45 protein-coding genes, 3 pseudogenes and 1 CRISPR repeat array (1 of these 49 only partly in view) are annotated in these 57,441 nt (G+C 70.6%); of the genes and pseudogenes, 28 read left to right on the top strand and 20 right to left on the bottom strand.

The genetic code is table 11. The features are described 5' to 3' along the window. The 3 genes and pseudogenes from istB to ACZ7LT_RS33700 form a co-directional block, all read right to left on the bottom strand. A protein-coding gene (gene istB / locus ACZ7LT_RS33710) for an IS21-like element helper ATPase IstB (protein ID WP_471239906.1) crosses the window boundary here: on the bottom strand, nucleotides 1–137 show its 5' portion. 607 nt of this gene lie to the left of the window's left edge; only the first 137 of its 744 coding nucleotides appear in the window; the start codon lies at nucleotides 135–137; the stop codon falls past the left edge of the window. A gap of 68 nt (nucleotides 138–205) precedes the next feature. Further along, nucleotides 206–1,777: pseudogene (gene istA, locus ACZ7LT_RS33705) on the bottom strand (IS21 family transposase). Between the two features lie 239 nt (nucleotides 1,778–2,016). Continuing rightward, on the bottom strand, nucleotides 2,017–2,676 hold the full coding sequence (locus ACZ7LT_RS33700) for a formylglycine-generating enzyme family protein (RefSeq protein WP_471239908.1): 660 nt from the start codon (nucleotides 2,674–2,676) through the stop codon (nucleotides 2,017–2,019). 1,200 nt (nucleotides 2,677–3,876) lie between these two features. On the opposite strand from ACZ7LT_RS33700, the gene ACZ7LT_RS33695 reads away from it, so the two are divergent. From ACZ7LT_RS33695 to cas6e, 6 genes are all read left to right on the top strand, one after another. After that, nucleotides 3,877–6,582: a CRISPR-associated endonuclease Cas3'' gene (locus ACZ7LT_RS33695; RefSeq protein ID WP_471239905.1), complete on the top strand. Its 2,706-nt coding sequence runs from the start codon at nucleotides 3,877–3,879 to the stop codon at nucleotides 6,580–6,582. A gap of 62 nt (nucleotides 6,583–6,644) precedes the next feature. Then, the gene (gene casA / locus ACZ7LT_RS33690) at nucleotides 6,645–8,255 is read left to right on the top strand and encodes a type I-E CRISPR-associated protein Cse1/CasA (RefSeq protein WP_471239904.1); all 1,611 of its coding nucleotides are present in this window, start codon (nucleotides 6,645–6,647) and stop codon (nucleotides 8,253–8,255) included. Between the two features lie 29 nt (nucleotides 8,256–8,284). Beyond that, the gene (casB, locus tag ACZ7LT_RS33685; RefSeq protein ID WP_471239903.1) at nucleotides 8,285–8,956 is read left to right on the top strand and encodes a type I-E CRISPR-associated protein Cse2/CasB; all 672 of its coding nucleotides are present in this window, start codon (nucleotides 8,285–8,287) and stop codon (nucleotides 8,954–8,956) included. Between the two features lie 27 nt (nucleotides 8,957–8,983). Then, nucleotides 8,984–10,159, top strand: a complete 1,176-nt coding sequence (gene cas7e, locus ACZ7LT_RS33680; RefSeq protein ID WP_471239902.1) for a type I-E CRISPR-associated protein Cas7/Cse4/CasC — start codon at nucleotides 8,984–8,986, stop codon at nucleotides 10,157–10,159. Continuing rightward, nucleotides 10,156–10,980: a type I-E CRISPR-associated protein Cas5/CasD gene (gene cas5e / locus ACZ7LT_RS33675; RefSeq protein WP_471239901.1), complete on the top strand. Its 825-nt coding sequence runs from the start codon at nucleotides 10,156–10,158 to the stop codon at nucleotides 10,978–10,980. Before cas7e ends, cas5e begins: the two co-directional genes overlap by 4 nt. Further along, complete coding sequence (cas6e, locus tag ACZ7LT_RS33670; RefSeq protein ID WP_471239900.1) at nucleotides 10,977–11,651, top strand: type I-E CRISPR-associated protein Cas6/Cse3/CasE; 675 nt, start codon at nucleotides 10,977–10,979, stop codon at nucleotides 11,649–11,651. Before cas5e ends, cas6e begins: the two co-directional genes overlap by 4 nt. Before the next feature lie 1,106 nt (nucleotides 11,652–12,757). On the opposite strand, the gene ACZ7LT_RS33665 is transcribed toward cas6e, so the two are convergent. Further along, the gene (locus ACZ7LT_RS33665) at nucleotides 12,758–13,006 is read right to left on the bottom strand and encodes a hypothetical protein (RefSeq protein ID WP_471239899.1); all 249 of its coding nucleotides are present in this window, start codon (nucleotides 13,004–13,006) and stop codon (nucleotides 12,758–12,760) included. A gap of 363 nt (nucleotides 13,007–13,369) precedes the next feature. Beyond that, a CRISPR array of direct repeats spans nucleotides 13,370–14,369; the repeat unit is 29 nt; unit sequence CGGAACACCCCCGCCTGCGCGGGGACCAC. A 947-nt stretch (nucleotides 14,370–15,316) separates the two neighbouring features. Continuing rightward, nucleotides 15,317–16,480 (bottom strand): annotated as a pseudogene (locus ACZ7LT_RS33660) (IS701 family transposase); the annotation flags it as partial. 1,113 nt (nucleotides 16,481–17,593) lie between these two features. Between ACZ7LT_RS33660 and ACZ7LT_RS33655 the strand changes: the two are divergent. The 3 genes from ACZ7LT_RS33655 to ACZ7LT_RS33645 all read left to right on the top strand — a co-directional run bounded on the left by ACZ7LT_RS33655 (nucleotide 17,594) and on the right by ACZ7LT_RS33645 (nucleotide 19,779). Continuing rightward, nucleotides 17,594–18,244 carry a TetR family transcriptional regulator gene (locus ACZ7LT_RS33655; RefSeq protein WP_471239898.1) on the top strand — a complete coding sequence of 217 codons (651 nt, stop codon included), beginning with the start codon at nucleotides 17,594–17,596 and terminating at the stop codon, nucleotides 18,242–18,244. A gap of 625 nt (nucleotides 18,245–18,869) precedes the next feature. After that, the gene (locus ACZ7LT_RS33650) at nucleotides 18,870–19,115 is read left to right on the top strand and encodes an alcohol dehydrogenase catalytic domain-containing protein (RefSeq protein WP_471239897.1); all 246 of its coding nucleotides are present in this window, start codon (nucleotides 18,870–18,872) and stop codon (nucleotides 19,113–19,115) included. Then, entirely contained in the window at nucleotides 19,087–19,779 is a 693-nt protein-coding gene (locus ACZ7LT_RS33645; protein ID WP_471239896.1) for a zinc-binding dehydrogenase, read from the top strand. The genes ACZ7LT_RS33650 and ACZ7LT_RS33645 overlap by 29 nt, the downstream gene beginning before the upstream one ends. A 909-nt stretch (nucleotides 19,780–20,688) precedes the next feature. Here ACZ7LT_RS33645 and ACZ7LT_RS33640 read toward each other — a convergent pair. Continuing rightward, nucleotides 20,689–21,360, bottom strand: a complete 672-nt coding sequence (locus tag ACZ7LT_RS33640; protein ID WP_471239895.1) for an HAD family hydrolase — start codon at nucleotides 21,358–21,360, stop codon at nucleotides 20,689–20,691. A gap of 390 nt (nucleotides 21,361–21,750) precedes the next feature. Here ACZ7LT_RS33640 and ACZ7LT_RS33635 point away from each other — a divergent pair, with 390 nt between their 5' ends. Both ACZ7LT_RS33635 and ACZ7LT_RS33630 read left to right on the top strand, forming a co-directional pair. After that, nucleotides 21,751–22,428 carry a maleate cis-trans isomerase family protein gene (locus ACZ7LT_RS33635; RefSeq protein WP_471239894.1) on the top strand — a complete coding sequence of 226 codons (678 nt, stop codon included), beginning with the start codon at nucleotides 21,751–21,753 and terminating at the stop codon, nucleotides 22,426–22,428. A gap of 129 nt (nucleotides 22,429–22,557) precedes the next feature. Beyond that, the gene (locus ACZ7LT_RS33630) at nucleotides 22,558–22,749 is read left to right on the top strand and encodes a hypothetical protein (protein WP_471239893.1); all 192 of its coding nucleotides are present in this window, start codon (nucleotides 22,558–22,560) and stop codon (nucleotides 22,747–22,749) included. Nucleotides 22,750–22,805: 56 nt separating this feature from the next. Here the strand turns inward: ACZ7LT_RS33630 and ACZ7LT_RS33625 are convergent, their stop codons facing one another. Then, a complete protein-coding gene (locus ACZ7LT_RS33625; protein ID WP_471239892.1) occupies nucleotides 22,806–23,510 on the bottom strand; it encodes a cation efflux transmembrane domain-containing protein in 705 nt (234 codons plus the stop codon). After that, nucleotides 23,510–23,845, bottom strand: coding sequence for an ArsR/SmtB family transcription factor (locus ACZ7LT_RS33620; RefSeq protein ID WP_471239891.1), 336 nt, complete (start codon nucleotides 23,843–23,845; stop codon nucleotides 23,510–23,512). The genes ACZ7LT_RS33625 and ACZ7LT_RS33620 overlap by 1 nt, the downstream gene beginning before the upstream one ends. 196 nt (nucleotides 23,846–24,041) lie before the next feature. Here ACZ7LT_RS33620 and ACZ7LT_RS33615 point away from each other — a divergent pair, with 196 nt between their 5' ends. Genes ACZ7LT_RS33615 through ACZ7LT_RS33605 form a run of 3 tightly spaced genes read left to right on the top strand, consistent with a single transcriptional unit; the run spans nucleotide 24,042 to nucleotide 27,396 of the window. Then, nucleotides 24,042–25,577 carry an MFS transporter gene (locus ACZ7LT_RS33615; RefSeq protein ID WP_471239890.1) on the top strand — a complete coding sequence of 512 codons (1,536 nt, stop codon included), beginning with the start codon at nucleotides 24,042–24,044 and terminating at the stop codon, nucleotides 25,575–25,577. Continuing rightward, a complete protein-coding gene (locus ACZ7LT_RS33610; protein ID WP_471239889.1) occupies nucleotides 25,574–26,791 on the top strand; it encodes an acyltransferase family protein in 1,218 nt (405 codons plus the stop codon). The genes ACZ7LT_RS33615 and ACZ7LT_RS33610 overlap by 4 nt, the downstream gene beginning before the upstream one ends. Beyond that, nucleotides 26,788–27,396, top strand: coding sequence for a DsbA family oxidoreductase (locus tag ACZ7LT_RS33605; RefSeq protein WP_471239888.1), 609 nt, complete (start codon nucleotides 26,788–26,790; stop codon nucleotides 27,394–27,396). The genes ACZ7LT_RS33610 and ACZ7LT_RS33605 overlap by 4 nt, the downstream gene beginning before the upstream one ends. Here ACZ7LT_RS33605 and ACZ7LT_RS33600 read toward each other — a convergent pair. The 3 genes from ACZ7LT_RS33600 to ACZ7LT_RS33590 form a co-directional block, all read right to left on the bottom strand. Continuing rightward, nucleotides 27,368–28,090: a DUF998 domain-containing protein gene (locus ACZ7LT_RS33600; RefSeq protein WP_471239887.1), complete on the bottom strand. Its 723-nt coding sequence runs from the start codon at nucleotides 28,088–28,090 to the stop codon at nucleotides 27,368–27,370. The genes ACZ7LT_RS33605 and ACZ7LT_RS33600 overlap by 29 nt on opposite strands. Nucleotides 28,091–28,189: 99 nt before the next feature. Continuing rightward, on the bottom strand, nucleotides 28,190–28,603 hold the full coding sequence (locus ACZ7LT_RS33595; protein ID WP_471239886.1) for a hypothetical protein: 414 nt from the start codon (nucleotides 28,601–28,603) through the stop codon (nucleotides 28,190–28,192). Between the two features lie 242 nt (nucleotides 28,604–28,845). After that, nucleotides 28,846–30,006, bottom strand: coding sequence for a transcriptional regulator (locus ACZ7LT_RS33590; RefSeq protein ID WP_471239885.1), 1,161 nt, complete (start codon nucleotides 30,004–30,006; stop codon nucleotides 28,846–28,848). A 287-nt stretch (nucleotides 30,007–30,293) separates the two neighbouring features. Here ACZ7LT_RS33590 and ACZ7LT_RS33585 point away from each other — a divergent pair, with 287 nt between their 5' ends. The 6 genes from ACZ7LT_RS33585 to ACZ7LT_RS33560 all read left to right on the top strand — a co-directional run bounded on the left by ACZ7LT_RS33585 (nucleotide 30,294) and on the right by ACZ7LT_RS33560 (nucleotide 35,326). Next, nucleotides 30,294–30,461 carry a hypothetical protein gene (locus ACZ7LT_RS33585; protein WP_471239884.1) on the top strand — a complete coding sequence of 56 codons (168 nt, stop codon included), beginning with the start codon at nucleotides 30,294–30,296 and terminating at the stop codon, nucleotides 30,459–30,461. Then, a complete protein-coding gene (locus ACZ7LT_RS33580; protein ID WP_471239883.1) occupies nucleotides 30,461–31,609 on the top strand; it encodes a phosphotransferase in 1,149 nt (382 codons plus the stop codon). The genes ACZ7LT_RS33585 and ACZ7LT_RS33580 overlap by 1 nt, the downstream gene beginning before the upstream one ends. Continuing rightward, a complete protein-coding gene (locus ACZ7LT_RS33575; protein ID WP_471239882.1) occupies nucleotides 31,606–32,505 on the top strand; it encodes a lactate/malate family dehydrogenase in 900 nt (299 codons plus the stop codon). Before ACZ7LT_RS33580 ends, ACZ7LT_RS33575 begins: the two co-directional genes overlap by 4 nt. After that, complete coding sequence (locus ACZ7LT_RS33570; protein ID WP_471239881.1) at nucleotides 32,505–33,623, top strand: hypothetical protein; 1,119 nt, start codon at nucleotides 32,505–32,507, stop codon at nucleotides 33,621–33,623. Before ACZ7LT_RS33575 ends, ACZ7LT_RS33570 begins: the two co-directional genes overlap by 1 nt. Before the next feature lie 255 nt (nucleotides 33,624–33,878). Beyond that, on the top strand, nucleotides 33,879–35,066 hold the full coding sequence (locus ACZ7LT_RS33565; protein ID WP_471239880.1) for a methyltransferase domain-containing protein: 1,188 nt from the start codon (nucleotides 33,879–33,881) through the stop codon (nucleotides 35,064–35,066). Further along, nucleotides 35,024–35,326 (top strand): DUF6087 family protein, encoded by a 303-nt coding sequence (locus ACZ7LT_RS33560; protein ID WP_471239879.1) that lies wholly within the window; start codon nucleotides 35,024–35,026, stop codon nucleotides 35,324–35,326. The genes ACZ7LT_RS33565 and ACZ7LT_RS33560 overlap by 43 nt, the downstream gene beginning before the upstream one ends. 69 nt (nucleotides 35,327–35,395) lie before the next feature. Here ACZ7LT_RS33560 and ACZ7LT_RS33555 read toward each other — a convergent pair whose 3' ends face one another. Then, a complete protein-coding gene (locus tag ACZ7LT_RS33555) occupies nucleotides 35,396–36,049 on the bottom strand; it encodes a DUF6197 family protein (protein ID WP_471239907.1) in 654 nt (217 codons plus the stop codon). A gap of 1,111 nt (nucleotides 36,050–37,160) precedes the next feature. Here ACZ7LT_RS33555 and ACZ7LT_RS33550 point away from each other — a divergent pair. Beyond that, nucleotides 37,161–37,721: pseudogene (locus tag ACZ7LT_RS33550) on the top strand (sigma factor-like helix-turn-helix DNA-binding protein); the annotation flags it as partial. 87 nt (nucleotides 37,722–37,808) lie between these two features. On the opposite strand, the gene ACZ7LT_RS33545 reads toward ACZ7LT_RS33550, so the two are convergent. The 7 genes from ACZ7LT_RS33545 to ACZ7LT_RS33515 form a co-directional block, all read right to left on the bottom strand. Further along, nucleotides 37,809–40,325 carry a sugar phosphate nucleotidyltransferase gene (locus tag ACZ7LT_RS33545; RefSeq protein ID WP_471239878.1) on the bottom strand — a complete coding sequence of 839 codons (2,517 nt, stop codon included), beginning with the start codon at nucleotides 40,323–40,325 and terminating at the stop codon, nucleotides 37,809–37,811. A 107-nt stretch (nucleotides 40,326–40,432) separates the two neighbouring features. Continuing rightward, entirely contained in the window at nucleotides 40,433–40,789 is a 357-nt protein-coding gene (locus ACZ7LT_RS33540; RefSeq protein WP_471239877.1) for an STAS domain-containing protein, read from the bottom strand. A gap of 4 nt (nucleotides 40,790–40,793) precedes the next feature. Next, a complete protein-coding gene (locus ACZ7LT_RS33535; RefSeq protein WP_471239876.1) occupies nucleotides 40,794–42,791 on the bottom strand; it encodes an AGE family epimerase/isomerase in 1,998 nt (665 codons plus the stop codon). Between the two features lie 99 nt (nucleotides 42,792–42,890). Next, nucleotides 42,891–43,520 carry a DJ-1/PfpI family protein gene (locus ACZ7LT_RS33530; RefSeq protein WP_471239875.1) on the bottom strand — a complete coding sequence of 210 codons (630 nt, stop codon included), beginning with the start codon at nucleotides 43,518–43,520 and terminating at the stop codon, nucleotides 42,891–42,893. A gap of 136 nt (nucleotides 43,521–43,656) precedes the next feature. Beyond that, nucleotides 43,657–44,223 (bottom strand): nuclear transport factor 2 family protein, encoded by a 567-nt coding sequence (locus ACZ7LT_RS33525; RefSeq protein ID WP_471239874.1) that lies wholly within the window; start codon nucleotides 44,221–44,223, stop codon nucleotides 43,657–43,659. Between the two features lie 48 nt (nucleotides 44,224–44,271). Then, nucleotides 44,272–45,879, bottom strand: a complete 1,608-nt coding sequence (locus ACZ7LT_RS33520) for a thiamine pyrophosphate-binding protein (RefSeq protein WP_471239873.1) — start codon at nucleotides 45,877–45,879, stop codon at nucleotides 44,272–44,274. An 80-nt stretch (nucleotides 45,880–45,959) separates the two neighbouring features. Next, nucleotides 45,960–46,787, bottom strand: a complete 828-nt coding sequence (locus ACZ7LT_RS33515; protein WP_471239872.1) for a type 1 glutamine amidotransferase domain-containing protein — start codon at nucleotides 46,785–46,787, stop codon at nucleotides 45,960–45,962. Between the two features lie 693 nt (nucleotides 46,788–47,480). On the opposite strand from ACZ7LT_RS33515, the gene ACZ7LT_RS33510 reads away from it, so the two are divergent. The 5 genes from ACZ7LT_RS33510 (at nucleotide 47,481) to ACZ7LT_RS33490 (ending at nucleotide 54,375) form a co-directional block, all read left to right on the top strand. Next, nucleotides 47,481–48,626 (top strand): acyltransferase family protein, encoded by a 1,146-nt coding sequence (locus ACZ7LT_RS33510; RefSeq protein ID WP_471239871.1) that lies wholly within the window; start codon nucleotides 47,481–47,483, stop codon nucleotides 48,624–48,626. An 88-nt stretch (nucleotides 48,627–48,714) separates the two neighbouring features. Then, nucleotides 48,715–50,682 (top strand): maltotransferase domain-containing protein, encoded by a 1,968-nt coding sequence (locus ACZ7LT_RS33505; RefSeq protein WP_471239870.1) that lies wholly within the window; start codon nucleotides 48,715–48,717, stop codon nucleotides 50,680–50,682. Beyond that, the gene (treS, locus tag ACZ7LT_RS33500) at nucleotides 50,679–52,427 is read left to right on the top strand and encodes a maltose alpha-D-glucosyltransferase (RefSeq protein WP_471239869.1); all 1,749 of its coding nucleotides are present in this window, start codon (nucleotides 50,679–50,681) and stop codon (nucleotides 52,425–52,427) included. The genes ACZ7LT_RS33505 and treS overlap by 4 nt, the downstream gene beginning before the upstream one ends. Beyond that, entirely contained in the window at nucleotides 52,424–53,722 is a 1,299-nt protein-coding gene (locus ACZ7LT_RS33495) for a maltokinase N-terminal cap-like domain-containing protein (RefSeq protein ID WP_471239868.1), read from the top strand. The genes treS and ACZ7LT_RS33495 overlap by 4 nt, the downstream gene beginning before the upstream one ends. Continuing rightward, on the top strand, nucleotides 53,719–54,375 hold the full coding sequence (locus tag ACZ7LT_RS33490; protein WP_471239867.1) for a DsbA family oxidoreductase: 657 nt from the start codon (nucleotides 53,719–53,721) through the stop codon (nucleotides 54,373–54,375). Before ACZ7LT_RS33495 ends, ACZ7LT_RS33490 begins: the two co-directional genes overlap by 4 nt. Here ACZ7LT_RS33490 and ACZ7LT_RS33485 read toward each other — a convergent pair. After that, nucleotides 54,326–54,811 (bottom strand): MarR family winged helix-turn-helix transcriptional regulator, encoded by a 486-nt coding sequence (locus ACZ7LT_RS33485; RefSeq protein WP_471239866.1) that lies wholly within the window; start codon nucleotides 54,809–54,811, stop codon nucleotides 54,326–54,328. The genes ACZ7LT_RS33490 and ACZ7LT_RS33485 overlap by 50 nt on opposite strands. A 178-nt stretch (nucleotides 54,812–54,989) precedes the next feature. Here ACZ7LT_RS33485 and galU point away from each other — a divergent pair, with 178 nt between their 5' ends. Both galU and ACZ7LT_RS33475 read left to right on the top strand, forming a co-directional pair. Further along, nucleotides 54,990–55,913 (top strand): UTP--glucose-1-phosphate uridylyltransferase GalU, encoded by a 924-nt coding sequence (gene galU / locus ACZ7LT_RS33480; RefSeq protein WP_471239865.1) that lies wholly within the window; start codon nucleotides 54,990–54,992, stop codon nucleotides 55,911–55,913. A 313-nt stretch (nucleotides 55,914–56,226) separates the two neighbouring features. Continuing rightward, nucleotides 56,227–57,318, top strand: coding sequence for a ParB/RepB/Spo0J family partition protein (locus tag ACZ7LT_RS33475; RefSeq protein ID WP_471239864.1), 1,092 nt, complete (start codon nucleotides 56,227–56,229; stop codon nucleotides 57,316–57,318). The last annotated feature ends 123 nt before the right edge of the window (nucleotides 57,319–57,441 follow it).

Below are 57,441 nucleotides of genomic sequence, written 5' to 3'. Positions count from 1 at the left end.
TCGGCTTCCAGCAGGTCCGCCAGGAAGTCCTTGTAGCTGGACCGCTGGCGCATCGCCTCGTCGGCCATCTCACCGACCCGGCTGCGGATGGTGGGCAGGTGCAGGCTCCGGCATGCCTCGTCGATGGCCGTGTCCACGGCCTCTTCCGGTCCGACATCCCGGCGGGGTGGAGGGACGTGCTGGCGGGTGGGTGCGGCGGTCGTGCTCACGCGGTGCCTTTCGGTTGGCGGGTCAGGAGCTGGTCGTAGTGGTTCACGGTCGGCAGCGGGCGCTTGTCCTCGGGGAGCTGGGCTCTGCGGGCCGTCAGCGACACCACCCCGCTGGGCTCGGCCCACGGCGGCGGGTCGTCCCCGTCCTCCAGTTCCTCGGCCGGAGCAGGTGTCTGCGCGGCGGCCTTGCGGGCTTCGACGGCCACGACGTCCGCGGTGGCGGCGCCCGCCCGGATCGCGGCCGCCATGCCCAGCTGGACCGTCTCGGCCGGCATGCGGCGGTGCAGCAGCAGAACCTCGATCAGGGCCCTGGTGCCGGCCGCGTCTCCGTGCGCGGTGCGGGCCGCGGCCCAGAACGCCTCATGGACCTCGGTGAACGAGCCGTTCTGCCGGGCGGTGGCCAGCGCGGTCGAGCCGGCCATGGCGCCGGGCTTGGCCAGCAGGATCTCCAGGTAGTGGTCGAGTTCGTCGCGGAACTCGCCCCGCCGGGTCAGCCGCGGGTGACGGGCCACGACCTTCCGCCGCTCGAACACCAGCAGCTCGTTGCCCCGCAACAGCACGCGCACGTTCTGCCCGATGAAACGGGCGGGCACCGAGTAGTGGCACTGGCGGACCGTGATCCGGCTGCTGCGGTCGACCTTCGGTGTCAGGGTGATGCCGCACTCGAACTCCTCGAACGGCAACGGCGCCAGCTGGTCGGCCTCGGTGATGAAGTTGAAGCCGATCGTGGTCAGCCTGCCCGACAGGATCCGTGCGTCCTCGGCCGTGTCGATTGCGGCGATCTTCTCGTTGAGCTCGTCCAGCGAGGCGACGTCGGGAACCGGGACCAGGTGCGTGCGGCGGAAGCGTCCGCCCTCATGCTCGACCCCGCCCTTCTCATGGGCGCCTTCTTGGCCGGGAATGCAGTAGAAGGCATCGAAGCCGTAGTGGGCGCGGAAGGTGAGCCACCGCTCCGATTCCACCCGGCTGCGGCCGGTGCAGATCCGGTTGACCGCCGGCTTCAGGTTGTCGTAACGGATGTGCCGGGTCGGAACCCCGCCCAGGGCGTTGAACGCCTCGACATGCCCCTCCATGAAGGACTCCTGGGCCTACGAGGCATAGACCCGGTGGACAGCCTTGCCCGAGTACGACATCCGCAGCGTGAATAGGTGGCACTTGACCACCTCGCCGGCCAGCCGGACCCACACGTCGGCGAAGTCGACCTCCGCTTCCTCGCCGGGAAGATGCACCTGAGGGACCATCCCGTCCATATGCCGGTGCCCCTCCCGGGCCTCCGCCTCGATCTCCGGACGCCGGACCAGGACGTAGTCGCAGACCGTCGAGTACGACGCCTGGTCGAAGCCGTAGTCCTGCGCGAGCCGCTGATGGATTCGCCGGGCGGTGTGCTTCTGCTTGCGCGGCGCGGTGAGGTCCTCCCGCAGCATCGCGTCGATCCAGCCCTTGGCCGGGTCCAGGACCGTCGCCCGCGGCACCGGTTTCTTCCTCGACGGCGGAACCGCCGAGTTCAGAGCCTGGCGCACCGTCCGCCGGTGCACTCCGTACTTCTCCCCGAGGGCCCGCTGCGACATCTCCGGATCGAGACGTCTGTCCCTCCGGATCGCGGCGAACAACTCAGCCCGCGACAAACTCACCCCGGCCTCCCGACACGACCGCGATCAACACCCACGGCCTCCGACAAGACCGTGATCGACGCACACACCCTGCCGTCGCCGGGCGGACGGAGCAGTGCATTCACTCCAAAGAGGGCACGTCGCCCGACGTCGGAGCCAGTCACACCCGCTTAACTGACCGTTTCAGAATGAGGCTGTTATGGCCGACGCAGTGGTGTGGAGCGCGCGATGCGGAATCCCACGTCGTCGATCCGGAAGGTCGGGTGGCTGCGCCGCCGCACCGACGCCCGGCAGCTCCAGTGCTCGTCGGCCCATCCACCACCACGGAGCACCCGGTAGGTGCCATACACCTCGGCGTCGTAGACGTCCCAGCACCAGTCCCACACATTGCCCAGCATGTCGTACAGGCCCCATGCGTTGGGCTGCTTGCCGCCGACAGCATGGATCCGCCCATCAGAGTTGCCTTGGTACCAGGCGACGTCGTCGAGCTGGCCGTACCGCGCGCCAGTAGTCCCCGCACGGCAGGCGTGCTCCCATTCGGCCTCGGTCGGCAGCCGGTACCCGTCTGCGGAGGTGTCCCATTCGGCCGTCTCGGCGTCGACGCACAGGTCGTACGCGGGCGTCAGCCCCTCGCGCCGGGACAAGGCGTTACAGAACTGGACCGCGTCCCACCACGAAACACCCTCGACCGGCAGCCGCTCGCCTTGGGCGCTACTCGGCCGTCGGCCTGTGATTAGTGCATACCAAGACTGAGTGACTGGGAACGCCGACATCTGAAACGGCGCGACCTCGACCGGCCAATTGCTCTGCGTCCGCCGGTCCGACAGCGTCACCCGTCCCGACGGGACGGCAACCATCTCGTTTCCTGCCCCCGCGTCCACATAGGACACCCTACCGGCGTCTTCCCACCGCTCTACCGCTCTCTCTGAGGGATCTGAGGAGGCAGCGGAGCCGTTGTCGGACCAGCGCCCAGCACCTGCGTCCGCTCAGCGGTGGGGCCAGATCAACTTCGTACGCCGTGGAGCCACTTCTCGTCCGTGCGGTGGAGCCCAAAGAAGCGCTTACAAACACCCGCCTGCGCGGGGAGGACAGGGCGGCGGTCAGGGACAGAGCGGTGACGGTCGGAACACCCCCGCCTGCGCGGGGAAGACCCGCAGCTGCCCGAGCACGTCCAGGCCGTGGCCGGAACACCCCCACCTGCGCGGGGAAGACCCCAGCCACGCCGTACGGGCGGTGATGAGCGCCGGAACACCCCCGCCTGCGCGGGGAAGACGCCGGGGAAGCCGACGAGACGGCCGATCGCCGCGGAACACCCCCGCTTGCGCGGGGAAGACGGACCCGGCCGACCGGGAACCGCCGGCTGCCGCGGAACACCCCCGCTCGCGTGGGGACCACTGCCTGGAGGCTGGCATCCTCACGCAGCGCCACGGAACACCCCCGCTCGCGCGGGGACAACTGGATCGGGTTCGAGGACGTCGGATCCGGAAGCGGAACACCCCCGTTTGCGAGGGGGACGCGATTCCCTCCGCGGGGGAGCGGAACTGGCCCGTGATCCGGGCCGCGGGCTGTCGAGAATCGCCCGCCGACGGGGCATTGCTTTCACATAAGGGGTGACGGACCCCTGGGATCCGTCACCCGTGGCTCAGATGAGCCAGCTGACGAGTTCGCTGATCAGGACACGGAGTACCGTGCTGACCACTACACGAGAGGCCTTGAGGAGGGTCTCGCGACGCAGGGCGAACTTGGGCAAGAACCGGGACACTGTATCTCCACGTGGCATCACACGGCCGAGGGCAAAGCGCCACGTCCCTCGGGAGGGTCATGTGTTTGTCCCGACAGTGCCGCCGGCTGGAGAGCCAGTGGGGTTCCGCTCACCTTAGGGAGGCGTGCAGCGGTAAGTAGTCTACTGCGTAAAGATGTTGGCGTGCTTGCGGTTGACCGAAACTTCGCTGGCCTTCGTATCGCCCCTGCGAGGTGGCGATATGTTCAGGTGTGGATCCTTCCGCTTCCCGCTTCTGGAGCAGGCATGCGCCGCGAATCTGCGACAAGGAGAATCCGTGTCACTGGACTCCCGTCTTTGGGGCAAGCATGCCGGGCTGGGCAAGAGTGCCGGCGGTGTGCAGCACGCGCACCCTTTGATCTGTCATCTCCTGGACACGGCAGCTGTTGCCGAGGTCGTCTGGGACGAGCTGTTGACCGTGCACCAGCGGAGCATGGTGACACAGGCGCTGCAGGTTGAGGATGAGCAGGCGCGGGCGCTTGTGGCGTTCTGGGCGGGGCTGCATGACGTCGGGAAGATCAGTGTCCCGTTCCAGCTGCAGAGCGGAGGGCCGAAGCGTAAGGACAGGGAGCTGCTGGCACAGGAGTTGATCGGTGAGCCGGGATACGGATTTGGTGCTAGCGCTGCGCAGGACAAACAGTCGCATGAAGCGGCGACCCACTGGTGGCTGGTGCGGGCGTTCAAGGAGATCGGCTACCCGTCGTCACAGCGGCGTCCGCAGACTCAGCTCAGTCATGCCGTGGCCCAGTTGCTCGGCGGACACGGCGGTGGTTTCCATCCGGTGGTCTATGACAAGGACTCAAGGTGTCCTGTCGCGCGTCACCCCGGTCTGGGAGCGGGAAGCTGGGAGGAGCAGCGGCGGATCCACTTCGATGAGGTACGCAGAGTCACCGGGGCAAAGGGGGTTCCGGCAGGGCAGATGACGCCGGGGGCGGCTGTTGTCCTGGCGGGGCTGGTGATCGTGTCGGACTGGCTGGCCAGTATCCAAGACGGGGTCCGGACCCGGCTGAGGGGGGAGGGGTGGGCTGGAACTCCGGACGAACTGGATGCTTACTGGCAGGTTGCCCGCACCGCGGCTCCGCCTCTGGTGCAGCAGACGGATTTGCTGGGTACGCGCTTTGCTCGGCCGTCCTACCCGCCTGCGCGTCTTGGCGAGTCTGGCCTTGCGGCAAGCGTCGCAGACCAGTTGCCTGACTTGGTAGCCGAGCATGGGCCGGGCATGGTGGTGGTGACGGGACCGGCGTCACAGGATCGTACAGAAGTGGCTCTTCATGCAGCGGCGGTTCTCGGGCATGCGGCGAATGCGCGGGGGCTTTTTTATGCGCTTCCGACCGGTGCAGCGGCCGACAGTCACATGGAACAGGTGCTTGATTTCGGGCGGCAGGCTCTGACAGGGCCCAAGGGGGCGCTGTTGCTTCACAGCTCGTCCCGGTTGAAGCCGGCGGAGGCCATGGAGCAGTGGGTGCAGGCCAATGCGGCAAGGGAGGTCTGTGCGGAGGCTGGTGAGGAGTGGGCCCTGGCAGCGGACAGTTGGCTCAACTCTCACCATCGTGCGCTTCTGGCTCCGTTCGGTACGGGAACGGTGGACGAGCTTTTGCAGGCTGTCATGCCGGTGAAGTTCAACGTGATGAGGCTGTTTGCCTTTTCCGGCAAGGTCATTGTGGTGGATGAGGCTCATGCCCGTGGGGCGTGGGGGCAGAAGCTGATGCTCCGGTTCCTGGAGTGGGCGGCTGCGCTGCAGATCCCGGTCGTCCTGGCCGCTTTGGCTGCGGACAGGTCGGTGGATGCGATGCTGGCGGCCTACCGTCGTGGCGCGGGAGGGGGGAAAGAACCTCTGACGCAGCCTCGGGGGCTACCAGGGTGGTCGTTCGTGGATGCGCAGTCCGGAGGCAGACACCTGCCCCTCCAGCCTGCCGGGGATATCCATACCGGCACTCTCGGCATCACGGTCGCTGGCGGTGCGCCGTACGACGAGATCCGGCAGGCCCTTGCACCGCTGGCCGCAGCTGGTGATGGAACAGCCGCTGTGTACTGCTCGACGCCCGAGGAAGCCATTTTCACGTTCCGCCGGCTCACGCAGGACCTGCCCGAGCTTGATGTGACCGTGGTTCACCAACAGATGCGCAACAAAGACCGATGGCAGCGTCTCGCAGCCTGTCGCAGTGTCTTCTCTGCCAAGGGTGGGGTGGGCGGCCCTTCCGTGCTGGTGACGACGCCGATGCTGGAGCACGTCCGGGGTCTGCACTTCGACCTGGTCATCTCCGGCCCGGCGCCTCTCGTGAGCCTGATGGCTCGTGCGGCGCAGAGCACGGGTGAGAGCGCGCGGCTTGTCGTGCTTCAAGCGGGCAACCGGACCGAACTGGACGACGCCGCGCTGGTGCGGCGCACCGGCATGGTCCTGGGAACGGGCAGGACGGTTTCCTTGCCCGAGGCCCTGCCCTCACTGCTGGATGAGGTGTACGCCGACGACCTCGTCGACGGCCTGGGAGAGCGAGCGGCTCGTGAGCTCCAGCGGCTCGACAACAAGCGCACGGTTCAAGAACGCAGAGCTAGCGGTACCGCAGGTTGGCTGGCGGTACCTGGACCACGGGACCTCGATGGCGACCTCAGCCTGCTGAGCCGCGATTACGGCGGTATGGAGCCCGAACTGCTCTCCTCCGTGCTCGGCGAGGATGCCATGCACGTGGTGTGCCTGTACCCAGGGAATCTGCTGGAGGACGGTGTCCTGCAGGTGGAGCTCGAGCGGGACTCCAAGAAGAAGAGACCGAAGCCCGGCCAGCTCGTCCCCTATCTGATTCCGGTGCCCAAGCGACTCGTCGAGGGTGTGGAGGGCGATGCCAACGCATCGTGGCGTGAGGTGGCCGCGCTCAAGACCGTCCTGCGGTTCAACCTCACCCTGCAGGACGGTGAGTGGGTGTACAGCGACGGGGAAAACCGCTTCTGCATGACGGAAACCGGCCTGATAGCTGGCCGGTTTCCGTAACACCCCGCGCCACCCCGCCCGTCCGTCTAGCATTCGGTGCACGTCCGACACGGGGGAGGGGCGTGACCACGCCTGCGTTTAATCTGATCGACCAGCCATGGATTCCCGTCGCATGGGTGGAGGGAAAGTCAGGCCCACCGGAAGTGGGCCTCAGGGACATGTTCCTACGGGCACCAGAGATCCGCTCTTTGCTGATCCCGGAAGCTCCGGCCCACTCCGCTCTGCTGCGCGTGCTGTACGCGCTCACCGCCCGAATCACCGGCCTGGACGAAGCCCGCCCCGGAAGCTGGGGCGATCGGCGTGAGGAAGTCCTCGAACAGGGCCTCTTCGAGCGGAACAAGGAACTTCCCCATGGCCGCCAAGCCGGCGTCGAAGGCTACTTCGAGCAGTGGAGCCACCGCTTCAACCTGTTCGATCGTGATCGTCCATGGCTTCAGGACCCCCGCCTGCCCGACCAGTGCGACAGCAAGAACACTGCCGGGGCCCATAAGCTGATCATGAGCCGGGCAGCAGGCAACAATCACTCCTGGTTCGGGCATTGGAGCCATCACGACCCAGTCCCCCCCAGCCTCGCGCAAGCGACACTGTCACTGCTGACCTGGCATTACTGGGGAGCCCCCGGCACCCTCTCGACACGCACGGTTGGCGAGGTAAGCCACCACCATGCGAAGGCCGCACCCCTGCGAGCTGCACTGTCGTATCACCCGGAATGCGACAACCTTTTCCTGACGCTACTGGCCGGACTGACTCCGCCTGCGGACGAGGTCAGCCGGCAGACCGATTTGTGCCCCTGGGAGCGTGACGACCTCCCCGACCCGCTCAAGCCGATGCCCGAACCACAGGGCCCCTGCTCACAACTCACCGCCTGCTCACAGCACTCGCTCTACCTCGTTCCCCACCAGGACGGTGAGCACGTGGCTGACGCGTACGTCACCTGGGCCTACAACGCCGAACGGATCCGGCCGCAGGACGACTACCTGATCTGGGACATCGACGACGACGGAGACACCTTCCCTCGCCTCGCAGACTCCTCCCGCTCTCTATGGCGGGACATCGACGCCCTTCTACTCAAGCAACTGGACGACTCCAGCCCCATCCAGCCAAGAGTCATGGACCACGCCTTCGACGTCAGCGAGTACCTGCGGATACGCGCGCTCGGCTTCGAGCAGGACGCCGCCCAGGCGGCCAACCGCCAATACGTCGATTCCACGACTCCCATGCTCCTGACCCGAGTCGAGCAAGCGGCGATGAGCACCGACCTGCCCGTACGCCAACTCCGCGAGTTGGGCGAGCTCTTCTGGGAACGGCTGAATCTGGCCACCAAGGAAGCCTGGCTGAAGTACACGGATGACAAGAAAAACAATCCGGGAACCTGGCAGGACGCGGTCGCAGCACGCTACTGGCCGGCAGCGGAGGACGAGTTCTGGTCACGATTTCGACAGTTGGCACGATCCGACAAAACCGCGGAATCCAACTTCGACTTCCAGAACGCATGCCGGGCCTTCGGGCAGCACGCGCTGGGAGCGTACGACACGGTGACCGGCTCCGTGACACGCACAGCACGAGGCGCGAAGGCCGTCGCCGGCGCGAGAGCGATCATTCTTGCCGCGGTGAAGGACCCGCTCAAGGCGATGGAGCGAGCGAAGAAGAAAAAGGCGGCCAAGAAGTCGTGACCGCCCCCGCCGACTCAAGGACCCCCGCAGTGACCTCTCAAGCCCCTGAAGCGAGCAAGCGCCAGAAGAATCGTGCCGCTTACGCCGCGTTCACCGCGAGCATCGAACGCTTGTGCCGTACGGATCCAGGCGCACATGCAGCGCTACGAGCGGGGCTGCGCCGCGACCTCAACCACCCGCGCGCCCGCCCCATGCACCGGCTGCTGGCCTCCCGAGTGCCGGAAGAGTGCGACGACGCCACAGCACAGGCGTATTACACCGTAGCCTCGCTGATCGCCGCCCAGCCCCGACACGCCTTCTCGCCCAGCCAGGAAGAAGACGAAGACAGCACAGACAAGCCCGAGGCGGCACAGGAGCAAAACCTCCAGGAGAGCGGCGAAGCGGGCAAGGAAGATGCTCCCTCTGTGCCCGCCCCGTACGGCTCTTCGTTCGGCTCCACTCTGGGACAAGCCGTCATCGCACAGGGCGCCTCCCTTCGGATGAGCGCCGCAGAAAACCGCATCAACCTTCTGACACGGCAGAGCACCCGCGGCATCCAGCTGCACCTGCCTGCTGCGGTCAACCAGGTGCGCGCCGCGGGCGCCCCCATCGATTGGGGACAGCTGCTGGCAGACCTCGTCGACTGGCCTTACCGGTCCGGACGCATCAGCCGCCGCTGGCTGCAGGACTTCTACCGGACCACCGCCGCCTACCAGGACTGACCCTTCCTCACCCACAGGAGCCACCCCATGAACCTCAAGCCACGCTTCATCGACATCCACATCATCCAACCCGTCCCCTACGCGAACCTGAACCGGGACGACACCAACTCGGTGAAAACCATGCTCTACGGCGACGCCCTGCGTACTCGTGTGTCCAGCCAGTCCTGGAAACGGGCCGTCCGCGAACACTTCCAGGACAAACTCGGCGACAAGGCCCTGCGCACACGCCGCATTGGCGAGCGGGTCGCCGATGCCCTCCGCGAACGGGGATGGGACCAGGCGATCGCCGAACGCGCCGGCGCGCATGTCGCGACAGGAAGCAGCATTAAGTGGGAGGTGGCCAAGGGCAAAGACAAGCAACCCATCACGAATAAAATCCTGACCAACGCACTCATCTACCTCCCCGAAGACGCTGTCCAAGAACTGGCAGACATCGCTGAAGCGCATAAAGACGCACTCGCGGTCGACTTCACGGGCAAGGCAAGGAGTAAGCCTGAGAGTGCATTGAAAGGAAAGATCGACAAGGTCCTTATCAAGAGAAACGGAGTAATCAACCTCTTCGGCCGCATGCTCGCAGAGGTCAACCAAGCAGGCGTCGACGGCGCCGTGCAGGTCGCACACGCTTTCACCACGCACACCACCGAAGTCGAACTCGACTACTTCGCAGCCGTTGACGATGTCACCGCGGCGAAAGACGACGAAACCGGCAGTGGCCACATGGGCACAGCCGAGTTCAGCACCGGCACTTTCTACCGGTTCGCTACCGTAGACCTCGAGGAGCTTGTCAAGAATCTGAGCGACGACTACGACATCGGACTCGAAGCCGCCCGCGAACTCGCCGGCCAGTTCCTCCTCTCCTTCATCGAGTCACTACCGCAAGCGAAGAAGAACTCCACCGCTCCACACTCGCTCCCGCACCTGGTGCACGTAGCAGTCCGCTCCGACCGGCCGCTGTCATTCGCCGCCGCCTTCGAAGAACCCGTACGCTCTGCCCAACACGGCGGCTACGTCGCGCGGTCAGTCCAAAATGTCGACGCCTATTCTGAGGCCGCGAATAGGCTTCTCGGCCGCGACCGCGTCCTGCACGCAGGGCACGCTTCTCTTCATTTCGACAAGCTGGAGCACCTTGGAGAGCGGCACTCCTCCTTCGAAGCTCTCGTTACCGCAGCCGTAGCCATCGCCCTTGCCGAGCACCCGCAGTGACCGCAAGGCCCGCCCGCGGACTGCTACTGCGCCTAGCAGGCCCACTGCAGTCCTGGGGCACCCACAGCAAGTACCTGCAGCGTGACACAGCCCGGTTCCCCACCCGGTCCGGCGTCATCGGCATGCTGGCTGCAGGTCTCGGCCGACCGCGCGGCGCCTCCCTGGACGATCTCACGGCGCTGTCGATGACCGTCCGAGTCGACCGCCCCGGTGTCGTACTGTCCGACTTCCATACCGTAGGCGGCGGACTACCGGCCGACGAGACAGTCATTACCGTCAATGGCGAACACCGGTCCGAGGGTAAGGGCACTTTGGTGTCCAAACGCTACTACCTTGCCGACGCCTCTTTCACCGTTGCACTCACATCCGACGACGAAGATTTGCTCCAGTCGTGTGCTGACGCCCTGAGGACCCCGCGCTGGCCCCTCTTTCTTGGCCGTCGATCCTGCCCGCCAGAGGGACCGATCCTGCTCGGAATCGTGGAGGACCCGCTGCAGCACCTGACGCGAATGCCGCTGGCAATCAAGAAGCCACGCACTAGTCCGCAGCCGATCGAATTCTACGGCGACAGACCGCTCGGGATTCTTCCCCTAACCAAAGTCGTCCCAGACCACGACCACGGCGACCATCACAGCGGCGAAGTCACCGACGAACCAATGTCGTTCGCACCGTCAGCACGCCAGTACAGACCCCGATCGCTGTACCGTCGTTCTGCCCTCCTCCCGGATGCCGAGTACGGAGGCTTCGCCACCGACTACCTGAAGAAGCTCCAGCTTTATACCGACACCCATTTCACTGCGCCAAAGAGGAGTGCCTGGTGACACTGTGGCTGACCCGCATCCTGCCCTCGGCCAGCTCTCCTGAAGTCCACCGGGACCTTAGTGGCAACGCTCAAGGAATCCGGTTGCATCAACGTTTGCTCCAGATGTTCCCTGACGGAGTCGAAGGTCCTGCCCGAGTAGCATTCGGCGTCTTGTTCCGAGCCGAGGAAACCCCACGCGGGCCGCAAATTCTCCTGCAAAGTCAAGTCAAACCCGACCCCTCGCGCCTGCCGGACACCTACGGCAGCATTGAAACCCGCTCGCTCGAGAGTCTGTTGTCAAGCCTTTGCAAAGGAACAGTGGTCCACTACCGCTGCGTGGCCAACCCCGTGCGTAAACCCGGAGCAACCTCCCGCGAGGCGTACAAACTCCCTCCCGTTGTCGCCCTGAGCGGCAATGCCGCAGTCGGATGGTGGGAACGCCAGGCCACCGCAGCCGGCCTGGAACCCTTGCACATCGACGCTCAGCCACTCGTCATGGTGAGCGGCTACAAACCGTCCAAGAACCGCACCACAAAGCAGCTCATCCAGCACTCCCGCACCCAATTCGACGGGACAGCCCGAGTCCTCGACGCCGACCTGCTGCGCGAGAAGATCGCTGCAGGCATCGGACGGGGCAAGGCGCATGGGTGCGGAATGTTGACAGTTGCACCCATACAGCAGCGTTCATGAATATGGTTCCTGGCCCAAGGCCGCCGGACACTCGTTGCTGCGGCTGCTTTCTGTGTTCGCGGCCGACGTCCGGCAGCCGGTCTCGCAGTCCTGCTCTTCACACGCGTGGGGATGACCCCCACGGCTTGTTCACAGGGAACTGCGGCGCCCAACTGCCCCCCGCCTGCGCGGGGACCACTGCCCGCCGGTGACCTCCGGAACACCCCCGCTCGCGCGGAGACCACCCGCTCCAGCCCGACGTCGTCGTCCTGGTCGCCGGAACACCCCCGCTCGCGCGGGGACCATTCACAGTCAGGGATGTCGCACAGCCACGGAACCGGAACACCCCCGCTCGGGCGGGGACCACTTCTGGCGCGAGGAGGACGAGCCCGAATCCGGCGGAACACCCCCGCTCACGCGGGGACCACGATCCCGGCCGTGGCGACTACGACAACCCCAGCGGAACACCCCCGCTCACGCGGGGATCACTCAGCAAACCATCGTCATCGACGCCCGCGAAGCGGAACACCCCCGCTCGCCCGGGGACCACGCTGCCGATGACGCGGAGCGCCGGGCGGCTGACAGAACACCCCCGCTCGCGCGGAGACCACGAGGGCCTGCCCTCCCTGGAGGAAGCACGCGACGGAACACCCCCGCTCGCGCGGAGACCACGATCTCCCAGCCCCAGTCGTAGCGGCGGTCGGCGGAACCCCCCCGCTCGGGCAGGGACCACGATTCGCGGGCGGCCTCAGTCGCCTCCCACGCCGGAGCACCCCCGCCTGCGCGGGGACCACTGAGGATATGCCGCGCGAGGTCATGCGCTCGCCGGAACACCCCCCGCCTGCGCGGGGACCACTCGATCTGGAACACCACATCGCGGGCGTTGTACGGAACACCCCCGCTTGCGCGGGGACCGCGTCGAAGAGCCCGGCACGGCCAACGTGGAGATCGGAACACCCCCGCCTGCGCGGGGACCACGACTGGGACGCATCCGCCCATGAACTCGCCGCCGGAACACCCCGCCTGCGCGGGGACCACAAGACCACGTGCGACTTCATCGCCTGGCTGACCGGAACACCCCCGCTTGCGCGGGGACCACCTCCCCGGGTGGATGCTGCCCGACGAGATCACCGGAACACCCCCGCCTGCGCGGGGACCACGAAGTAGACCGCCGTGAGCACCGAGGCCATGACGGAACACCCCCGCCTGCGCGGGGACCACTTCTTCGGCGTGGTCTGCTGCTGGGTCTGCTGCGGAACACCCCCGCCTGCGCGGGGACCACACACGGCGACGGCTCGCGCGGCACTGGCGGAACGGAACACCCCCGCCTGCGCGGGGACCACGTCCGCGTAGTCGGGGTCGAGGCCGGTGGTCACGGAACACCCGCGCCTGCGCGGGGACCACGACGGACGACGGCTCTATCTCACCGACCGGCCCGGAACACCCCCGCCTACGCAGGGACCACTCTAGGCGCCATGGTGCGTCACCTGCTCGCTCAGGAACACCCCCGCCTACGCAGGGACCGCGACTCGGACTGGCCGGACCCGTGCCAGATCTACGGAACACCCCCGCCTGCGCGGGGACCACGACATGCCCTCGGTCGCCGCGGCCCACGCCGACGGACCACCCCCGCCTTCGCGGGGACCACTACACCGACCGCGCGGACCGTGTGGCGCTGGTCGGACCACCCCGCCTTCGCGGGGACCACACGAGGGCGTTGATGGTGGCCGGGTTCCGCAGCGGACCACCCCCGCCTTCGCGGGGACCACCCGAAGATGCTGCCGATGGAGCCGACGTTCGGACCACCCCCGCCTTCGCGGGGACCACCCGAAGATGCTGCCGATGGAGCCGACGTTCGGACCACCCCCGCCTTCGCGGGGACCACGGCGTCAGCACGGAGAACACGCTCGGCTCCAGCGGACCACCCCCGCCTTCGCGGGGACCACACGGCGGCCGGATGGCACGTCGAGTGCGTGTACGGACCACCCCCGCCTGCGCGGGGACCACACCTGGGCGACGGCGAGGAAGTACGGCTCGTACGGAACACCCCCGCTTGCGCGGGGACCACGACCCGGACTACCGGGACCTCATCGACCGGGCCGGAACACCCCCGCCTGCGCGGGGATCACGAGACCGCGCGGTCCAGGACGGCGACCAGGTCCGGAACACCCCCGCCTGCGCGGGGAGGACAGCATCCCGCCCACCGACGTCACGCCCGGCACCGGAACACCCCCGCCTGTGCGGGGAGGACGGCCGAGCCGATGAAGGGAGGCCAGCGATGACCGGAACACCCCCGCTTGCGCGGGGACCACACGGTCGACCTGCCATCCGTCGCCCTCCGGGCCGGAACACCCCCGCCTGCGCGGGGACCACCCGCCGTGGGGCGGGCACGGTCTCGGGCCTGCCGGAACACCCCCGCCTGCGCGGGGACCACTTACTCGTCAGCTGATCGAGCTGATCCAGCGGCGGAACACCCCCGCCTGCGCGGGGACCACCACGGCATCACGAGCACCACCTCGCCGCAGGCCGGAACACCCCCGCCTGCGCGGGGACCACTGCCCCACGCTCGCAAAGCAGCCGAGCGCCATCGGAACACCCCCGCCTGCGCGGGGACCACGCCGTCAAAGCCGCAGGCGCGGGGGGCTCCCACGGAACACCGCCGCCTGCGCGGGGACCACTGTAAGGTCACGTCGTCTCCGGCCATGTGGGTCGGAACACCCCCGCCTGCGCGGGGACCACCTTCCTGAGCTGGGGTTTCAGGTGTCCTTTGCTGTTTCTTTGCCTGTGGCTGGTCTGTCTGTGATGCCTGCATTGTGTCAGAGGGCTTGTGCCGCAGTGAGAGAGCATCCTGTGGCCGCCGGGCGACTGTCGGCTGTTCCCCGTCCGGGCGGGGCGTCGAGGGGTTGGTTGGCTTGGGGGTTGGTCGGCAGTGTTGTGTAGTTGTGCTTCTTGAGCAGGGGAGCGAAGTCGTCTACTCCTCAGGGTCATGAAGGTTCTTGAGCCATGGCGTGGGGGCTGCTCAGTTCGGCCGACCCGGTATCACAGGATTAGTGACAGGGCCCGGTGGTCGGTGTGTGGCTGGGTGCGTTCGCGTGTGTGCCGGCACCGGGGGCCGGTAGGGGTGTCAGGGGCGCCGGCGACGTGTTCGTGTGTCGTGTGGGGTCCGGGTAGCAGCGCCTTGATCAATTGGGCGGATGCCGTCCTGCTCGTCGTGGATCTTCATGGCCTGAGCGCACCAGGCGTCGTGGGGCCGGGTGAACGTGCCTGCAGGGCGGGTTTGTTGGAGAGCGGGGGAGCCGGGAGGGCGCCGGGCTTGCGGACCGGGGTCTCTGGGTGATGGTCCGGCTGCAGGCGGACGGCGCCGTTGGTGATCAGGTGCTCGTGCCGGTTCATTTCCGGTTCTGGTGGTTGGCCACCAAGGGAGGGGCGGGGGTGCGGGATGGCCTCACCCGTTTGCCGATCAGCCGGATGGGAGTGAGTAGTGGTTGGTGCCGGTCGGGGTTTGGCCGTAGTGGTCAAGCTGAGGGGTGAGCAGCCGGCCGGTGTTGAACGGCTCCTTGGGGGAGCGGTAGTGGCTGTTGGAGCGTGAGGCCCTCGGCCGTCCGTCTTGGTCTGGAGCCGGTCTTGCAGGTGTGGTGCTGGCTGGTGGGTGCCGTGGCGTGTGTGTTTATGCGGGTTGGGGGTTGGGGGGTGGGGGTGGGGGTGAGGTGGTGGTAGGTGTAGGCGGCTGAGACGAGGGTCATGTGGTGGTGCCAGCCGGGGTAGGAGCGGCCTTCGAAGTCGGTGAGGCCGTAGTGGTGTTGGAGGGTGTTGAGGGTGTGTTGGGTGTGGGTGGTGTGGTGGGTGAGGGTGGTGAGTTGGTCGATGGGGGTGTGGGTGAGGTTGGTGAGGTAGATGGGGGCGGGGGGGTGGTGTGGGGGGCGGGTTTGGGTGAAGAGGCGGTAGGTGCGGTGGTGGGTGGGGTGGTGGGGTGTTGTGGGGTGGGTGGGGAGGTGGATGAGGGTGGAGATGGTTTTTTGGGGGTGGTGGTGGGTGGTGGTGTGGTGGGTGTGGGTGAGGTGGTGGTGGGCGGTTTGGGTGTGGTGGGTGGGGGGTGTGTGGCGGTAGTTGGTGGGGGGTCGGTGGTGGGTGGGTTGGATGGGGGTGGTGGGTGGGATGGCGAGGATGAAGTCGTGGTTGTGGCGGGTGAGGGTGTGGGTGAGGGGGGTGGTGGTGTCGGGGTGGTTGGTGAGGTCGGCGATGAGGGGTGGGGGGGTGTGGGTGGTGTGGTGGGTGAGGGTGGTGATGAGGTCGAGGGTGTGGGCCCATAGGGGGCGGTGGCGGGCGGTGGTGGGGATTTTGGTGCGTTGGCGCAGGGTGGGGTCTTGGTCCCAGGGGTCGGGTAGGAGGAGGCGCCAGTCGACGGGGATGTGGGCGGTGGGGGTGGCGAGGAATATGCCGAGGCCGACTTGGCAGTTGACGGTGCGTCCGGCGGTGGGGTCGAAGCGGCGGTGGACGCCGCAGGAGTGGGCGCCGCGTTTGGGCAGGACGGCGGTGCCGATGGTCCAGGCGTGGATGGGGGTGTGTTGTTCGGTGAGGCGGGCGAGTTCGGCTCTGGCGGGGCGCCAGTCCCAGGGGCTGGCGTTGATGAACTGCTGGAGGGACTGGGAGGCGGTGGGGGAGGTGGAGACGGCGGCGGCGAGGCGGCGGACGGATTTTTTGCCGGGGGTGGTGAGGAGGCCTTTGAGGTAGACCTGGGCCCAGCGGCGCTGGTCGGCGCGGGGGAGGTGGCCGAACAGCGTTTCGGTGTAGGCGTAGAGGTCCGCGTCGTCTGCAAGGTGGCGGGTGCCGGCCGTGTGCTGGTCGGTCATGGTGCGTTCCCTTCTCGGTGACGGCCCCAAAAGAATAGAGAACGTTCGCTTTCTTTTTCTAGCGGGGTGGAGGGGTGTGCGCAACTTGGGCAGGTCGGTGGGGGGTGGGGGAAAGTGGTGGCTTCTTTCCCAGGTCGGTGTTGTGTGGGGGGTGTTGGGGGGCGAAGGGTGGTGTGGCATACGCAACGGCAAGGCCCTCTGGAGACCTGTGAGCAGTCCTTTTCCTTTCTGTACCGGCCCTGGGCGCGGCCGTGTTCCTGTCCGCGGCCGCGCTCGTGGGGGTTTGTGTCCGCCCCGCGGCGGCCTTGCCGTGGTGCCCGGCTGTGGGGGTGTGGTGCCGGTGTCCCGCCGCCGGCGGGCCGCGGGTGGTTGCTGCGGTCCGCTTGCGTTCTCGCGCAGGGGTGGTTTGCTCGCGCCTGACGCCTGTGGCCCTATGGCTTCGCGGCTGGGGCTGTTCGCGGCCGGTTGCGCTGCGGTGGCCGTGCACCGGCGCGGACGTGGGGCCGTGGGTGCGCGGAGTTGGGTGGGCTGGCGCAGGGGTCTGCCGGCGTGGGGCGGTGGGGGTGGGCCGGTTGCCGGGTGTGGACGTCGTCCTGGTGCCTGTCGTGGCAGCGGCCTGGTGGGCTCGCGTCGCTGTGGTGGCCTTCCGCCGCACGGCGGTGCTCTGACTGTCTGGCGCCGCTGTGGCGTGGTGGGCGCGGGGGAGCAGGGTCCGGTGGCCTCGGCCCGTCGTGTTCTGCTGGCTCCTGGTCTGTGCGTTCTGCTGCCCTCGTCGTGCGCCGGTGTTGTCGCTCACTCGTATCTGGCGGGCTGCCGGCGGGCTGGCGTGGTGGTTCGCGGGGGTTACGGTCTGGGGTCCTTGGCCCGCGGTGGGGTGGTGGGCTTGGGTGTCTGCGCGCCGGCGCTCTGCCGCCGTGGTGGTCATCTGGCTGGTGGGCAGGGCGGCTTGGCGGCCGTGTCCTGCCGGCGTGGTGGCGCCGCCTGTGCTTTGGCTGGCTCCCCGGCTGCCTCGGCGTTCTCGGCGTTCTCGGCGTTCTGGGTGTTGTCGGTTTGCTGGGTTGCTTCGGGGTTGGTGCCGGGTGTGGCCGGTGGGGGCCGGGCGGCGGGGCGGGTGTGGGTGGGTGGGGGGTTGTGGTGAGGCAGGAGCGGGCTGAGCGGACGCGGCGGGTGTTGGTGGCGGCTGCGGCGGGGGAGTTCGACCGGGCGGGGTTTGAGGGGACGTCGCTGGCGCGGGTGCGGGCGGCGGCGGGGATTTCGATGGGGGCGTTGACGTTTCATTTCCCGACGAAGGATGCGCTGGCTCAGGCGGTGCAGGGGGAGGGGATGGCGGTGGCGTGTGGGGTGGTGGAGAAGGTACGGGCGCAGGGCGGGGGTGCGCTGCAGGGGGTGGTGGCGTTGACGCTGGAGCTGGCGGGGTTGCTGGAGTCGGAGGCGTTGGTGCGGGCGGCGGCGCGGCTGGCGCGGGAGCGCGGTGGTGTGGGGGGTGTGTGGTGCGGGGTGTGGGCGCCGGTGATCGAGGAGTTGCTGGAGGGCGCGGACCAGGAGGAGCTGGGCGCGGGGGGTGATCGGGTGACGCTTGCGGCGCTGGCGGCTCATCTGGTGACGGGTGCGGAGGCGCTGGTGCGGTGCCGGCTGGCGGGCCCCGGCGGCGGGGATGGGGCTGGGGGTGGGCATGTGCATGGTGGGGGCAGTGCGCGGGAGCAGCTGGCGGAGATATGGGCGCTGGTGATGCGCGGTGTGAACGTGCCCCCGGGCGGTCCCTGATCCCCCGGGCCGGGCTCCGGCTGCCCGGGGGCGGTGTGCCGATCCGGTGTCTTGATCTGCTCGCGCGGCCCCGGTTCCCGGCCCCGGTTTGCTGGTGTTCTGCCTGAGGGCGGTGCGGGTGGTGGGGTTGCGGGGCGGGTGGTGGCGTGTGGTGCGGGTGGTGGGGTTGCGGTGCGCTGGGGTGGTGTGGGCCAGGGGGCGTGTGGTGGTCGGGCTCGGCCGGGCGGGTGTGGGGGTGGCCGGCTGCCCAGTCAGTGGTGTTCGGGGCGGGGCGGGGTGGTAGGCGGGCATGGTGGCCGGTGTGAACCGGGGGGGTGTGCGGGCCGCGGAGAACGGGGGGTAGCTGCTTGGGGGGAGTCGGTGTGGCGGTCGCATGTCTTGTGCCGGGTGCTGGTCAGGAGCGGTGATCTGCCCCCTGTGGCCCGGTTCCCGGGCTGGAGGGGGGAAGGTGATGAAGGGGTTGGGGAAAGCGGCCAGGGGTGCTGTTGGGTCCTGACCGGGGTGGTGGGCAGCATGGCGGGCAGCTGTTTGCTGGGCCAGTGTGCGCGGGTGTGCTGCACCGGAATTCCTTGATCATCACTGGTGTTGAGGCCTGCCGTCAGACCCCTCAGGTGAAGGGCTTTTCGTGCGCGCCATACAGATCGATCACTTCGGCACTCCTGACGTCCTGGGCGTCGTCGAGGTCCCCGAGCCTGAACTGGGCCGGGGAGAGGTGCTGATCCGCACGGTTGCGACCAGCATCAATCCTGTCGATGACAAGACGCGGCAGGGAGCCATCGGGGAGGGAACGCCGCCTTTGCCGATGACGCTGGGCTGGGACCTGGCCGGCATCGTGGTCGACGGTGGCAGCAGCGCCGCTGCGCGCCGGTGAGCGCGTGATCGCCATGTCGCACCAGCTGGGCACCGGCCGGGGAACCTGGGCCGATCTGGTCGCGCTTCCCGCGCAGGCGGTGGCCGCCGCGCCGCGGTCGGTCAGTCTGCTGGAGGCCGCCACGTTGCCGCTTGCGGGGCTGACAGCCTTGCAGACGCTGGACTGGCTGGCGGTCGAGGCCGGGGAGCGGCTGCTGATCGCCGGCGCGGCGGGGGCGGTCGGCGGGCTCGCGTTGCAGATCGCCCGGGCACGCGGCGTCACGGTCGATGCGCTGGTCTCCCGCGATACGCACGTCGCTTTCGCCCGTGACCACGGTGCCGGCCTGGTGACCACCGAGGCCGGCGCTCTGCGGGAGCGTCAGTATGACGCGGTCTTCGACACCTTCGGGGCGTTCGTGACCGGGGCAGTGGCCGATGGCGGCCGATACGCGTCGATCGCCACCCAGGCCGGCCCGGTCCCCGACCTCTCCTCCTCCCGCCGGGTGCGCACGACCGTGAACCAGGTGCGCGAGGACGGCGCAGGGCTGAACGAGCTGACCAGGCTCGTCGACGACGGCTCCCTGCACCTGCGCGTGCACGCCGCCTTCGGCCTCCAGGAGATCCACGCCGCGCACACGTGCTTCCTTCAAGGCGGCTTGGCAGGAAAGGTCACGGTGGTCTTGTGACGCAAGCTCCCCCGTCGTCGGCGCTTGGGCTGGGCCGCACTGGTCCCTCCTGTTCGGTATTGCTGCTGGGTGCAGGGCTTGAACGGGCGAGGTCTGGGTTCGGCGGATCGCTCGGGGGCGGCATCGGTTCGGTGAGTTGGGAGAAGTGCGTCAGGGGCTGTCGTGTCGGCGTCTTTGCGCAGGCAGGGCCGATGCGCGGGGGGTACGTTCCGCTGCGCGGGTCAGGCTGTGGAGCGCGTGCCGATGATCGGTGACCTGTAGCGCGCCGGGGGGCGGCCCGTTGGGTGGCTTTGCTGAAGCGGGCTGTATCGATTCTTGGCACACGGTCTCGGTGCCGGGGGTGTTCCGTGAGCGCGTAGCGAGGGGTGTCTGCGGTGCGGTCCGGCAGCGGATCGACGGGGGGGCCGGTTTCGGCGTCGACGAGCACGGTCCTGTAGGTGTGTCCTTTGCGGAATGCGGACTCGTCCACGCCAGGGACCCGAGCGGTGCCCACGGGCGGATCAGGCGGCAAGCGGAGCTGCCGCAGGATCGCCGCCCTGGTGGTCCGCAGCCCGAGCCGGGGCCGCCGGCCGGGCGCCGGCCGGGCCACCCGCGGCCAGGGCGATCGTCTGAAGCATGCGTCGTGATCACTGCCGGGCAGCGCCCGGGGCCATGGCCGCGGTTCGGGTTCGTCCCGGGCCGGCGGCGCTCGGGCAGGCCGCGCACCGGCCGGGGCGGATGCGCGCCGGGTGTACGTCTGCCGCCCCAAGACGTTGCCGGGCCCGCCACCGCAGTAAGCGCGGCTGTGGGGGTTGTCCGTGCGGGGTTTGGCCCGGTGGGCTGCACGGCCCGTACCGCGGGCGGGTGCGCTACCAGCCGCCTGGCCGGGGCGGCGGGCTGCTGTGGGGTGGCCGTTTCGTGTTGCGGCTGTCAGCGAGTGCTGCGCGGGGTGGTGATCAGGCGGCTCAGGGCGGGGAGTACGTCCTGGAGGTCGCCGCTGTCCACGGTGAGGGTCGCGGCCGCCCGCGCTGGGGCGGTGGCGTTGAACGCGATGCTCAGGGGGAGGGAGGCGAACAGGGGCAGGTCGGAGCGGCTGTCGCCGATGGCGGCGCACGCGTGGGGGGCCAGCCGCAGGTGGTGGGCTTGGGCGAGGGCGGCGTCTCGTTTGTCGTATTCGTCGAAGTAGCGGGCGACGCGGCCGGTGAACTTGCCGCCGAGGGTCTCCAGCCTCGGTCCGCTGAAGGCGTGGAAGCCGAAGCGGCCGCTCAGGTAGCTGCCGACGGGTGACCAGGCGAGGGTCGCGAGCATGGGTACCAGCCCGTTGCGCCGGCACCAGGCAACGGTCTGGGTGATGCCCGGGATGAGGGGAAGCCCCTCCAGCCAGCCGCAGACGTCTTTCTCGCTCGCGCCCGCCCAGCCTTTGGCGTCGAGTTCGCAGACGTCCCGGTTGTCCCAGTCGCCGCGGGCGTAGGCGGTCTCAGCCATGGCCAGCTCGTCCCGGTGGCCGAGGAAACCGGCCAGATAGACCGAGGAACTGGTGCCGGGGACGAGGGTGCCGTCGACATCGAAGAACACGGCGCCCACAGGGTCGGATGAGAACACCGGTCAAGGATGTCACCCCCCCGCCAGAGCCAGAGCGGCGGGGGCGGCCGGGGCAGGTCCGGTACGCGCCCGGGGGCTTAAGCCTGCGGGCCGGGGGCTTCACCGGCTGACCCACGCCCCCGCCTCCCCCCCTTTTTTTCCGGTCACCGGCTGGAAGGGGCGTGAAAAGGGGTGGTGGATGGGCTGAAGGGTTCACCGTTGGCGCTGTGTGCGGCGCGGCCGGCGCGGGGGGTGCGGGGCGGGTGTGAGTGTGGGGCGGGTGTGCGTGCGGGGTGCGGGTGTGGGGTGGTGGGAGTGGTGATGTGGCGGGCTGATGGCTGGGATGTGCGGGTGCGGCTGGGGGTGTTGGTGCCCCATGGTGATGTGGGGCCGGAGTCGGAGTTGCGGGCGATGGCTCCCTGCGATGTGGGTCTGCACGCGGCGCGGGTGCCGTTCGCGGCGATGAAGCAGGACGGGACGATGGATCCCACGATCGCGCTCGCCCCGGTACGGGCGTTCGCGCAGCCGCCGCATGTCGACGACGCCGCACACCTGCTGGCCGCCGCGCCGCTGGCGGTGCTCGCGTATGCGTTCACCAGCTCCGCCTACGTCCTTGGCCAGGCGGGGGAGGCGCAGATGATCGAGCGGTTGTCCGCGCGGGCCGGCGGGCGGGCGGTGGTGGCCACGGGGGCGGCCACGCTCCAGGCACTCGACAGGCTGGGTGCGTGGCGGGTGTGTCTGTTCGACCCGCCGTGGTTCGACGACGAACTCAACCGCCTGGGCCGCGCCTACTACCAGAGCGCCGGGCTGGAGGTGGTCTTCAGCGCCCCGTGCGCGCTGCCGAGCAGACAGGACCTGATCCACCCCCAGGAGCTCCATGGTCACGTGGCCGCGCTGGTTCCTGATGGAGCGGATGCGGTGGTGATCGGCGGCAACGGGTTTCGTGCGGTGGGCGTCATCGAGGCCCTGGAGGCCACGCTGGGCCGGCCCGTGCTGAGCGCGAACCAGGCGCTGCTGTGGTCGGCGCTGCGCGCGGCCGGCACCCACACCCGCGACATCACCGGCTACGGACGCCTCTTCTCCATCTGACGACAGGGCAGCTGCTGCTGTTCGCGGTGACGGTCTGTGCCGCTTCGGGGCAGGAAGGGTCCCCCCCGGGGGGGGCCAGGTGCCTGGAGGGCAGCAACCGACGAGGTCCGGCTCGAGGGTCCTGCCGAGGTGTCCGCCGCGGCCGAGTGCGTGCGGCAGATGGCGCGTCGCGTGCAGCCGCGGCTCAAGGCGCTGATCGGTGACGGCCCTTGCGGGCGCAGGGGCGAGTGCGACGCCGCGTACCGGGATTTCCGGGAGGCTTACGTCATGTTCATTCACCTGGCGAGGCAAGCGCTGGAGGTGAAGGACGAAGAAGGGTGACCCTCTCAAGACGCGGGGTATGGCCGTGCGGGGCCGGGGCCGAGGGGGCGTGCAGGTCAGGTGCAGCAGTCGCAGGTGTGTGTCGCGGTGGCGTCGGGCGGTGCCGTCGCGGGGGCGTGTGCGGTGCAGCAGGCCTTGCCCTGCCAGGCGTTGTGGCCTTCCCTGGCGGCGAGGGCGGCGATGGCCAGGGCGGCGGCCGGGTCGGCCCAGGACCAGCCGAGGGTGGCGTTGAGGACCAGGCCCGCCAGCAGGGCGGCGGACAGGTAGGTGCACAGCAGGGTCTGCTGGGAGTCCGCCACGGCCGAGGCGGAGCCCAGTTCGCGGCCGGCGTGGCGCTGCGCGGCGGACAGCAACGGCATCACCGCCAGGGAGAGGGCGGCGATCAGGATGCCGGGCAGGGAGCGTTCGGCCTGAGGGGTGCCGGCCAGCGTGCGGACGGCGTCGAGGGTGACGTATGCGGCGAGCGCGAAGAAGGAGACGGCGATGATCCGCAGGGTCGTCTTCTCGCGGGCCTGGCGCACCGCGTGGTCGCGGGCGGAGAACTGCCAGGCGAGGGCGGCGGCGGAGGACACCTCGATGACCGAGTCGAGCCCGAAGCCGATCAGCGCGGTGGAGGAGGCGAGGGCGCCGGCGGTGAGCGCGACGACGGCCTCGATCACGTTGTAGGCGAGGGCCGCGGCGATGAGGAACCGTATCCGGCGGGCGAGAGCGTCACGGCGCGCCGGGGCGGGGCCGGGGGATGCCGGTATGTCCGCGGCCATCAGCAGCACCCCTTGTCATCCGCGTCCGGGCAGCTGCGGTCCGTCTCGACAGCGACCACGGCCGTGCGCAGACCGTCCAGGGCCCGGCCGAGGCGCTCGTCCGCGAGCTCGTAGCGGGTGCGGCGGCCGTCGGGGACGGTGACGACCAGGCCGCAGTCACGCAGACACGCCAGATGGTTCGACAGCCTGGTACGGGAGACACCGAGGGCGTCGGCGAGATCGGCGGGATAGGCCGGCGCCTCACCCAGGGCCAGCAGAACGCGGCAGCGGATCGGGTCGGCAAGCGCACGGCCGAACCGGGCCAGCACCTCGACGTCGGACGCGATAGTCAGCACACCCACGACAGTACACACATTCCTGAATTCAGGAAATGGTGGATCGATGGCGGGGGCCGGGTGCGGCCGGGCTTGAGGAGGTGGGTGCGGCTTTTGGAAGTTGGCGTTGTTCGGGGGGCGGGGTGGGGGTGAGTGTGAGGCCAGTGGCCGGCCATTGAGCCGGCCGCCACGTGGCCGGGTGTGTGGGGAGGGTGTGGTGACGGTGGCCCAGACGGGCACGGGCACGGGTGCGGGTGGGGGGTGGCTGCTGGGAGTGGTGCTGGGGGGCGCCTTCCTGGCGGTGTGTGACGCGTTCGTGGTGAACGTGGCGCTGCCGTCGCTGCGGGCGGAGCTGGGGGCCTCCTTCGCGCAGGCGCAGTGGGCGGTGTCGGGGTATGTGCTGGTGTACGGGCTGGGGCTGGTGATGGGCGGGCGGCTGGGCGACCTGTACGGGCGCCGGAGGTTGTTCACCGCGGGCCTTGGGGTGTTCACGGCGGCGTCCTTGGGGTGCGCCCTGGCCTGGGGCCCGGGCGCGCTGGCCGCCTTCCGGGTGGTCCAGGCGGTGGGGGCGGCCCTGTTCTACCCGCAGGTACTGGCGGTACTGCAGGGCGCGTTCACCGGCCGGGCCCGCGCACGGGCGTTCGCCTGGTTCGGCGCCGTGATCGGGGTCGCGTCGGTGGCCGGACAACTCCTGGGCGGACTGCTGGTGCACGCCGATGTGTGGGGCCTGTCGTGGCGGGCGGTGTTCTGGATCAACGTACCGCTCGGACTCCTCCTCCTTGCCGGCGCTGCCCTGACCATCCCCCGCAGCGCGGTGGGGGCTCCGCGTGCGCCCGGTGGGCTGGATACGGCGGGAACGCTGATCGGGGCGTGCGCGCTGGGGCCGGCATCGGTGGCCCTCACCTTCGGCGCCCAGGCCGGCTGGGCGTGGTGGATCTGGCTGATCCTCGCCCTGGGGACGGTCCTGGGGGTGGTGTTCGTCCGCTACGAAGCCCGCCTCGCCCGGCGCGGCGGGCGGCCGGTGGTGGACCCGGCGCTGCTGCGCGGGGTGTTCGGCCGCGGCTGTGCGCTGGCCGTGGCGTTCTTCGCCGGGAACGCGGCCCTCTTCTTCCTCCTGACCCTGTATCTGCAAGACGCCCTGGGCCTGAGCCCCTCGGGCGCCGGGCTGGTGTTCACCCCCCTCGCGCTCGCCTTCACCGCCGCCTCACTCCTCGCCCCCCGGGCCACGGCCCGCTGGAACACAGGCACCGTCCTGGCCTGCGGATACGTGCTGAACCTGGCCGGCACGCTGGCCCTTGGCGCCCTCGTGCTCGGCCCCGGCACAGCGGCGCTGTGGTGGCTCGCCGGGCCGCTCACCGTGATCGGCCTGGGTCAGGGCCTGGGCGTCAGCCCGCTGTTCGCCCACGTCCTGGCCCACGTACGCGAGCGGGAGGCCGGAGCCGCCTCCGGCGTCCTGGAGACGGCGACCCAGCTGGGCATGTCCCTGGGCGTCATGGCCGTCGGCCTCGTGCTCACCGCCACCCTCCCCGCCCCGACCGCCGGTAGCGGGGCAGCCGGGGCCGCGCCGCGGGCGTTCGCGGCCGCGGTCGGGCTGTGCGCCGTACTGGCCCTGCTCGCACTGGCGCTGGCCAGACGCCTCACCCACCCCCACCCCGGCCCCACCGCGAACACAGCCCCCGCCCCCGCCACACCCCCGGACCCAGCTGCGGATGCGGCTGCGGGGGCGGCTGCGGTGACGGCGGGCCGGCCGTGACCGCGCACCGGCCCGGTCACACCCCGCACGCAAGGAGGCGGCTGCCGTCGCTGACCGGGCTGCGGTTCTTCGCGGCGCTCGGGGTGTTCGCCTTCCACGCCACCTTCGACAACCTCTTCGCCGACCGGGCTGTCGGGCAAGCGTTCGCGTTCTGGCTGAGCAGCGCGGGCTGGGTGGGAGTGTCGTTCTTCTTCGTGCTGTCGGGGTTCTTGCTGACCGTCTCGGCACGGCCACACGACACAGCCCGGGCGTTTTGGCGCCGGCGGCTGGTGAAGATCTACCCCAGTCACCTGGCCGCCGGCGTACTGGCTCTGGTGCTGATGTGGCTGACGGGCCGGCAGATCACCGCGGTGTGGGCGAACGCGCTGCTCGTACAGGCCTGGGTGCCGGACCTCGACGTCATCTTGTCCCTCAACCCGGTCAGCTGGTCCCTTGCCTGCGAGGCGGTGTTCTACCTCGCCTTCCCGCTCCTGATCCGTGGCGTGCGCAGGCTCGGCCCGCGAGGTCTGGTCGGGGCGGCGGCCGCCCTCGCGGCCGCGGTGGGCCTGATGCCCGTACTGGCCGCACTGCTGCTGCCCGGCGGACCGCCCATGGGCTGGCTGCCCGTGGCGGAAGACCGCTACTGGTTCCTGCTGGCCTTCCCCCCGGTACGGGCGCTGGAGTTCGTCCTGGGCATGGTGATGGCCCGCCTCGTCACCACCGGCCGCTACCGCGGCCCCGGCATGGCCTGGTCACTGGCCTGCCTGGCCGGCGCCTACCTGATCGCCCTGCACGCCCCGATCGAGTACTCCTTCGCCGCCCTCACACTCCTGCCGGTCACCGCGGTGATCTGCGCCGCCGCCCGCGGCGACCTGTCCGGGGCACACATCTGGCTGCACCGGCCACTGCCGCAGTACCTGGGCGCCTGCTCCTTCGCGTTCTACCTCCTGCACCGCCTAATCCAGTTCTACGGCCACCACGCACTCGGCCCCACCCGCACCTTCCCCACCCCCACCGCCCTCGCCCTGATCGCCGCGTCCGCCGCAGTGACCCTGCTGGCCGCGCACCTGATGCACACCCGACTCGAAACCCCGCTGATGCACCGCTACGCCCACCCCCGCCCCCACCGTGACCCCCGCCCCCACCCCCGCCGTGACCCCCGCCCCCGTTCCCGTCGCGGCCGGGGGCGGGGGCGGGTGGTGGGGGCGCGCATCGATGCCCAGGAGCGTTCATGACCGTCCGTATCGACATCTGGTTCGACTACATCTGCCCCTACAGCCTGATCGCCCGCCAGGTCCTGGCACGGGCCACGACACCCTCGGCCACGGGAGGTGTGGAGGTGGAGACGGTGTGGCATCCGCTGGAGGTCAACCCCAACTGTGTGGAAGAGGCGGGGGAGTACCCGCGGGGCGTGTGGGAGAACAAGGTGCGGCCGCTGGCCGACCGGCTCGGCGCGGTGCTGCCCGGGCCGCCGGGGCATCCGCTGCGCAGGGCGCGGATGGCGTTCTTCGGCTACCAGTACGCCCTGGAGCACGGCCTGGCCGCCCGCTACAGCGACGCGGTCTTCCACGCCTACTTCCATGAGTGGCAGGACATCTCCGACCCGGTGGTGCTGACCGCCGTGGCCGCACGGTGCGGGCTGGAGCGGCGGGCCTTCCGCCAGGCGCTGCTGTCCGCCCGCTACGCCCGCCTGCACATCGAAGCGGACGCACGGGCCCGCGGGGTGACGGGGGCGACGATGGTGCCGGTGGTCACGATCGGGTCGTGGCGCATGGACGGGGTGCCCACGGACCAGGACCTGGCCGGCGCGATCACCGACGCCGCCCTGGGCGCTGCCTGACCGCCGCCCCCTGAGAGGGCCGGTCGAAAACGGCGTTGACCGGAGACCGGTGAATCCCCGGGCCGGCGGGCGCCTGGCCAAGCAGGCCGGTGACGCCGAGGGCCAGCGCCCACACCAGGAGGGGAAACGCCGCGAGGCGCTCCATGCCGCCCATGCCCAGAGCGAGATAGCGCTCGGAAAGGAAGAGCCCGAAGGCCGTGAGGGCCGTGATGCCCAGCAGACCGGTCATCCAGCGCAGCAGGCGTGGAACACCGGCGGCCAGGCCGGCCGCCGCCAGCACCAGAGCGATGTTGCCCGCTCCCATGACGAGCAGGGCCCCCAGCGCGTGCTGGTTCTCCTCCACGTCCGCGGGCGCCAGCCCCGCCAGCACGAACCCCACGCCGGCACCGGCCAGCAAAAACCTGGCCGCACCCGCCACCGGGCCCCTGCGCCACACCCCACCGGTCAGGGCGGCACCCATCACCAGCAGCGCTCCCAAGACCATGAACGAGGCGTTCATCAGGCCGTGTTCGGGCGAACAGATGTAACGCGGCACGGGATCCGGCTGCAGGGCGCAGTGCACGTTACCCAAGTCACTGATGTTGTTCCGCGCCCAGCTGTACGGTCTCGCCCAGGCCCACTCGACGATCCCGTGGACCACGAAGAACTGCACCACACCCGCGACGAACGCGGCGTATCCGATCCGAACCTTCACCCAGCCGCCTTCTCTCGCACGTTTGTGTGCGAACAGCCGATCATGCGGCGCCGGCCGCCGGCACTGGGAGAAGCCCCCGCAACAGGGGTAGGGCAGACCCTACGTACGCCGCTCGAAGGACTCACCGAGCAGGACCCGGGCCAGCGCCAGCACGCTCAAAGCGAACATCACGATGCCCAGGGGCACATGGAGCGAGGGCATGTGCGCGATGCCCAGGGCCACCTGCACCGAGGCGAGGAGGAGGAAACCGGACGCGTACCAGAGGGGGCGCGCCGCCCCGCCGCCCGGCCGCCACGCCAGGATCGCGGCGAGCACGTACAGCATCGACGCGCCGTACATCACGCGCGATCCGACGTCGTGCAAGGCCGCGCCCAGGGACGAGGACAGCAGCATTCCGGCGGTGACCGACTGGAAGAGCAGCGCCAGGGTCTGCAGGGCGAGCGCGACCTGCGGGAAAGTGATCCGGCTGATGCGGCTGATGCGGTGCTGCTGTGCCGTCGTGGGTGCGGCCATGACACGGGTCCCCTGTTCTGCCTCGCGGCGGTGGATCGGTACGCTCTCGGCAGTCCGACGACACAGGCCCGCGACATGTGAGGTGACGCGCCAACCCCGCAGCCGGCCTGCGGTGTTGCGGCTGTCGCGGGGAGGGCGGAAACAGACGGTGAACAACCAGTGCACGGGGGCGCCGTTGTCTGGGCTGCTCTTCCCCGGTCAGGTTCGTAAGAGCCAAGGCCTGGCCTTCGTCTCCTCGCCGTCTAGGCCAACGCGTCCCCGAGCTGGTCGTGGGCCCGCCCGTCGAGACGCCGGTGCAGGGCCTCGGCCCTCGACCGGATCAGCCCTTCGCGGTAGCTGGAGGGGAGTCGGTCGAGCACGCCAGCCGCCATCTCGGCGGCCGCCGAAGGATCCCCGTCCGTACGCAGGCACGCGGCGGTGTCCATGGCGATCAGGGCCCTGGTCATCACGGACGGCGAGTCGGTGAGCGCGAGCGCATCGTCCTGTGCCTCATACGCGGCGGAGGTGTTTCCGAGCAGCGTGTAGGCCTGCGACAGGTGGACGAAGTGCTTCTGCCCGGGGTAGCCGAACCAGGTGTCGGCGGCTTCCTGGCCGTCGAGCCGGTCGGCGAGGTTCCGGACGTCCTTCACCGCACGGATGGCGCCCCGGTCGTCGCCGATGGCGGCGAGGGACCGGGCGGTGACCGCTGCTGCGAGTGCGGCGGCCGCCGTGGTGGTGTCGCCGGCCTCACGGCGGGCATTCGCGGCGATTCGGGCCGCGAGGCCGGGGGCCCCGTAGTTCAGCGGCACCATCGCGTGCCGGGCCAGGACCCAGGCGGTCATGCGGCGGTCACCGGACTCTCGGGCGGCCTGCTCGGCGGTGGTGAACCAGCGGAAGGCGTCGCGCTGGTCGCCCCGGTCGTGCTGGATGATCGCGACGAGCCCGGCGATCCCGGCCGTGGTGCGGGCCAGGTCGGCCCGGTCCTTCGCCGGATGCGGCCGGTTGAGGACCTGGCCGAGGAGGTCGAGATCGCCTCGTATCTCGGCGAGCACGGCATCGGGGGAACGGCCGTGGTAGCCGCCCCGGTGCCGCTCGAACGCCGACTCCAGATAGGCCAGGTCGCCGCCACTGGCGCCCTTGAGGCCGCCGTCGATGCCCTCACGGGCCTGTGCGATGCCGGGAAGCGCGGTGATGCCCGCGGCTGCCACTCCGATGAAACGCCGCCTGTCCACGTCCTTACTCTCCTTGCCCTGGCTACGCCGGTGCTGCCGCGAGGCGGCGACAGCCCGGCGTACGTCCTCGACTGTGAGCCCGTAGGCGTCGGCGATCGCTCCGTACGAGGCCTGAACGGGGAGGCGTTTCTCGTTCTCCCAGCGTTTCAGGTTGTCCGGGTCGAACCACCGGCCGCCTTGCGCGGCCTCCATCAGGCGAGCCTGGTCTTCTCGGGTCCGGCCGGCGTCCTGCCGGATCTGCCGGAGTAACGCGCCGATCCCGTCCGGGCACATCATGGGCCGCCCCTCCCGCGGGGGTTGGTGTGGGTTCCATCCTGGCCCCCCAACCTGGCCCCCCGCTAAGGAAATGCACCCCTTTCTGGCCCCTCTCTCCTTGTGTGCCCCGGCCGTTGAATGGGCGAACGCCGCCGGAGCGCAGGCTTTCGGACCAGGCCCATGGCCCGGTGGCAGCCCCTCGTACCCCCTTCGAAGGAGGAGCCATGCGCTTACGCGTCCTCGGCCTGGACGCCGTACTCGGCTGGATCTGGGCCGTCGGCACGGCGGCCGGGTTTGGCACCGTCGCGGTCGTCACGGCCGACGAGCTGCACGTGCCTGAGATGGCCCTGTCCCTCTCGGACACCGAAGCGCCCGCCTGGCGGTCGGCGTGATGCCTCCCGCACCGGAGGCGGTGTTCGCGTACGCGGCCGGGCAGGTCGAACGGGCCGCCCACGGCCTGTGGCCGTGCGCCGAGGTGCGGATGGGGGCGGTGGTGCCGTCGGTTACCAGCTACGTCCAGCAGATCGACGTGGACGACCGCCCCCTGTTCGCGAAGCTTTCGATTCTCGGCGTCTCCCTGGTGTCGCTGCTGCGCGGGGCCTGCGGAGACTGGGATACCGTCCAGAACGCTCAGGCCGCCTATGTCACTGCGCCCGGCACTCTGCTGGAGCGGGAGCGGGACCAGCTCCGCACCCTGCGCGGCATGGCCGGCCTCCGAGTTCCAGACTCCGCCGGATACCGCGGTGGGGTGCTGTTCACCGAGCCCGCCCACGGGCCCACCCTCGCGGACGTGATCGCGAAGGAGCCGCAGCGCACCGCCGAGCTGCTGGGACTGGTCGTCGACGAGGTCGGCACTGGTCTGCGGCGGCGAGGGGTCGCGGCACGGGTCGAGAAGATGGAGATCCGGGAGCGGTCAATCACCGCGACGTTCCTGCGGAAATTCAACGGCCTATCGGGCGGGGCGTACCTGCGGCAGACCGACCACGCCGAGACGCTGACCACGGTGGTCACCCGGCTGCGGAGGACCCAGCGCGTTCCAGCCCCGCCGACCAGGGCGGTGGTGTTCGGGGACCTCAAGCCCGAACACGCCGTGCTTTCTGACGGCGGTGACGGCAGGCCGGTATTCCTCGACCCCGGTCTGATGCGCGGCCGCCCGGCCGGGGACGCCGCGAAGCTCGTGTCCCGCACCGTGCTGAACGTGATCGCCTGCCCCCCGAACCCGAGCAGCGTGCGGGCGGTCCTTGGCGGGATCGCAGCGTTCGCCGCGTCGGCGACGGCCCGCACCGACCGGGCCGGGCGGGACGCCTGGCTGCGCCAGCTCTTGCTCTTGTGGCTGATGGACACCACGAACATCCTCTCCACCTACCTCACCGCCCCCGTCGGCCTGCCGCTTTCCGAACATGCGGCCGCGGTGGTGGCGAGGGCGCGAGCGGTGTGTGACATGCTCGACCGCTCAACGGCCGCTGTGGTGTCGTTCCGGGACGTCCGCAGCGTGTGGCGGCTGTGCCTGGACAACGCGGCGAAGGCGGCGATGTCGTGACCACGGTCGGGGTGATCGGGGCCGGGGCCGTCGGCCAGGCCGTCGGCGCGCTGCTGATGAGCACCTCGTGGTGCGACACCGTCATGGTGACCTCTGGCCACCCGCGGACCAGCCTGGGGCTGGTCACCGATCTGGACGACATGCGGCAGGTCATCGGGTCGCCCGTCCGGGCGGTTCACGCCCCTTCGTTGGCGGCCATGACCGGGTGCGACGCGATCGTGGTGTGTCCGAGGGCCCCATTCACCAACACGGCGACCACCAACGTCCGCATGGCCGGTCTCGCCGCGAACGGGCCACTGATCGCCGCCCTCGCCCGCCGCTTCACCGGATACGGCGGTGTCGTGGTGATGGTGACGAACCCGGTCGACGTCATGTCCCGCCTGTTCTCCACCGTGTCCGGCTGCGGCAGGGTCCTCGGCGTCGGCAGCAACACCGACACCGCCCGCTACCGGCTCACCCTCGCCAGCCTCCTGGACGTCCCCGTCGAAGCGGTCGCCGGGCACGTCATCGGCGAACACGGCGACCACGCCGTGATCTGCACGTCCTCCACGACCGTCCACGGCCAGCACGTGCCGGTGCCGCTGCAGCAGGTCCGCGACGAGCTGAGGCACCGGCCGCGCCGCATCAACGAAGGGATCGGCCGCACCCGATCCGGCCCGGCCGGGGCCGTGATCGCCGCCCTCACCCACGCCCTCGGCCTGGTGGACGGGGTGATCGAGCTGTCCGCGCCGTGGCGGGACGGGTGGCTCGGAATCCCGTTGCGGTTCACCGCCGGCCACCCGACCGTATGCCTTCCCCCGCTCGACGACGGCGAGACCCGCCAGCTCGAAGCGGCCAAGGCCAAGACCAATGGCGCCTACGACACGCTCACGCTTCTCGAGGAGACACGAACCTGATGACCGACCTCAGTGCCACCCGCATCGCCACGGCCGACGGCCAGGCCGTCACCGTCACCAGCTACTCGGCCGCGGTGACCCACTGGGCTGCCCGCTACTTCGGCTCCTGGTGGAACGCGGCCCCGGCCGAACCCCCGACCGCCGGGCCGATCGTGTCGGCCGACGTCGATGCGGAGGACTTCGCGGAGCTGGCCGAGGCCGTTCTCAACCGAGACCCGGCCGAGATGGACTACGCAGGCTCTCCCATGCGGCACACCCGTAACGAGGACGGCACCGTGATGGCCGTACAGGCCGACGGCGGGCTCGCCTACAGGTGGGACCCGGCGATCCGCCGCCTGCGGATCGCCGGACGCGACAAAACCGCCGTGGCGACCGCCGCCTCCCGGCTGGCCCGCGAGCTCGTGCGCGGAATGCTCCTCGTCGACGGCTGGCAGATCCTCCACGCCTCCGCCGTCACCCGGGAGGACGGGGCAACGCTGCTGACCCTCGGCGACAAGGGTGCGGGCAAGACCACCACGGCGGTCCTTCTGGCCCGCGCCGGCTGGAGGCTTCTGGCCAACGACCGCGTCTTCGCCCGCGTCGAGAACCACCGCGTACGTGTGCTGCCTTGGCCGTCGGCCGCCGCCTTCGGATTCGGCCTCCTCGACTCCCTCGCCCTCTTCGAACCCGTCAGCGAGCGTCTGCGGGCCGGGGAGCTGATGCACCCGACCCAGGACCAGCGGGTCACTGAAGCGCTGCTGCAGGACCGCCGGGAGCCTCTGTGGAAGGGCAACGGCCGGGAGATGAAGCCCCAGTTCTTCCCCGACCAGCTCGACACCTGGCTCGGGATGACGCTGGCCACCGAAGGCACCGCCGCAGGGCTGCTGTTCCCGCAGATCACCCCCGGCACCGAACCGCGGCTCGTCGACGAGCCGCGCAGCCTCGGCGACGGGGACTTCTTCACCGCCGGCACCGAGGACCGCTACCCGGACGTGTTCGGCCTACTGCCCTTGACCGGCGCCGCCCCGGGCCTAGTCGACCAGCTGGCCGCACTCCCGCACCAGGCCATCACCCTCAGCCACGACACCGCCGCCAACGCGGCCCTACTGGAGAAGACCGCCGTCAGCCTCGTCGACTGACGCAGCCCTCCGGCGCCGACGGGCGCAGCAGGCTTCTGCCTGGCGACCGCTGGGCAGATACGGCACCACCGACCCGATGGGAGACACACCATGTCCAAGAACAGCGGAAGCGGCGGGAGTGGCGGGAGTGGGAGCGGTGGCAGCGGAGGCGGCAGCCACAGCGGCGGATCCGCGCCGATCTCCACCCCGCCCCCGCCGCCCCCGTCCAACCCGGACACCAGCACGCCTTCCGGTGGCGGGAAGCACAGGTAGCCGATGACAGCGGCAGCACACCAGGAGCGCCCCAGCCGTACCGAGCTGGGGCGCTGCCTCACCGCATCCGGCGCCCTGCACTCGGACTGGGCGCCGACGTTCGCGGCCGTTGACCGGGCCTCGTTCCTGCCCGACGTGATGTGGCCATTTATATCGACCGACCGACCGCAGCGGCCCGACGACGTCGCCGCCAGCCGCTGCTTCGCCGTCGACCGCCGCACCGACCCTGCCGCCTGGTACCGGTATGCCGACTCGGACCTGTCGATCGTCACCCAGTGGGACGACGGCCGGCACGAGGGGCCCGAGCCGGGCACGGTGCCGACGTCGTCTTCATCGCAGCCCAGCGTGGTTCACCGGATGCTCGGCGCGCTCGATGCCGACGAGGGCATGAGGGTGTTCGACGCCGGCACCGGCACTGGGGAGACCGCCGGACGTCTTGCCCACCGGTGCGGAGCCCTCAACGTGACCACCAGCGACGTCGACGGGGCCGTGTCGGCGGCTGCACGTGAACGCCTGCGCAGCCAGGGCCTCTACGTCAACACGGTCAGCGGGGACGCCCTTGCCGGGCACGCGCCGGGCGCACCGTATGACCGGCTCCTGTGCACCTTCGGTGTCCGCACCGTCCCGGCGGCCTGGCTGGAGCAGATACGGACGGGCGGGGTGATCGTCGTCCCGTACGGCACCCACTACAGCAACCAGGACACCCTCGTTCGCCTCACCGTCCACGCCGACGGCACTGCGTCGGGCATGTTCGTGGCCCCCGTCGAGTTCATGAAGGCACGAGCCCACCGCCTGGAATGGCCAGCCGCCGACGAGTACGTGAGGGACTGGCCCAAGCCGACCGGGACCGACATCCGGCCCGCCCAGCTCGCCGATGCCGCCTTCACCATCAGCAACGCCATACCCGGCATCGCTCACACCGACCACACAGAACCGGATGGTGCTCCGGCCGTCTGGTTCTACTCGCTGACGGACAGGTCCTGGGCGGCCGTGAGGTGGTCGGATGAGCAAGGGCCGGGTGAGGTGTACCAGCAGGGCTCCCGGCGACTATGGGATGCGGTGGAGGCCGCCTACGGATGGTGGGAGGACCAGGGCCGCCCCGGCCTTGACCGATTCGGCCTCACGGTTACCCCGCGGGGTGCTACACCATGGTTGGAGACTCCCGGCAACGTCCTGCCCGGGGCGCGGTAACGGAGGAGCCGAGCGGCATGGGTGAAGAGCCGCTGGACGCGTGGGCCGCTCGCCGCGACCGGCGACGGGCGTCCGACCAGCAGATCACCGGAAGCCGTCGCGTCGTGCCCCTCGCCGCTGGAGCCAGAGCCGCTCACATCGCCCCCGACGAGCCGCGTCTCCTGCTCGAACGTGACAATAGCGGCTGCTGGGTCCCGGTTGGCGTCGCCGAGAACGCTGCCCAGGCCACCGCATTCCTGAATGCGGTCCCGCCCCGATGAAGCCCTCACCACCCGACCGAATGCCGGGCGTCCGCAAGCAGGCCATCGAACGACGGTGCCGACAGCAGGTCACTGGCCAGCCTGGGCGGCGCGTCGGATGGTGACCTCCATGAGGTTGAGCGCGTCGGACGCTGTACGCCCTGGGGCGCGGTTCCAGGGGCCGATGAGGTCGGTCCAGCCCTGCGCACGGAGTTCGGTGATGATCCAGGCCGCAGCTCGGTTCATGGTGTCGGCGGAACCGTAGCCGAGGCGGTGGGCGCTGAGCAGGGCGCCGCACAGGCAGCGGGCGCCACGGGCGTCACGGAGCTTGTACGGCTGGTTCTGCCAGCCCCACTCGGTGAGGACCCGGCGGGCGTAGGCGAGGTGGACGCTGGGGCGCACGTCGCTCTGCCCGATGCGGCGCCAGGCGTGCAGGCGGTCGGGGAGGATCGCGCCGAGCCGTCCTGGCAGGGGGCGTTCGGTGGGCGGCGCGGCCGGGAGGCTGCTGAGGGCGGTCTCGATGAGCTGCTCAACGGGCACCGTGAGCAGGGCGCGCCACGGCTCCGCCCGTACGCCGCGGGACGGGGAGCGTCCGGTCTCGGTCCCGGCGGCCGGCCGAGGGTGGTCCGGTTCAGGGGCCGCGGTTTTCCAGTGGGTGACGATCTGTTGCCAGGCCGCGGTGTCATAGAGGGCGCCGGCCTGTTGGTCGAGTGTGTCGGGGGTGAGGAGGGCGGCGGTCGGCATCTCGCGGGGGTCTCCATCTAGCGGTCCCTGGTGGTGAGGGTGATGTCGGCGGCGCGCAGTGCACGCTTCAGCGGGCTGTGGCGTTCGGGCGTACGGGGGTCGGTGCGGGCGATGAGGAGCCGGCCGTCGGGAAGGCGGGCGGTCACCGCGCCTGGGCCGTAGGGCTGGTCGACCCGGCCGACGGTTCTGGGCACGGGCTACTCTCCGGCGGTCGGCGTCGGTCCAGAAGTAGACGGCGCGGCCGGGCTCGGTGATGTTGGGGTGGGCGGCGAACCAGTTCTGGATGGAGGTGTCCGACGGCGGTGTCTCCCCGGGGTAGAGCTTGAGGAGGCGTGCGCGTACGTCCGCCACGGTGAGACCTTCCTGGCCTGATTCGCGGACCCAGTCGCAGACCTCGGTCCGGCGGGGATGGCGCCGGTCCGTCTTGGCTGGCTTGGCCAGGTTGACTGCTGCTCGGCGGGTGAGCTCCTCGACGCCATCGATGAGGGCGGCGATGTCTGCTTGCCCCACCGTGGGTTCTGCGGGGCCGCTGCCTTTGGAGTACTGCTGGCCGCGCTTGATGTAGTGGTCCAGCGACGGCAGGGGCGTCATGGTGCCGCTGGTGGTGGTCCGTGGCCGCGGGGAGGGCTTGTCGTCGGGGCTGTTCGGCTGGCTGACTGAGGCGGGCAGGCCGAGCGCGTCGAGGAGCCACTCGATGCACTGGGGGTCGGTCCAGCGGGTGGAGTAGCCGAATGCGCCGGCGTCCTTTTGGGCGTCCCGCTCGAGGTCGGGGCGGATGGCCCAGCGCTGGACGGCCAGCTGCTCAATCACGCGGGCGGGGGTTCCGTCGGGGTACTCGTCGTCGTCGAAAGCGAAGAACACCTTCGCCTTCTCCGGTCCCCGGCCGCTCTTGGAGCGGGCTTCGTCCAGGATGAGGAAGGCACCGTTGCCGGGGAGCTTGGACAGATCCACCCGCTGGTAGTAGTCGGGAAAGACGAATTGTCCTTCCTGCTTCTTGGGGAAGCGGCCGCCGATGACCGTGTCGTACTGAGACATGACCTCGCCGCCGCCGGTGTTGGGGCCGGTGCCTCGCTGGGCGGCGTCGACGTAGTCGACTGCGGCCTTGCGGCCCTTCTTGATGCCCCGGAAGTCGATGACGCCGGCCGAACGCGTGGCGTTCATCCTCCACGACGTCTTCCGCTACCCCTTCGCCGAAGTCGCCGAGATCCTCGCCCGCACCCCGGCGGCCTGCCGTCAGCTGGCGTCCTCGGCCCGCCGGCGCATCCGCGCCACCCACACGCCCGCCACCCTCGCGGCTCCGGCAGGCGGGCAGGCCCGTCTGGTACGGGATTTCAAGGAGGCGTGGGAGGCCAGGGACATCGAGGCCCTCGTGGGTCTGCTCGACCCCGACGCCACGATGAGCGCTGACGGCGGCGGCCTGGTCGGCACCGTCCTGCGCCCTCTCGAGGGCAGCACACGTATCGCCCAGTATCTGATCCACATCGCCGACAAGGCCCCCGGGCTGACGCTGCTTCAGCGGACGGTCAACGGCCGGCCCGGCCTGGTCGCCCGGCACACCGGCATCACCGTGACGGTGGCCGCCTTCGACCTCGCCCACGACCGCATCACCCGTATCTGGGCCGTGCGCAACCCGGAGAAACTTGGCGCGTGGACCGAGCCCGGACCGCTCTGATCCGCCGCCACGCCGCAGGCAAAGGGGGCCGCCCCCGCCGGCGAGGCCGCCGGCGGGGGCGCCGTGAGATGCGGGGCGGGGCGGGGGTCAGGGGGCGGTGTGGGTGACGGTGTGGTGCCAGTGGTCCAGGAGGGCGTCGGTGGTGGCCGGGTCGGGGCCTTCGGCCCACAGGCGGGTGGTGGCGGTGGCGGAGTCGGGCAGGACCAGGGTCCAGCTGCCGTCGTCCTCGATGACGCGCACACCGTCGGTGGTGTCGATGGCACGCTCTCCGGCGTGTTCGACCACCGAGCGCATGACCAGGCCCTTGTCCTGCCAGGCGGTGGGGATCTCGCGGTGGCGGACGTGGGTGCGCGGGAGACGGGCGACCAGTTCGCTCACCGGGCGGGGATGGTGGCGCAGGAGATGGGTCAGACGCACGAACGCGGCGACGGCGTCGGGGTGCAGGGAGAAGGCGGGCAGGACGAAACGGCCGTGGCCGTCGGCGGTGAGGATGGTGCCGGCGTGGGTGGCGGCCCGGGTGAGTTCACCGGGCGTGGTGGGGATACGGCGGATCTGGCCCAGGTGGGCGGCGGCGCAGCGTTCGGCGGCGCGGGTGGCGGTGACGGGCAGGGCGACCAGCCCGCCGCCGTAGTGGGCGGTGGCCAGGTCGGTCATCAGCAGCAGGGTCTGCTCGTCGCTCAACGGCCGGCCGCGTTCGTCGACCAGATGGATACGTTCGGCGGCCGCGTCGATCCGTATGCCGAACGCGGCGCGCTGGGCGGTGACCAGGGCACCCAGGCGGTGCAGGGCGGCCAGCTCCTGATCGGGGCTGGGAGCCGGGGCGCCGGCGGGCGCCTCAAGGGTGTTGTTGACACACAGCGCGTCGATGTCGAGATGCCCCAGGACGGCGGGCAGGGTCAGCGCGGCCGACCCGTGCGCGGTGTCGAGGACCACCCGCATCCGCGGCCGTAACCCCGCACCCACACCCGCACTGGTGGGGGTGTTCAGGCGGGTGGTGAGCTGGTGGGCGTAGGTGTCCAGGGCAAGCGGGGTGGTGTCCAGCGCGCCGATCTCGCCGGCCAGTACGCGGCGGTATTCGCGGCGGTTGAAGACGCGCTGCAGGGTGCGTATGCGGGCGGGCGCCAGTTCGGTGCCGGTGGCGTCGAGGAAGCGGATGTCGACACCGGCCGGGTCGGCGGGGGTGGTGGTGACCAGGATCGCGCCGTCGTGGGCTTCGGCGGTGTGGGCACGGGCCAGCGGCAGCGGCACATGGCCCAGGTCGCGGACGGTGACGCCGGAGGCGCGCAGGGCCGCGGTCATGGCGGGCAGCAGGACCTGCCCGCCGTGGCCCAGGTCGCGGGCGAGCGCGAGGCGCGCCCCGCGGCGCAGCAGCGTGGCGTAGGCGCCGGCGAGCCGCACGGCCAGATCGACGGTGATCTCACTGCCCAGCGTGCCGCTGACCCCGCTCGGGGTGAACAGCGTCTTCGTACCGCGCGATTCCCAGATCAGGCTGTCGGTGACGGTGGTGTGCGCCTCGATCGTCTTGCCGGGGTAGACCAGGACGTCGTCGGTGAGGGCGGAGTCCTCCTCCATCACACAGCTGGGCCCCAGCACCGACCCCTCGGCCAGACGGGCCTCGGCACGCAGCGTCGCACCGCGCCCCACCACACACCCGCGCAGCTGGCTGCGCGGGCCGGCGTAGGCGTGGGGGTGGATGACGGCACGCTCCAGGACGGCGCCGGTGTCGATGACGGCGTGCCGGCCGACCACCGAATGGGCCAGGCGGCTGCCCGGACCGATCTGGGCGTGCGCGCCGATGTGCAGCGGCGCCTCGAGCACGGCCGACGCATCCACGCTCGCGGTCGGATCGACATGAATACCGGGCGCCACCTCCACCCCCTCCCGCTCCACCCCCACCCGGCCCTCCAGCACATCCGTCTGGGCCTTGAGGTAGGCGGCGTGGGTGCCCACGTCCTCCCAGTAGCCCTCGGCGACGTACCCGTAGATCCCGCCGCCCTGGGCCAGCAGGCGGGGAAAGACGTCCGAGGACCAGTCGCACGGCTCACCCTCGGGCACCAGGTCGAGAACCTCCGGCTCCATCACGTAGATACCGGTGTTGACGGTGTCGGAGAACACCTGCCCCCACGTCGGCTTCTCCAGGAAACGCTCCACCCGCCCGTCCTCGGCGGTGATCGTGATACCGAACTCCAGCGGGTCGGGCACCCGGGTCAGACAGACGGTCACCAGCGCCTTCTTCTGCCGGTGGAAACGGATCAGAGCCGACAGGTCGATGTCGGTCAGCGCGTCACCGGAGATCACCAGGAACGGCTCACCACCCAGCTCAGCGCCCGCGTTCTTCACACTGCCCGCCGTGCCCAGCGGCTCCTCCTCCTTGGCGTAGCTGAGCTCCATGCCCAGCTCACTCCCGTCCCCGAACTGCTCCTGGATCCGGGCGGCCAGATACTGCACGGTCACCACGGTCTGCCTCAGGCCGTGGCGGCGCAGCAGCCGCAGCACGTGCTCCATGATCGGGCGGTCCGCCACCGGCAGCAGCGGCTTGGGCAGATCCGAGGTCATCGGGCGCAGCCGGGTGCCCTCGCCCCCGGCCATCACGACAGCCTTCATGTGCGGTGATCCCTCCGTTGACGACGCGTCGAAGACGCCGATAGGTCGGTGCGTAGAACGAACGTGCAGATACGGGCAGGTACGTGCAGATACGTGCGGGTGGTGCCTCAGGCGGCGAGCGGGCTTGCCGGTCCCGCCGGGGTTGTGGGCGGGGTTTCGGTGACGAGGGTGACGGCCCGGTCGAAACCGCCGGCCGCAAGCACGCGGCGGATGTCCTCGCCCGCGCCGTCCAGGACGATCTCCGCACCCCGCGGCAGCTGCTGCTGGGCGAAGGCCAGACAGCGGATCGCCGCGGCCGAGACGGAGACCAGATCCGCCATCTTCAGCACCAGCCGGCTCGGCGGGCGCGTCAGCGCCTGCTCGATCAGCCGGCGCAGCGCCGGGACCTGCTGGTCGGTGAGGTGCCCCGACAGGTACACGGTGGCGGCCGAGCCGGTGAAACCGAGATACGCCTCGAAAGTCATACGGTCAACTCCTCGTCCATGCAGGGGTGTTCGCCTCATACGCCGCCCGCCCGCCACTCGTCCTACGCGCCCCGGCCGTGGCGGGCACGGCGCTGGTGGGGGTGAGGCGGACCTTGACGGTGACCCGGTGGGCCGTGTCGGGCAGGGTGACGGTCAGCGCGTCGGGGTCGAAGGCGTGGTAGGGGGCGCCGTCGATCAGGACGTGCTCCAGGCGGATACGGCCGGGCGGCAGCAGGTCGGGGGCCACCCGCAGCAGCCGGCCGGGAAAATCGGCGTCGGGGTGCGGCTTGAACCACAGATCGACGCTCTCGCCGCGCAGCAGCAGCCGGGTGTAGACCTCGGCGAGGTAACACAGCTCGGCCTTGTGATACATGGCCATGGCGTGGCTGCCTTTGAGGCGTTCGTTGCCGAAGAGGAAGGGGATGCCCTGGGCCAGGACGGTGAAGTGGACCGAGCCTTCGTCGTGGTCGAGGAAGAAGGCGTTGTAGAAGGCGGAGGCCTCCTGCGCGTGCCGCAGCCACTCCCGCCCACCACCACCAGCCCCACCACCGGCCGCCGCACCGCCGGCCGCCGCACCGCCGGCCGCCGCACGGCCGGTGCCCGGGCTGCTCCCGGGAGCGGGCGGGGTGCGGTCGGTGCCGGCGAGGATGAGGTAGGCGAGGATGGCCTGTTCCTGCTGCCACCAGGTTTTGCGGTCGTGCCAGGCGAAGTCGTGCCGGCCGCCGGTCGGCTCGCGCTGCAGCACGTCGTACCAGCCGCCGCGCTGTCCGTCGCGTCCGTGCGCGGGCAGGGTCTTGGCCAGGGTGCGGGCCAGCTGCGCGTATTCGCGTTTGGGCAGGGCGCTGTGCATCCGGGTCAGGTTCCAGGCGATCTTCAGGTTGTGTCCGACCACGGCCCGGTTCTGCTGCCAGCCCCAGGTGTGGTCGGGGGTCCAGTCGGCGTGGAAGCGTTCGTTGACGAACGGCCCGGCGCCCGGGGTCCGGTCGGGCATGTGGGTGACGATCATGTCGAAGGTGTGCTCGAGCATGCGCCGGTAGCGTTCCTCGCCGGTGGCCAGGTACAGGTTGATCAGGTAGGCGGGGGCGTGGTCGCCGACCGAGTTCCAGTTCTTGCGGGAGTGGTTGGGGCCGAGCGAGTCGTGGTGGGGGCTGAGGGTGACCGGATCGATGTGGGAGTAGTAGCCGCCCAGGCGCGGATCGCGGAAATGCTCCTCGAACAGGCGGACCGTGCCGTCGATGTCGGCCTTGATCACCGGGTCGCCGGTGATGCGGTACGTCTGGGCCAGGCCGACCAGCGCGTAGATCTGCTCGTAGGCGGGGATCGCGCGGTAGTCGTCGCCGAACTCCGAGGCGAACAGCTTGCGTTCGGTCGTGGGCCCCACGTCGATGCCGTGGTACCAGTACACCAGCCCCGCGGCCTCGTCGAAGAACCGCATGTGGTCATGCAGGTAGCGGGCACCGCGTTCGGCGACGTCCAGGAAGTCTTCGTTGCCGGTGAGCATGTACGCCGACGCCATCCCGTACACCATCCGCGAGAGGGTGTCGGTCTCCTGGACACTGCTTTGGCTCTTGTGCCCGCCGGGGCGGATCTCGGTGCGGTAGTCGGCGAAGTCGACCGGGCCGTCGCCGAACTGGCAGCGCCGCTGGAAGCGGGCCAGTTCGGTGAGCTGACTGGTCCACCAGCCCGGCTCGTCGAACCGGAACGGCACCTCGCCCTCGCCGGTGAACACCAGCTTGTCCGCCTGGAACCGCAAACCGGCCGGCTCCGGGTAGACCGGCCCGTAGCAGAACACCAGCGCACCGGGCCGCAGATACCGCTCCAGCTGCCCGGTGACGTCCCGGTAGGGCTCGCCGAGATTACGCAGCAGCTGCGCGCAGGTCGTCTCGGTCAGGTGGATGGCAGTCGCCCGGCCGTCCAGCGTGGTCAGGGTGAACCGGCTGCCGCGGTGCTCGGTGACGTACCCGCAGGTCAGCTCCGAGAAGGTGAAGGTGACCTCAGCCACCGCACACCCCCCGCCCGGCGCGGAGACGATTCTGCACCCCGGCCCCGGCCCCGGCCCCGTCCGCGACCGTGATGAGGCCGGTGGTGGGGGTGTGGGGGGTCATGCGGCGGCTCCGGTGGCGTGGCCGGTGCCGGTGGGCTGGGTGAGGCGTTCGATGACGGTGCGGGCCAGCAGGTGGCAGTGGTCGGCGGTGCGGGAGGTGATCAGGTCGCGGTCGACGACGAGGTCCTGGTTGAGGTAGACGGCGCCCATGTTGCGTACGTCGGCGGCGAGGTTGTTGTGGCAGGCGACCGGCCGGTCGCGGATGAGTTCGGGAGCGGCGGAGAGCAGTTGCAGGCCGTGGCAGGAGAAGGCCTTGATGAGGCTGGGGATACGGAAGGCGCGCCGGAGCAGTTCCAGGGCGGGCGGGACCTGGTCGACGTCCTCGCTGAACCGCAGCCGGTCGGCGACCATGCCGGAGGGCACGATCAGCGCGGAGTACTGGAGCAGTTCGTGGTAGTCGAGGGCTTCCAGGTCGCCGTCGACCTGGAGGGACCCTTGGTGCTCGTGGCCGGTGAAGGTGAGCTGCGGCTGCCCCCACAGCCGGGTCAGCAGCCGTGGATGGGCGCCTTCCTCGGCGAACCGCCGCTGGTAGTAGGCGATTTCTTCCTCGACGAAGTCGCTCTCCAGAAGGATGCCGATCTGCTTTCCGGCGAGCCGTCCGGTGGGCAGTGGTTGCACGTGTCCCATGTGGGTTCCCGAGTCGAGAGGGCTGATGAAACAGAAAAGCGGAGTGGGAGCGGGGCCTTGGGGGAGAGGGGAAGGGGCCGGCCTCAGGTGTACGCGGTGGGGGCAGCGGCCCCCGGGCGGAGGGGCAGCGGGGTGGTCACAGCGGGGCGGAGCCGGGCAGCGGCGTGAGGGAGTCGACCCGGTAGGTCAGGATCTTCCAGGTCCCCTCGGGGCCCGGGGTGAGCGTCCAGGTCTGGGCCGCGTCGAAACCGAGCCACTGGCTGGTGGGGGCCGGCGCCATCCAGCGCCGGGTCTGCCAGCGCACCTGAACCCGCACCCGCACCAGATCCCCGCCCGCCACCGGGCCGGCCTGCGCGCCCGGGGTGGTGTCCGGGTGCGGGGGCGGGTCGATGTGGACGGCGGTGACCTCGTGGATCTCGTCGAAGAAGAGGTGGGTGACGGTCTCGTACCAGAGGCAGAAGCCTTCGATCCCTTCGATCGTGCCCTCGGGGAACTGCATCACCAGCCCCTGCGGTGCCAGCATCCTCAGCAGGTCGGCCACGTCGTCGTGCCGGTCCAGGGCCGCGTACCAGTCGCGTACGAGGGTGTGCACGGCGGCCTCGTCGACCCCCGCCCCCGCCCCCGCCGCCGCGGCCTGGTCTGCGGGGGGTGCGGGCGGGGCGGTAGGAGTCGTGCGGGGCGCGGGTATGGCGGGCGCGGGCATGGCGGAGATCTCCTGGGACGTGAGGCGGGGGTGCGGCTTGAGGGGTGATCAGGCGGTGATGAGGTCGATGAGGTAGGGGCCGTCGTGGGTGAGCATCCGGGTGACGGCGGCTTCGATCTGGCCGGGGTGTTCCACCCGCATGCCCTCCACGCCCAGCGCGCCGGCGAGTTCGGCGAAGCGGATGTCGGGGCGGGAGAGGTCGAAGGCGTCGGGGTAGGCGTGGCGGGGGATGCTGCGGGCGCGCCAGTACTCCTCGATGTTGAGGTCGAGCAGTTTGTAGCGGCGGTTGTTGCAGATGACGAACTTGGCGCCGATGCCGTAGCGGGCCGCGGTCCACAGCGCCTGGATCGTGTACATCGAGCCGCCGTCGCCGCTGAAGCCGACGACGTCGGCGCCGGGGCGGGCGAGTTTGATGCCCAGCGCGCCGGGGATCCCGACGCCGAGGGACCCGCCGCGGGTCTGGAAGTAGGTGCCCGCGACGCGCGGCGGGAGCTGCGCGGTCAGTGCGGGGGAGGCGGTCAGTGCCTCGTCGAACACGGTCAGGCCGGCCGGCGCCCTGGCGGCGAGCTCGGCCGCGAAGGCGCCCATCATCCCCCCCGCCCCGCAACCGGACCCGGACCCGTCCGCGGGGCCGCTGGCACGGGTGGCGGGGGTGGTGTGGTGGGTGAGTTCGTCGGCCAGGGCTTTGAGGGTGAGGCGGGGGTCGGCCGCCAGCGGCAGGTCGACGGGGAAGTTCTTGGCGATCTCGTACGGGTCGGCGTCGATGTGCACGGTCCGTACGTCCTGCGGGAAGGGGCTGGTGCGGTGGGGGAACACTTCGGGGAACAGGTAGGTGCCCACGATCAGGACGCTGTCGGCGCCGGCGACGGCGCGGGCGCTGTCGGTGCCGGACATGTGGGGGAGGTTCCCGGCGAACAGGGGGTGGGTGGTGTCGAAGTTGACCTCGGAGGAGTTCACCCCCCACACCCGGGCCCCCAGCAGTTCGGCGACGGCCGCCACCTCGGCCTGGGCGCCGCTGGTGGCGATGCCGTCGCCGATGAGGATCAGGCGCCGTTCGCCCTCCAGCAGGAGTGTGGCGGCCCGGCGGATCTGTTCGGTCTCGGGCCGGGTGGGCCAGGCGGGGACGGTGGTGGGCAGGGCCGCCTCGCGGGTGTCCTGTTCCATGATGTCGGCGGGCAGGACGACGGCGACCGGCCCGCGCGGCGGGGTCATGGCGATCTTCACGGCGCGCCGCAGGACGCGCAGCAGGGATGCGGGATCGACGACGCGGGTGGCGTACTTGGTCACCGGCCGCGCCATGGTGACCAGGTCGCAGGCCATCTGGGCGTCCATCGCGTCGTAGGCGAGACCCGCCTCGCCGACCAGCGCCACCAGCGGTGAGCCGCCGCGCAGCGCCTGGTAGAGCATGCCGATGCCGTTGCCCAGGCCGACCCCGGAGTGCAGCTGGATGACGGCCGGGCGCTGTGCGGCGCGGGCGTAGCCGTCGGCCATGGCCAAAGCGACGCTCTCGTGCAGGGCCAGCACATAGGTCAGCGGTGAGGCGTCGGCGAGGTCGAGGAAACCCTGCTCGACGGTTCCCGGGTTGCCGAACATGTGGGTGATGCCGTCGGCGGCGAGCTGCTCGAACAGCGCGCTGTTGCCGGGCCTGGCGGACATGCTCCTCCTTCACACGAAGACCCCACCCCTGCCCCCGGGCAAAAGGGGGGGCGGGGGAGTGGGGCGGCCGCGGCCGGTGGCTACCAGCCGTAGCGGGTGAGGCCGCTTTCCAGGACCTCGACCAGCAGCTCGCCCGCGGGGGCGGAGTCGGGGGTGGAACGGGCGGTGACGAACGGGAAGTCGACGATCACCGAGGTCTCCTTGCCGACGTTGCCGTGGAAGGCCCCCTCGGGGCCGGTGGCGTCGCGCAGGATGTACTCCAGCGGATACGGCGGCGGGCCCATGTTGAACTCGACGCCGACGAAGCCGGTGCCGTCCTTGTAGTCGTACTCCTTGGGATGACCGGTGACATGCTTGCCCCACAGCAGGCTGGTGCGCTGGTCCCAGTCACGGGCGAAAGCGAGCGCGGCGATCCCGTAGCACTCGGCCAGGATCGGCTTCCCGGCGGTCACGAACGCACAGATCACCTCGTGCAGACGCTCGTTGTTGGCCAGGTCCACCAGCGGGCCGCTGCCACCGACCAGGACCAGCGCGTCGAAGGCACCCAGCAGCTCGGCGGTGGCGGCCGACAGCGCGCGGTGGTAGTCCTCCAGCTCCCGCAGATGGTTCAGGGCGCTGTAGTACGGCCGCTCGGGGACCATCTCCGCCAGGCTCAGCGGATGGTCCAGCCGGCTGGAGTCGTCCAGGGTCCTCGCCCGGCGGGCCATGTCCCGGGACGTGACGGTACGGCCCAGCGGCGGGTCGATGTACTCGGAGTCCAGACTCGGCGGCAGCGCCTGGGGCCGCTTGCCGAACGGGGTGATGAACGTGGTGCGGTATCCGCGGGCGTCGAACACCTCGAGGGGCCCTACGAGTTCTTCGCCCCAGTAGCCGTATTCGGACAGCACCACCAGGATGCGCTTGGACACGATGCCTCCCTAGCCGTGCGATGAGCCGTGCCGATGAGTCGTTGCCATGAGCCGTACCGACCGCCGATCCATGCCGCGCTCCGTACCTGCTCCGTACCGTGTTCCGTACCGGCCCGGGCGCGCCGGCACCTCACACCCGGCGGCCGTGGCGCAGCGCGTGCAACCGGTAGGTGTGGAGGTGGAGCGGGCCCGTAGGGGCCGGAGCCGGGCCGGCGCTGTGTGCCGGCGGTGAGTGGTGAGGTGACGGGAAGCGAGTCAAACCGGCCGCCCCCCGACCGGGCAACGAACACCCCCGCGTTCACCGCGACTTGGGTGACTTGCCGAAATGACCGGGCCCCGGCAAGTTGCCGAGATCGCAGCCTTAAGGCCCGCCGGGCATGACCGCGCCTGCCGTTTTCTGTTCCCCTGAAGGCCCGCTCGCCCCGCCGCCCCACCCGTAGGGCCGGCCGGCCCCGAAACCTCACCCGGCCCGCCGGCCCACCGCCGAAACGATCCACCACCCACCCCGGCCCCGGCCGGAACCCGCCCCTCCCCGCACCGCCCGAGCACACCCCACAGGCAGCCGGGGCAGCGGGGAGCAGGCAAGGGGGCTGCGGCGGGGCCTCCCGGGGGGCCGGCGCCCCTGTTCCCGCACCACCACCGGCTGTTCCCGCGCCGACGGCCCCGCCCTTTTCGGATCCGAGGAGTTGTGTCATGGCCTCCGTAGCTGACCGGCCCGTGCGGCTTGGGTCGCTGACCGGCCTGCGGTTCGTCGCGGCAGCCCTCGTGTTCGCCTTCCACGCCTCCTTCGAAGGCTTCTTCGCCGACGAGCGGATCGGGCAGTCCCTGTCGTTCGCCCTGAGCAAGGCCGGCTGGGTGGGGGTGTCGTTCTTCTTCGTCCTGAGCGGTCTGGTGATGGCCTTCTCCGCCCGCCCCGGCGACACCGCGGCCCGGTTCTGGCGCCGCCGCGCCGCCCGGATCTACCCCAGCCACCTGCTCACCACCCTCGCCGCGCTCACCCTCGCGCCGGCCTTTGGGACGGGCGCGCTCGACGCTTTTGGGATCTGGCCGCAGCTGCTGCTGGTGCAGTCCTGGTCCATACGGCCCGAGATCTACGCCGGCGCGAACCCGGTCAGCTGGTCGCTGGCCTGCGAGGCGCTGTTCTACCTCGCCTTCCCCTGGCTGTGGCGCCACCTTCGGGCCATCCCCGCCCACCGCCTGGCCGCCACCGCCACCGCCCTCGCCCTGGCCATCACCGCCCTCCCGCTCGCAGCCTCCCTGCTGCCCGCCACCCCGCCGGTCACCATGCCCGACGGCACCAGCGGCCAGTGGCAGTTCTGGCTCGTGTACGTCGCACCGCCCGTACGGGCCCTGGAGTTCGCCCTGGGCATCCTCATCGCCCGGATCGTGCGCGAAGGCCGCTGGAAGGGACCGCGCCCCCTGCCGGCCGCGCTGCTGCTTGCCGCCGCCTACCTCGCCGCCCTCCACGCCCCCTACCTCTACAGCCTGGTCGCCCTCACCCTCGTCCCGATCGCCCTGCTGACCGGCGCCGTCGCCCACGCCGACCTGACCGGCCGGCCCCTGCGCCTGGCCGGGCCCCTGTGGATCCGGCTGGGGGAGCTGTCCTTCGCGCTCTACCTCGTCCACCGCCTGGTCCTCATGTACGGGCACCAGCTCCTGGGCTCACAGGCCTACTCCACCCCGCTGGCCGTAGCCGCCGTCCTGGGCGCGTTCGCCGCGTCCCTGCTGCTGGCCCAGCTACTGCACACCGCCGTGGAACAGCCCTTCGTACGCCGCTTCGCCACCCCCCGCCCAGCCCGCCGCCCGCACGAGGGGCAACGCACCGCACCCAGCCAGTAGGCCAGCACGTCACAGGCCGGCGCAGCAGGTCTGCGCGCTCAGCAGGTCAAAGAAGTCGCAGCTTTGAGGAAATTGGGGGAGGCAGCACATGACCGGCCGTATCACCATCGACGACATCACGCCCGTGATCTCCCACGGCGCCTACCCGGCCAAGGCCACCACCGGGGAGTACCTGCCCGTCGCGGCCACCGTATGGCGCGAGGGCCACGAGGCCGTCGGCGCCACCGTCACCCTCACCGGCCCCGACGGCCGCCTGGGCCCGCCGGTGCCGATGACACCGCACGCCGGCGACCCCGACCGCTTCGAGGCCGTCCTGGTCCCCGGCGCACCCGGCCCGTACACCTTCCACATCACCGCCTACGCCGACCCGTGGGCGACCTGGTGCGCCGAGATCACCGCCCATCTGGCGGCCGGCCCCCGCACCCGCCTCGACAACGAACTGGAGTGCGGCGCCCGGCTCCTGGACCGCGCCGCCGCTCAGAGCGGCGGCCCCACCCGCGCCACCCTGCTCACCGCGGCCGCCCAGCTCCGCACGCCCACCCCCGCCCAGCCGGGGGGTCAGGCCGAGGCCGTCCGGCGGCTGCTGGGCGGGCCGGTGCCGGCGCTGATGGCCGAGTGCCCCTTGATGGACCTGGTCACCTTCTCCCCGGCGCAGGCGTTGACGGTGGAGCGGGCCCGGGCCCGCTTCGGCAGCTGGTACGAGCTGTTTCCGCGTTCCACCGGCGGCACCGACACGGCCGGCCGGCCGGTGCACGGCACCATGCGTACCGCCGCCCGCGAGCTGCCCCGGATCGCGGCCATGGGCTTCGACGTGGTCTACCTGCCGCCGATCCACCCCATCGGCCGCATCCGCCGCAAGGGCCGTAACAACGCGCTCACCGCCCAGGCGGGGGATGTCGGTTCACCCTGGGCGGTCGGCTCCGCCGACGGCGGGCACACCGCGCTCCACCCCGACCTGGGCACCCTGGACGACTTCGACGACTTCGTCGCCCACGCCGCCGCCCTCGGGATCGAGGTCGCGCTCGACCTGGCCCTGCAGTGCGCGCCGGACCATCCCTGGCTCACCACCCGGCGCCAGTGGTTCACCACCCGCCCCGACGGCACCATCGCACATGCCGCGAACCCGCCCAAGACCTACGAGGACATCCACCCGCTCAACTTCGACACCGACCCCGAGGGCCTGGCCGCCGAGATCGAGCACATCGTCCGCTTCTGGATGGGACACGGCGTGCGGGCCTTCCGCGTCGACAACCCCCACACCAAACCCGCCGCCCACTGGCAGCGCCTGATCCACGCCATCCACACCACCGACCCCGACGTCCTCTTCCTCGCCGAGGCCTTCACCCGCCCCACCGTCATGAAAGGCCTGGCCCGCTGCGGCTTCAGCCAGTCCTACACCTACTTCACCTGGTGCACCACCAAGCAGGAACTCACCGACTACGCCACCGAACTGGCCACCGACACCGCCGACTTCCTGCGCCCCAACATGTTCCCCACCACCCCCGACATCCTGCCCGCCCACCTCCACCACGCGCCCGCGGCCATGTTCGCGCTGCGCGCCACCCTCGCCGCGACCCTCTCCCCGTCCTGGGGCATCATCAGCGGCTACGAACTGGGCGAATCCACCCCCCTCACCCCCGACGGCGAGGACTACGCCGACTCCGAGAAGTACCAGCTCACCCCCCGCGACTTCACCACCCCCACCCCCCACAGCACCTACCTGACCGGCTGGATCACCCACCTCAACACCCTGCGCCGCACCCACCGCGCCCTGCAGCAGCTGCGCACCCTGCGCTTCCACCCCATCGACAACGACCACCTCATCGCCTACAGCAAGCACGACCCCGCCACCGGCGACGGCGTGCTGTGCGTGGTCACCCTCGACCCCCACCACGTCCAGCAGGGCACCCTCACCCTCACCCCCCAGCAAGCGGTGCCCGGCGGGTGGGCGGTGGAGGAGACCACCGGCGAGAAGGTCCAGCTGACCTCCCGCATCGACATCAAGATCGACCCCGCCCAGACCCCGGCCCGTATCTACACCTGGAGGAATCCGTGAGCCACAGCTCCCACCCGGACTGGTTCAAGCAGGCCGTCTTCTACGAGGTCCTCGTCCGTTCCTTCCAGGACAGCAACGGCGACGGCATCGGCGACCTCAAAGGGCTCACCTCCCGCCTGGACTACCTGCAATGGCTCGGCGTGGACTGCCTGTGGCTGCCCCCGTTCTTCGACTCACCCCTGCGCGACGGCGGCTATGACGTCGCCGACTACCGGCGCGTGCTGCCGGAGTTCGGCACCCTGGAAGACTTCACCGACCTCCTGGCCGCCGCCCACGCCCGCGGCATCCGCGTCATCACCGACATGGTCATGAACCACACCAGCGACCAGCACCCCTGGTTCAAGGCCTCCCGCACCGACCCCGAAGGCCCCTACGGCGACTTCTACGTCTGGGCCGACGACGACACCCGCTACCCCGACGCCCGGATCATCTTCGTCGACACCGAAACCTCCAACTGGACCTTCGACCCGGTGCGCAAGCAGTACTTCTGGCACCGCTTCTTCTCCCACCAGCCCGACCTCAACTACGACAACCCCGCCGTCCAGGAAGCCATGCTCGACGCCCTCAAGTTCTGGCTCGACCTCGGCGTGGACGGATTCCGCCTGGACGCCGTCCCCTACCTCTACCAGCAAGACGGCACCAACTGCGAAAACCTCCCCGCCACCCACGCCTTCCTCAAACGCGTCCGCGCCATGGTCGACGCCCACTACCCCGGCCGGGTCCTGCTCGCCGAGGCCAACCAGTGGCCCGAGGACGTCGTCGACTACTTCGGCGACTACGAAATGGGCGGAGACGAATGCCACATGGCCTTCCACTTCCCCCTCATGCCGCGCATCTTCATGGCCGTACGCAAGGAATCGAAGTTCCCCATCTCCGAAATCCTCGCCACCACCCCCAAGATCCCCTCCGGCTGCCAGTGGGGCATCTTCCTGCGCAACCACGACGAACTCACCCTCGAAATGGTCTCCGGCGAAGAACGCGACTACATGTACGACCAGTACGCCGCCGACCCCCGCATGCGCGCCAACATCGGCATCCGCCGCCGCCTGGCCCCCCTGCTGGACAACGACCGCAAACAGATCGAACTGTTCACCGCCCTGCTGCTGTCCCTGCCCGGCTCACCCGTCCTCTACTACGGCGACGAAATCGGCATGGGCGACAACATCTGGCTCGGCGACCGCGACGCGGTGCGCACCCCCATGCAGTGGACCCCCGACCGCAACGCCGGCTTCTCCACCGGCGACCCCGGCAGCCTCACCCTCCCCACCAACCTCACCCCCGTCTACGGCTACCAGGCCCTCAACGTCGAAACGCAGAAGGACAACAGCGCCTCCCTGCTCCACTGGACCCGCAACATGCTCGCCGCCCGCCGCGCCCACGACGCCTTCGGCCTGGGCACCTTCGAAGAGATACCCACCTCCAACTCCGCCGTCCTCGCCTACCTGCGCCACCACACCGGCCCTGACGGCACCTCCTCCACCGTGTTGTGCGTCAACAACCTCTCCGCCCACCCCCAGCCCGTCGAACTCGACCTGCGCGCCCACCGCGGCGTCATCCCCGTCGAACTCATGGGCCGCACCACCTTCCCCGCCATCACCACCCGCCCCTACCACCTCAGCCTCGCCGGCTACGGCTTCTACTGGTTCTGCGTCAACCCCCACCTCATCCTCGCCAACGCCCCCACAACCAGCGCGGAGACCAGCGCGGTGGCCCGCGAGGAGACCAGTGGGGTGGCCACCGGATGACCCCGCCCGCCCTGGCCTGGGGCAGCCTGGAGCACGCCCTGAAGACCTGGCTGCCCCGCCAGCGCTGGTACCCGGCCAAGAACCGGCCCCTGAGCCATGTCTCCATCGCCCACACCTGGCCCTTCACCCCCACCCCTACCGGCGACCCGGCAGGCGGCGGGGGCGCGGTGGCCGGGGTCGTGCTGGTCACCCGCGCCCACTTCGCCGACGGCCACCCCACCGAGACGTACCAGATCCCCGTCGGCATCCGCCCCGCCCCCGCCCGCCCGCCGGGCGCGGCCACCATCGCCCACCTGGACGGCACCCACATCTACGAGGCCACCGGCGACGCGGACCTCATCGGCCACCTCACCGGCCGGCCCGTGGCCACCACCCGCCCGCTGAACGCCGAACAGACCAACACCTCACTGGTCGTGGACGAGACCCACGTCCTGAAAATCTTCCGCCGCCTGCACACCGGCACCAACCCCGACCTCGAACTCCAGCGCGCCCTCGGCCCGCTGGCCGCCGCCCATACCCCCACCCTCGCCGGCGCCGTCGAAGGCGACATCGACGGCCGCCGCTTCACCTACGCCCTCATCACCCGCTACCTGCCCGCCGCCACCGACGGCTGGCAGGCCGCCCTGGCCGCCCTCGCCACCCCCCAGGCCGACTTCCGCGCCGACGCCTACGCCATGGGCACCACCACCGGCCGCATCCACACCGCCCTGGCCACCGCCTTCCCCACCCGCACCCTCGACACCCCAGGCCAAAGCACCCTGGCCGACCACCTGATGCGCCGCTACCAATCCGCCCGCGCCACCGTCCCGGCCCTCGCCCGCCACGAGCCGGCCCTGCGCCACGCCTACCAGGCCCTCACCCGCCTCAACAACCCCATCCGCCTCCAGCGCATCCACGGCGACCTCCACCTCGGCCAGTGGCTGCGCAGCGAGCGCGGGTGGCTGCTGACCGACTTCGAAGGCGAACCCGCCCAGCCCATCGACCGCCGCACCCGCCTGCACAGCACCCACGCCGACATCGCCGCCATGCTCCGCTCCTTCGACTACGCCGCCCACCACACCCCCACCCGCCCCCCGGGCGCCGCAGCCCGCTTCGCCGACAACGCCCAGCAGGCCTTCCTGGACGGCTACACCGAAACCACCGGCGACGACCCGCGCCACCAGCCCGTACTGCTGCGCGCCCACCTGCTCGACAAAGCCCTCTACGAAGCCGCCTACGAAACCACCCACCGGCCCCAACGCGCGACCATCCCGCTGGCCGCCCTGGCCCGCCTCACCGAAGGGGACACGCCATGACCGTGACCATCGGCGTCTGGTTCGACTTCATCTGCCCGTTCTCCGTGATGACCCGCCACATCATCCGCGACACCCTCGCCGCAACCGACCCCCACGTGCCCGTCCTGCACCACCCCTTCGAGATGCACCCCGACGGCATCCCCGCCACCGGCAAACGCGAATACCCCGACCAGGTGTGGGAACGCTCCGTGCTGCCCATGGCCCAGCGCCTGGGCGTCACCTTCCCGACCAGCCCCGCCCCGTTCCTGCCCGACACCGGCCCCGCGCTGCGCGGCCACCACTACGCCGCCCGCCACGGCCTGGCCGACACCTACGACGCCCGCGTCTTCGACGCCTTCTTCCAGGAACACCAGGACATCGGCGACACCGCCGTCCTCACCGACCTCGCCGCCCACATCGGCCTGGACCCGGACGAGTTCGCCGCCCACCTCACCTCAACCGCCGACCTCGCCCGCCACCGCGCCGCCCAGGAAGCCGCCCGCACCGTCTGGGGCATCCACACCGCCCCCACCGTCACCATCGGCCGCTGGCGCACCGAAGGCGTCCCCGACCCTGCCCGCCTTGCCGAAGTCCTCGCCCACGCCCGGCAGAAGGACCGCCGTCTCACTCCTCCCGCTCGAGCACGACGGCAGCCTGCTCCAGCAAGGCGATAAGCGCGTCCACCACCCCGGCCGGGAGCCGCTCCAACAGCCTGGTGTGCTGGGCCGCCACCTCCGCCTCGATCCCCGCCACCAGGCCCGCGCCCTCCTCGGTCAGCTGCACCCACGAACTGCGCCCGTCATACAGATCCGCCTCCCGCACCACATACCCCGACTCCGTCATCCGCCGCACCACCTTCGTCGTCCCGCCCGACGACAGCGCACACAGCTCCATCAGATCCGTCGGCTTCAGCCGCCGCCCCGGCCCCGACCGGCCAAGCGCCACCAGCACATCCACATCCGCACGGTTCAGCCCATGCAGCGCGGCCTGGGCGTTCACCGCCGCCTCCATCGCCGCACTCACCCGCCCCGCCAGCCCCAGCAGTTCCGCAGCCGCCCCCGCAGCCACCCGCCCCGCCCCGCTCATCACGCCGCCGCCCGTGCCGTCCACGCCCGCACCCACCCGCACACCCGCCATTCCTTGATCCGACCCCCGCCCGGCCAGCGCATTGTAGACGCGCCCCCCAGCCACCCCCCTCACTCAAAACAATTCCCGCGAGTTGCCCAAATAGATACGCCCCCACGCCAAATTCTTCCCGCGCTTCAAACCCGCCATTACCGTTTTCCTCATGAATTCCACTCCCGGCCGAATCACCAAGGCAGTTGTCCCAGTGGCTGGCCTCGGAACGCGTTTTCTCCCCGCCACCAAAGCCACCCCCAAGGAAATGCTCCCGGTGGTCGACAAGCCCGCCATCCAGTACGTCGTCGAGGAAGCCGCCGCCGCCGGCATGTCCGACGTCCTGATGGTCACCGGCCGCAACAAGCGGCCCCTGGAAGACCACTTCGACCGTAACTGGGAGCTGGAAGAGGCCCTCGCCCGCAAAGGCGACGCCGACCGCCTCGCCCGCGTGAACGCCGCCAGCGAACTGGCCGCCATCCACTACGTCCGCCAGGGCGACCCCAAGGGCCTGGGCCACGCCGTGCTGTGCGCCGCTCCCCACGTCGGCGACGAACCCTTCGCCGTCCTGCTCGGCGATGACCTCATCGACCCCCGCGACCCGCTGCTGACCACCATGGCCGACATCCGCGCCCAGCACGGCGGCAGCGTCGTCGCCCTCATGGAGGTCGACCCCTCCCAGATCCACCTCTACGGCTGCGCCGCCGTCCAGCCCACCGGCCGGCCCGGCACCGTACGCGTCACCGACCTCGTCGAGAAGCCCGAACCCGGCACTGCGCCCAGCAACCTCGCCGTCATCGGCCGCTACATCCTCGACCCCGAGATCTTCGACGTCCTGCGCACCACCGAACCCGGCCGCGGCGGCGAGATCCAGCTCACCGACGCCCTGCGCCACCTCGCCCGCACCCCCGCGCAAGGCCCCGTCCACGGCGTCGTCTTCACCGGCCGCCGCTACGACACCGGCGACCGCGCCGACTACCTGCGCGCCACCGTCCGCCTCGCCTGGGAACGCGACGACCTCGGCCCCGAATTCCGCAGCTGGCTCCGCGAATTCATCAACGACCCGGCCCGCCAGCCCCTGCGCCCGGCCGCCTGAAACACCCTGTGCAACCGGGGAAAATCCTCACTTGCCCACCGGCGCGGCCACGATTTCAGCAAGTTGCCACAATCGGCGCCGCATCCCCGCCGGGCACGCGAAAAACCCCGGCCCGTCCGTAATCTCGTCCGCGGCGCGCCCCCGGGCCCGGGCCCACGCCCCCGGCACGGGGCCCGGGCCCGCCCACGGCACCCCGGAACCCTCCACACCGGCCCCGCCCCACACCGCACGCCCCGCCCAGCCCGCCCACACTGCCCCTGCCCTGTGCCGGGGCCCCTCCACGACGACGAAAAGAACGGGGGAGCACACGCCGATGGACACCCACCTGACCCACCACCACGCCCCCCCGACACCCGCCGTCGCCGGCGACGGCGTGGTCCAGATCCCCCTCGGCCTGCTCCTGCCGGCCGACTCGCCCCGCATGAGCGGCGAAAACCTCCAGCACGCCCGCACCCTCATGGCCCTGGACGACGGCTGGCCCCCCATCCTCGTCCACCGCCCCACCATGCGCGTCATCGACGGCATGCACCGGCTGCGCGCGGCGATCCTGCGCCAACAGCCCCTGGTCGAGGTCGAGTTCTTCGACGGAACCCCCGAAGACGCCTTCGTCCGCTCCGTCACCGCCAACATCGGCCACGGCCTGCCGCTCACCCTCGCCGAACGCACCGCGGCCGCCGCCCGCATCATCATCTCCCACCCCCACTGGTCCGACCGGGCCGTCGCCGCCGCCTGCGGACTGGCCGCCAAGACCGTCGGCGCCCTGCGCCGCCGCGGCGCCCCCGACCCCGACCAGCAGCCCGGCCCGCCCGCCCGCCTCGGCCAGGACGGCCGCATCCGGCCCCTGTCCAGCGCCGAAGGCCGCCGCCTGGCCGGCCGGCTCATCACCGACACCCCCGAGGCCTCCCTGCGCGAAGTCGCCCGCCAGGCCGGGATCTCACCCGGCACCGTCCGCGACGTCCGCGCCCGCCTCGCCCGCGGCGAAGACCCCGTCCCCGCCGGCCTGCGCACCCCCGAACCCACCCCACCCACCACACCCGGCCCCACCCCAGCCGCCGGCGTGCCCGGTGCGGCGGGTATGGCCGGCGGCACCGGCAAGCCCGCCGAACCCGGCCCCGGCCGGCCCGCGAACGGCAACGCCCCACACACCCCAGCCCCGGCCCACCCCGCCGAGGGCGCCGGCCTCGAAAACCTCTTCCGCGCCCTGTGCCGCGACCCGGCACTGCGCCAGAGCGAATCAGGCCGGCTGATGCTGCGCGCACTCGAGCTTCATATGCCCGCGCAGTGGCGGCGGATCACCGGATCCGTCCCCCACCACCGCGCCGCCCTGGCCGCCGCCGCGGCCCAGGAATGCGCAAAAGCCTGGCAGGAATTCGCCGCTCACCTGCAGCGGATCCCGCTCTCCTGACAGCCAGAGAAACAAAGAAAGGAAGTTGCCATGTCGGCGGTTGATGAGGTGTCTGTTGCTGGTGGTGTGCGGGGGGTGGAGCCCGGGCCGCCGACGGTGATGACGGGCCGGCTGCGTCTGGTC

It is taken from the genome of Streptomyces sp. NPDC039465 (genome assembly GCF_055639315.1).
The sequence above is the reverse complement of the archived record's forward strand: the minus strand, read 5'-3'. Positions and strand labels throughout refer to the sequence as shown.

What these genes read in the sequence shown, in the direction of transcription:
- ACZ7LT_RS33700 (WP_471239908.1), bottom strand. Translation starts at nt 2,676, where the DNA reads ATGGTTGCCGTCCCGTCGGGACGGGTGACGCTGTCGGACCGGCGGACG.
- cas7e (WP_471239902.1), top strand. Translation starts at nt 8,984, where the DNA reads ATGAACCTCAAGCCACGCTTCATCGACATCCACATCATCCAACCCGTC.
- ACZ7LT_RS33635 (WP_471239894.1), top strand. Translation starts at nt 21,751, where the DNA reads ATGGCTCCCTGCGATGTGGGTCTGCACGCGGCGCGGGTGCCGTTCGCG.
- ACZ7LT_RS33625 (WP_471239892.1), bottom strand. Translation starts at nt 23,510, where the DNA reads ATGGCCGCGGACATACCGGCATCCCCCGGCCCCGCCCCGGCGCGCCGT.
- ACZ7LT_RS33605 (WP_471239888.1), top strand. Translation starts at nt 26,788, where the DNA reads ATGACCGTCCGTATCGACATCTGGTTCGACTACATCTGCCCCTACAGC.
- ACZ7LT_RS33595 (WP_471239886.1), bottom strand. Translation starts at nt 28,603, where the DNA reads ATGGCCGCACCCACGACGGCACAGCAGCACCGCATCAGCCGCATCAGC.
- ACZ7LT_RS33590 (WP_471239885.1), bottom strand. Translation starts at nt 30,006, where the DNA reads ATGGAGGCCGCGCAAGGCGGCCGGTGGTTCGACCCGGACAACCTGAAA.
- ACZ7LT_RS33585 (WP_471239884.1), top strand. Translation starts at nt 30,294, where the DNA reads ATGCGCTTACGCGTCCTCGGCCTGGACGCCGTACTCGGCTGGATCTGG.
- ACZ7LT_RS33580 (WP_471239883.1), top strand. Translation starts at nt 30,461, where the DNA reads ATGCCTCCCGCACCGGAGGCGGTGTTCGCGTACGCGGCCGGGCAGGTC.
- ACZ7LT_RS33570 (WP_471239881.1), top strand. Translation starts at nt 32,505, where the DNA reads ATGACCGACCTCAGTGCCACCCGCATCGCCACGGCCGACGGCCAGGCC.
- ACZ7LT_RS33565 (WP_471239880.1), top strand. Translation starts at nt 33,879, where the DNA reads ATGACAGCGGCAGCACACCAGGAGCGCCCCAGCCGTACCGAGCTGGGG.
- ACZ7LT_RS33560 (WP_471239879.1), top strand. Translation starts at nt 35,024, where the DNA reads ATGGTTGGAGACTCCCGGCAACGTCCTGCCCGGGGCGCGGTAACGGAG.
- ACZ7LT_RS33555 (WP_471239907.1), bottom strand. Translation starts at nt 36,049, where the DNA reads ATGCCGACCGCCGCCCTCCTCACCCCCGACACACTCGACCAACAGGCC.
- ACZ7LT_RS33545 (WP_471239878.1), bottom strand. Translation starts at nt 40,325, where the DNA reads ATGAAGGCTGTCGTGATGGCCGGGGGCGAGGGCACCCGGCTGCGCCCG.
- ACZ7LT_RS33540 (WP_471239877.1), bottom strand. Translation starts at nt 40,789, where the DNA reads ATGACTTTCGAGGCGTATCTCGGTTTCACCGGCTCGGCCGCCACCGTG.
- ACZ7LT_RS33530 (WP_471239875.1), bottom strand. Translation starts at nt 43,520, where the DNA reads ATGGGACACGTGCAACCACTGCCCACCGGACGGCTCGCCGGAAAGCAG.
- ACZ7LT_RS33525 (WP_471239874.1), bottom strand. Translation starts at nt 44,223, where the DNA reads ATGCCCGCGCCCGCCATACCCGCGCCCCGCACGACTCCTACCGCCCCG.
- ACZ7LT_RS33520 (WP_471239873.1), bottom strand. Translation starts at nt 45,879, where the DNA reads ATGTCCGCCAGGCCCGGCAACAGCGCGCTGTTCGAGCAGCTCGCCGCC.
- ACZ7LT_RS33510 (WP_471239871.1), top strand. Translation starts at nt 47,481, where the DNA reads ATGGCCTCCGTAGCTGACCGGCCCGTGCGGCTTGGGTCGCTGACCGGC.
- ACZ7LT_RS33505 (WP_471239870.1), top strand. Translation starts at nt 48,715, where the DNA reads ATGACCGGCCGTATCACCATCGACGACATCACGCCCGTGATCTCCCAC.
- ACZ7LT_RS33495 (WP_471239868.1), top strand. Translation starts at nt 52,424, where the DNA reads ATGACCCCGCCCGCCCTGGCCTGGGGCAGCCTGGAGCACGCCCTGAAG.
- ACZ7LT_RS33490 (WP_471239867.1), top strand. Translation starts at nt 53,719, where the DNA reads ATGACCGTGACCATCGGCGTCTGGTTCGACTTCATCTGCCCGTTCTCC.
- galU (WP_471239865.1), top strand. Translation starts at nt 54,990, where the DNA reads ATGAATTCCACTCCCGGCCGAATCACCAAGGCAGTTGTCCCAGTGGCT.
- ACZ7LT_RS33475 (WP_471239864.1), top strand. Translation starts at nt 56,227, where the DNA reads ATGGACACCCACCTGACCCACCACCACGCCCCCCCGACACCCGCCGTC.